46 protein-coding genes, 1 tRNA gene and 2 pseudogenes are annotated in these 51,612 nt (G+C 73.0%); 23 read left to right on the top strand and 26 right to left on the bottom strand.

Annotation, left to right across the window (positions count from 1 at the left end):
• Positions 1 to 1,229 precede the first annotated feature (1,229 nt).
• Positions 1,230 to 1,301 (bottom strand) — tRNA-Val (locus SM452_RS28080).
• Between the two features lie 50 nt (positions 1,302 to 1,351).
• Positions 1,352 to 1,891, bottom strand: a complete 540-nt coding sequence (locus tag SM452_RS28075; protein WP_187690206.1) for a TIGR02611 family protein — start codon at positions 1,889 to 1,891, stop codon at positions 1,352 to 1,354.
• 273 nt (positions 1,892 to 2,164) lie between these two features.
• Here SM452_RS28075 and SM452_RS28070 point away from each other — a divergent pair, with 273 nt between their 5' ends.
• Entirely contained in the window at positions 2,165 to 2,596 is a 432-nt protein-coding gene (locus SM452_RS28070; protein WP_007457244.1) for an SsgA family sporulation/cell division regulator, read from the top strand.
• Positions 2,597 to 2,670: 74 nt separating this feature from the next.
• Here SM452_RS28070 and SM452_RS28065 read toward each other — a convergent pair whose 3' ends face one another.
• Entirely contained in the window at positions 2,671 to 3,447 is a 777-nt protein-coding gene (locus SM452_RS28065) for a glucose 1-dehydrogenase (protein WP_091427952.1), read from the bottom strand.
• A gap of 188 nt (positions 3,448 to 3,635) precedes the next feature.
• Between SM452_RS28065 and SM452_RS28060 the strand changes: the two genes are divergently transcribed.
• Together SM452_RS28060 and SM452_RS28055 are read left to right on the top strand one after the other, a co-directional pair.
• A complete protein-coding gene (locus SM452_RS28060; RefSeq protein ID WP_463841034.1) occupies positions 3,636 to 4,553 on the top strand; it encodes a helix-turn-helix transcriptional regulator in 918 nt (305 codons plus the stop codon).
• Positions 4,554 to 4,560: 7 nt separating this feature from the next.
• Positions 4,561 to 5,016, top strand: coding sequence for an RrF2 family transcriptional regulator (locus SM452_RS28055; protein ID WP_013284925.1), 456 nt, complete (start codon positions 4,561 to 4,563; stop codon positions 5,014 to 5,016).
• Between the two features lies 1 nt (position 5,017).
• On the opposite strand, the gene SM452_RS28050 is transcribed toward SM452_RS28055, so the two are convergent.
• A complete protein-coding gene (locus tag SM452_RS28050; protein ID WP_463841033.1) occupies positions 5,018 to 5,629 on the bottom strand; it encodes a malonic semialdehyde reductase in 612 nt (203 codons plus the stop codon).
• Positions 5,626 to 6,189, bottom strand: a complete 564-nt coding sequence (locus SM452_RS28045; RefSeq protein ID WP_463841032.1) for a flavin reductase family protein — start codon at positions 6,187 to 6,189, stop codon at positions 5,626 to 5,628. Before SM452_RS28045 ends, SM452_RS28050 begins: the two co-directional genes overlap by 4 nt.
• Positions 6,190 to 6,583: 394 nt before the next feature.
• Here SM452_RS28045 and SM452_RS28040 point away from each other — a divergent pair, with 394 nt between their 5' ends.
• A complete protein-coding gene (locus tag SM452_RS28040; protein ID WP_064498970.1) occupies positions 6,584 to 6,757 on the top strand; it encodes a DUF4236 domain-containing protein in 174 nt (57 codons plus the stop codon).
• Positions 6,758 to 6,870: 113 nt separating this feature from the next.
• The gene (locus tag SM452_RS28035; protein ID WP_463841031.1) at positions 6,871 to 7,389 is read left to right on the top strand and encodes a potassium channel family protein; all 519 of its coding nucleotides are present in this window, start codon (positions 6,871 to 6,873) and stop codon (positions 7,387 to 7,389) included.
• Here the strand turns inward: SM452_RS28035 and SM452_RS28030 are convergent.
• Positions 7,355 to 8,257 (bottom strand): hypothetical protein, encoded by a 903-nt coding sequence (locus tag SM452_RS28030; RefSeq protein ID WP_463841030.1) that lies wholly within the window; start codon positions 8,255 to 8,257, stop codon positions 7,355 to 7,357. The genes SM452_RS28035 and SM452_RS28030 overlap by 35 nt on opposite strands.
• Positions 8,258 to 8,305: 48 nt before the next feature.
• The gene (locus tag SM452_RS28025) at positions 8,306 to 8,827 is read right to left on the bottom strand and encodes a VOC family protein (RefSeq protein WP_194802598.1); all 522 of its coding nucleotides are present in this window, start codon (positions 8,825 to 8,827) and stop codon (positions 8,306 to 8,308) included.
• 50 nt (positions 8,828 to 8,877) lie between these two features.
• Between SM452_RS28025 and SM452_RS28020 the strand changes: the two genes are divergently transcribed.
• Together SM452_RS28020 and SM452_RS28015 are read left to right on the top strand one after the other, a co-directional pair.
• The gene (locus tag SM452_RS28020) at positions 8,878 to 9,348 is read left to right on the top strand and encodes a MarR family winged helix-turn-helix transcriptional regulator (RefSeq protein WP_463841029.1); all 471 of its coding nucleotides are present in this window, start codon (positions 8,878 to 8,880) and stop codon (positions 9,346 to 9,348) included.
• A 48-nt stretch (positions 9,349 to 9,396) separates the two neighbouring features.
• Positions 9,397 to 10,953: a tetratricopeptide repeat protein gene (locus SM452_RS28015; RefSeq protein WP_355513228.1), complete on the top strand. Its 1,557-nt coding sequence runs from the start codon at positions 9,397 to 9,399 to the stop codon at positions 10,951 to 10,953.
• A gap of 4 nt (positions 10,954 to 10,957) precedes the next feature.
• Here the strand turns inward: SM452_RS28015 and SM452_RS28010 are convergent, their stop codons facing one another.
• Complete coding sequence (locus SM452_RS28010) at positions 10,958 to 12,361, bottom strand: sensor histidine kinase (RefSeq protein WP_262012028.1); 1,404 nt, start codon at positions 12,359 to 12,361, stop codon at positions 10,958 to 10,960.
• Positions 12,358 to 13,014 carry a response regulator transcription factor gene (locus SM452_RS28005; RefSeq protein ID WP_302905737.1) on the bottom strand — a complete coding sequence of 219 codons (657 nt, stop codon included), beginning with the start codon at positions 13,012 to 13,014 and terminating at the stop codon, positions 12,358 to 12,360. The genes SM452_RS28010 and SM452_RS28005 overlap by 4 nt, the downstream gene beginning before the upstream one ends.
• A 95-nt stretch (positions 13,015 to 13,109) precedes the next feature.
• On the opposite strand from SM452_RS28005, the gene SM452_RS28000 reads away from it, so the two are divergent.
• Both SM452_RS28000 and SM452_RS27995 read left to right on the top strand, forming a co-directional pair.
• Complete coding sequence (locus SM452_RS28000) at positions 13,110 to 14,219, top strand: LolA family protein (RefSeq protein ID WP_463841028.1); 1,110 nt, start codon at positions 13,110 to 13,112, stop codon at positions 14,217 to 14,219.
• Positions 14,220 to 14,460: 241 nt separating this feature from the next.
• Entirely contained in the window at positions 14,461 to 16,680 is a 2,220-nt protein-coding gene (locus tag SM452_RS27995; RefSeq protein ID WP_463841037.1) for a HelD family protein, read from the top strand.
• Between the two features lie 309 nt (positions 16,681 to 16,989).
• Here SM452_RS27995 and SM452_RS27990 read toward each other — a convergent pair whose 3' ends face one another.
• Positions 16,990 to 17,412 (bottom strand): hypothetical protein, encoded by a 423-nt coding sequence (locus SM452_RS27990; protein ID WP_262012025.1) that lies wholly within the window; start codon positions 17,410 to 17,412, stop codon positions 16,990 to 16,992.
• A 284-nt stretch (positions 17,413 to 17,696) separates the two neighbouring features.
• Between SM452_RS27990 and SM452_RS27985 the strand changes: the two genes are divergently transcribed.
• On the top strand, positions 17,697 to 18,071 hold the full coding sequence (locus SM452_RS27985) for a hypothetical protein (protein WP_036343163.1): 375 nt from the start codon (positions 17,697 to 17,699) through the stop codon (positions 18,069 to 18,071).
• A 61-nt stretch (positions 18,072 to 18,132) separates the two neighbouring features.
• Here the strand turns inward: SM452_RS27985 and SM452_RS27980 are convergent, their stop codons facing one another.
• From SM452_RS27980 to SM452_RS27970, 3 genes are all read right to left on the bottom strand, one after another.
• Positions 18,133 to 19,119 carry a sporulation protein gene (locus tag SM452_RS27980; RefSeq protein ID WP_463841027.1) on the bottom strand — a complete coding sequence of 329 codons (987 nt, stop codon included), beginning with the start codon at positions 19,117 to 19,119 and terminating at the stop codon, positions 18,133 to 18,135.
• A 103-nt stretch (positions 19,120 to 19,222) separates the two neighbouring features.
• Positions 19,223 to 19,999, bottom strand: coding sequence for a DeoR/GlpR family DNA-binding transcription regulator (locus tag SM452_RS27975; protein ID WP_194802589.1), 777 nt, complete (start codon positions 19,997 to 19,999; stop codon positions 19,223 to 19,225).
• A gap of 35 nt (positions 20,000 to 20,034) precedes the next feature.
• Positions 20,035 to 22,044, bottom strand: coding sequence for a beta-galactosidase (locus SM452_RS27970; protein ID WP_463841026.1), 2,010 nt, complete (start codon positions 22,042 to 22,044; stop codon positions 20,035 to 20,037).
• A gap of 244 nt (positions 22,045 to 22,288) precedes the next feature.
• On the opposite strand from SM452_RS27970, the gene SM452_RS27965 reads away from it, so the two are divergent.
• From SM452_RS27965 to SM452_RS27950, 4 genes are read left to right on the top strand one after another with little or no spacing between them, the layout of a single operon-like run.
• Positions 22,289 to 23,656 (top strand): ABC transporter substrate-binding protein, encoded by a 1,368-nt coding sequence (locus SM452_RS27965; RefSeq protein ID WP_463841025.1) that lies wholly within the window; start codon positions 22,289 to 22,291, stop codon positions 23,654 to 23,656.
• Between the two features lie 22 nt (positions 23,657 to 23,678).
• Positions 23,679 to 24,635 carry a carbohydrate ABC transporter permease gene (locus SM452_RS27960; protein WP_463841024.1) on the top strand — a complete coding sequence of 319 codons (957 nt, stop codon included), beginning with the start codon at positions 23,679 to 23,681 and terminating at the stop codon, positions 24,633 to 24,635.
• A complete protein-coding gene (locus tag SM452_RS27955) occupies positions 24,632 to 25,513 on the top strand; it encodes a carbohydrate ABC transporter permease (RefSeq protein ID WP_355513212.1) in 882 nt (293 codons plus the stop codon). Before SM452_RS27960 ends, SM452_RS27955 begins: the two co-directional genes overlap by 4 nt.
• A complete protein-coding gene (locus SM452_RS27950; protein ID WP_463841023.1) occupies positions 25,510 to 27,753 on the top strand; it encodes an alpha-galactosidase in 2,244 nt (747 codons plus the stop codon). The genes SM452_RS27955 and SM452_RS27950 overlap by 4 nt, the downstream gene beginning before the upstream one ends.
• 67 nt (positions 27,754 to 27,820) lie before the next feature.
• On the opposite strand, the gene SM452_RS27945 is transcribed toward SM452_RS27950, so the two are convergent.
• The 3 genes from SM452_RS27945 to SM452_RS27935 all read right to left on the bottom strand — a co-directional run bounded on the left by SM452_RS27945 (position 27,821) and on the right by SM452_RS27935 (position 30,572).
• Positions 27,821 to 28,354 (bottom strand): hypothetical protein, encoded by a 534-nt coding sequence (locus tag SM452_RS27945; RefSeq protein WP_463841022.1) that lies wholly within the window; start codon positions 28,352 to 28,354, stop codon positions 27,821 to 27,823.
• A 114-nt stretch (positions 28,355 to 28,468) separates the two neighbouring features.
• On the bottom strand, positions 28,469 to 29,035 hold the full coding sequence (locus SM452_RS27940; protein ID WP_355513201.1) for a hypothetical protein: 567 nt from the start codon (positions 29,033 to 29,035) through the stop codon (positions 28,469 to 28,471).
• A gap of 148 nt (positions 29,036 to 29,183) precedes the next feature.
• Positions 29,184 to 30,572, bottom strand: coding sequence for a cellulase family glycosylhydrolase (locus SM452_RS27935; protein WP_355513198.1), 1,389 nt, complete (start codon positions 30,570 to 30,572; stop codon positions 29,184 to 29,186).
• Positions 30,573 to 30,878: 306 nt separating this feature from the next.
• Here SM452_RS27935 and SM452_RS27930 point away from each other — a divergent pair, with 306 nt between their 5' ends.
• Together SM452_RS27930 and SM452_RS27925 are read left to right on the top strand one after the other, a co-directional pair.
• Positions 30,879 to 31,841 (top strand): TIGR03557 family F420-dependent LLM class oxidoreductase, encoded by a 963-nt coding sequence (locus SM452_RS27930; protein WP_463841036.1) that lies wholly within the window; start codon positions 30,879 to 30,881, stop codon positions 31,839 to 31,841.
• Positions 31,842 to 32,200: 359 nt separating this feature from the next.
• Positions 32,201 to 32,494: a GAP family protein gene (locus tag SM452_RS27925; RefSeq protein WP_355513193.1), complete on the top strand. Its 294-nt coding sequence runs from the start codon at positions 32,201 to 32,203 to the stop codon at positions 32,492 to 32,494.
• Here SM452_RS27925 and SM452_RS27920 read toward each other — a convergent pair.
• From SM452_RS27920 to SM452_RS27890, 7 genes and pseudogenes are all read right to left on the bottom strand, one after another.
• Positions 32,481 to 33,278, bottom strand: coding sequence for an endonuclease/exonuclease/phosphatase family protein (locus SM452_RS27920; RefSeq protein WP_463841021.1), 798 nt, complete (start codon positions 33,276 to 33,278; stop codon positions 32,481 to 32,483). The two genes, SM452_RS27925 and SM452_RS27920, sit on opposite strands and share 14 nt — an antisense overlap.
• 4 nt (positions 33,279 to 33,282) lie before the next feature.
• Positions 33,283 to 34,773, bottom strand: a complete 1,491-nt coding sequence (locus SM452_RS27915; RefSeq protein WP_355513189.1) for a phosphatase PAP2 family protein — start codon at positions 34,771 to 34,773, stop codon at positions 33,283 to 33,285.
• A gap of 146 nt (positions 34,774 to 34,919) precedes the next feature.
• The gene (locus SM452_RS27910; RefSeq protein ID WP_135239032.1) at positions 34,920 to 35,921 is read right to left on the bottom strand and encodes a YihY/virulence factor BrkB family protein; all 1,002 of its coding nucleotides are present in this window, start codon (positions 35,919 to 35,921) and stop codon (positions 34,920 to 34,922) included.
• Positions 35,914 to 36,921 (bottom strand): diacylglycerol/lipid kinase family protein, encoded by a 1,008-nt coding sequence (locus SM452_RS27905; RefSeq protein ID WP_262012011.1) that lies wholly within the window; start codon positions 36,919 to 36,921, stop codon positions 35,914 to 35,916. The genes SM452_RS27910 and SM452_RS27905 overlap by 8 nt, the downstream gene beginning before the upstream one ends.
• 91 nt (positions 36,922 to 37,012) lie before the next feature.
• Positions 37,013 to 37,225: pseudogene (locus SM452_RS27900) on the bottom strand (Clp protease N-terminal domain-containing protein); the annotation flags it as partial.
• 159 nt (positions 37,226 to 37,384) lie between these two features.
• A pseudogene (locus SM452_RS27895) lies at positions 37,385 to 37,588 on the bottom strand (Clp protease N-terminal domain-containing protein); the annotation flags it as partial.
• Positions 37,588 to 37,824, bottom strand: coding sequence for an HTH domain-containing protein (locus tag SM452_RS27890; RefSeq protein ID WP_030275209.1), 237 nt, complete (start codon positions 37,822 to 37,824; stop codon positions 37,588 to 37,590). The gene SM452_RS27890 and the pseudogene SM452_RS27895, both read right to left, overlap by 1 nt.
• Positions 37,825 to 37,922: 98 nt before the next feature.
• Between SM452_RS27890 and SM452_RS27885 the strand changes: the two genes are divergently transcribed.
• The 4 genes from SM452_RS27885 (at position 37,923) to SM452_RS27870 (ending at position 43,031) form a co-directional block, all read left to right on the top strand.
• The gene (locus tag SM452_RS27885; protein ID WP_463841020.1) at positions 37,923 to 38,723 is read left to right on the top strand and encodes a PP2C family protein-serine/threonine phosphatase; all 801 of its coding nucleotides are present in this window, start codon (positions 37,923 to 37,925) and stop codon (positions 38,721 to 38,723) included.
• An 83-nt stretch (positions 38,724 to 38,806) separates the two neighbouring features.
• The gene (locus SM452_RS27880) at positions 38,807 to 39,637 is read left to right on the top strand and encodes a universal stress protein (protein WP_402812734.1); all 831 of its coding nucleotides are present in this window, start codon (positions 38,807 to 38,809) and stop codon (positions 39,635 to 39,637) included.
• A 128-nt stretch (positions 39,638 to 39,765) separates the two neighbouring features.
• The gene (locus SM452_RS27875) at positions 39,766 to 42,168 is read left to right on the top strand and encodes a phosphoketolase family protein (protein WP_357208255.1); all 2,403 of its coding nucleotides are present in this window, start codon (positions 39,766 to 39,768) and stop codon (positions 42,166 to 42,168) included.
• Positions 42,165 to 43,031, top strand: coding sequence for a universal stress protein (locus tag SM452_RS27870; protein ID WP_262012007.1), 867 nt, complete (start codon positions 42,165 to 42,167; stop codon positions 43,029 to 43,031). The genes SM452_RS27875 and SM452_RS27870 overlap by 4 nt, the downstream gene beginning before the upstream one ends.
• Position 43,032: 1 nt before the next feature.
• On the opposite strand, the gene SM452_RS27865 is transcribed toward SM452_RS27870, so the two are convergent.
• The gene (locus SM452_RS27865; protein ID WP_357208252.1) at positions 43,033 to 45,381 is read right to left on the bottom strand and encodes a heavy metal translocating P-type ATPase; all 2,349 of its coding nucleotides are present in this window, start codon (positions 45,379 to 45,381) and stop codon (positions 43,033 to 43,035) included.
• Positions 45,382 to 45,500: 119 nt separating this feature from the next.
• Between SM452_RS27865 and SM452_RS27860 the strand changes: the two genes are divergently transcribed.
• Positions 45,501 to 46,511: an Acg family FMN-binding oxidoreductase gene (locus SM452_RS27860; protein WP_262012006.1), complete on the top strand. Its 1,011-nt coding sequence runs from the start codon at positions 45,501 to 45,503 to the stop codon at positions 46,509 to 46,511.
• A gap of 93 nt (positions 46,512 to 46,604) precedes the next feature.
• Positions 46,605 to 48,272, top strand: a complete 1,668-nt coding sequence (locus SM452_RS27855; RefSeq protein WP_463841035.1) for a sensor histidine kinase — start codon at positions 46,605 to 46,607, stop codon at positions 48,270 to 48,272.
• Between the two features lie 6 nt (positions 48,273 to 48,278).
• On the opposite strand, the gene SM452_RS27850 is transcribed toward SM452_RS27855, so the two are convergent.
• Complete coding sequence (locus SM452_RS27850) at positions 48,279 to 48,917, bottom strand: response regulator (protein WP_013284884.1); 639 nt, start codon at positions 48,915 to 48,917, stop codon at positions 48,279 to 48,281.
• A gap of 187 nt (positions 48,918 to 49,104) precedes the next feature.
• Between SM452_RS27850 and SM452_RS27845 the strand changes: the two genes are divergently transcribed.
• Positions 49,105 to 50,079 (top strand): Acg family FMN-binding oxidoreductase, encoded by a 975-nt coding sequence (locus SM452_RS27845; RefSeq protein ID WP_262012005.1) that lies wholly within the window; start codon positions 49,105 to 49,107, stop codon positions 50,077 to 50,079.
• A 48-nt stretch (positions 50,080 to 50,127) separates the two neighbouring features.
• Here SM452_RS27845 and SM452_RS27840 read toward each other — a convergent pair whose 3' ends face one another.
• Positions 50,128 to 51,129, bottom strand: a complete 1,002-nt coding sequence (locus tag SM452_RS27840) for an NAD-dependent epimerase/dehydratase family protein (RefSeq protein WP_355513173.1) — start codon at positions 51,127 to 51,129, stop codon at positions 50,128 to 50,130.
• Positions 51,130 to 51,612 lie beyond the last annotated feature (483 nt).

The following is a 51,612-nucleotide window of genomic DNA, read 5'->3' as shown; positions in this document are numbered from 1 at the left end:
GCCGGCATGACCCGCCGCATCACCCGCGGCCAACCCGCACGCCGCCAAGCCCGCCGCACCTTCACCCGGACCTGATCAACCCGATCTCAAACACGCTCTAATGCTGGGCACAGTATTGTGCCTCGTCGCAATGAGCATCGACACGAAAACCAGTCCCAGAGGATCGCAATGGGTGTTTGAGGTGGCCCTTGCGTTGGCAGTACTGAAATTCGCAAGGCTTTTGTTTCTGTTTAACCTAATCCTCTCGTCTCTCGATAAAGGAATAGACCAACCAGCAGGTCGACGCCGTATAGGCCTAAGGTCTGACCTGGAGACTCCCTCCAGATAAACCCACCTCCATCCCGTCTGCCGCCGACCCACACACCGTGGAGCGGGCCAGGGCCAGGGCGACAAGGTGGAGCGCCCTACCGGACGAACGACCTTGTCGCCCTGGCCCTGGTCTGCTCGGCTTGCCTGGGTCGCCGGCTGACGGGATGGCATCCCACCTCAACCACCCTCCTACCAGAACCGTTCGGCAACTCCATCTCGGAGTCGTTTGGCCCCCGCCGGAGGCGCAGCTCTAACCCCGCCGCCTCCCTCACCTTCAACCCCCGCATACCCACCTCCACCCTTCCCCACCCTGGAGCCTGGGCGACCGTGCGGAACCGTTCGGCAACTTCGTCTGCCGCGGTTGGCCTGTCGGATCTCGTGCTGCTTCGGATCGCCGGAACCCAGGTGGATGGGTGTCCGCCTGGCCCTGGTCGTTCTTCGGGACTCGTCACCGGGTCACTTCACTGGCCCAGGTGTGACGCGAGGGGCGGGGCGTGGGGTTCGGGCTGGCTGACTTTTCCGCCCCGGCACCGTAGGTGCCGGGGCGGCGGCTCCGCAGGAGCCGTTTGCCGCGCCCCGGCCCGCGCCGCGCGGAGCGCGCTTGATCTAGTACAGACGAATTCGGCAACAGCCCGCTACTGCACGCTGCTGCGCTGCTGCGAAGAACGAAGCGGAGGTCATCGACCGCCCATTGGTAGCCGCAGCTTCGTAGCCGCTGTCCACAGCGCATCGGAGCCTGGGACGGTTCTGAAGCGGAGGGGAACTGGCGTCGGCGATGCGGCCGAGCTGCCCTGCTGGCATGACTGCAGATGCGCCGGCTTACGCCTTGGCGACGGGTTCGCTGACCAGCCGCTGACGCTGCTGCTGTACGCAAGCAGAAAGGCCACCTCCCGAAGCCGGGAAGTGGCCTTTGACCTGCGTGGGCGATACTGGGATCGAACCAGTGACCTCTTCGGTGTGAACGAAGCGCTCTCCCGCTGAGCTAATCGCCCTCAGCGCGCATGACTCTACCCGATCACCTGCCCGGACCAAAAACCGGGCCTCAGTGCGTCGCGAGGTAGTGCAGCGCCTCCGCCACCACGTCGATGCCGAAGCTGTACTTGAGCGACAGCCACACCACCACGGACACGAACGCGAGCCCGACCGCCCCGAGCACGAACCGCACACCCAGCGACCGCATCTTCACCCAGCGCGTCCAGGAGTTGACGTGCCGGCGGGTGAACGCGAGCAGCCGTCGCGCCCAGTGGAACTCGACCGCCCAGACGCCGAGGCCGGCGATGACCAGCAGCCAGCCGGGGCCTGGCAGCGGGATCAGCGCGATACCGACTGTGACGACGATGGCGCCGAGGATGCCGATGAAGATCTTCAGGGCGACGCGGCCGGTGGGGTTGGCGCGGATCAGGTCGAGCGTGGTGTGCAGGCGCCCGCGCCAGCCCCGTCGCCGCCGGCGCTGCTCCATGAGAGCGCCTTGCGACCGCCCTTCCACCGGCACCTCGTACCCCCGACTTTCGGCTGCTCGGGCCGCACCTTTCGGCGATTCGGCCGTGGTCCGCGACGTCACCGAGGAGCCCCTCGTGACCATTTCCACCCCCAGTGTCGCGCGGGACCGTCACCCCTGCTCACGACTGGACGTTACCGGAGTAAGTCGACGACTGAACCACCCGTTGCCGGGCGGAACGACGGAGTGGGCGGAACCGGAAATTCTACGCGGGGCCACGCGGTCCCGGGGGCTTTCGGAACCCCTTCCCACCACTGGGTGAAGTCAGCGTATGGCGGAGCGTAGCCAGGAGCAGCACCTGAGTATGGGAAAAGCGGGACACGCGCGTTCCGCAGCGGTGCCGGGGGGAGAACGTCCATGAGTGTCATCCGACCGACGACCGTAGAGGTCGAGACGTCGCTAAGGCTCGTCGCGCCTGACGCCACCGCCTTGCCGGTGCGTGCCAGCCTGCGTTACGACCCTGCTGACCCGTATGCGGTCCATGTCCTGTTCCACGCCGAGTCCGCCGGCGGCGAGGCGGTGAGCTGGTCGTTCGCACGCGAACTGCTGGTCACCGGGCTCGACGAACCGGCCGGCATCGGTGACGTGCGGGTCTGGCCGTGGGCCACCCCGCGCGGCGACTTCGTCGCGCTGGCGCTGTCGTCGCCGGACGGCAACGCCCTGTTCGAGGTTCCGCGCAGCGTGCTGGTGCGCTTCCTGCGCCGGACCTACGTCGTCGTCCCGCGCGGCCGCGAGGCCGAGCACCTGGACGTCGACACCGCGGTGAACCGGCTGCTCGCCGGTCGCTGACACGGCGACACCCGGGGCCGCGCGGATCTGCCGAGTCCGCGCGGCCCCGGGCCGTCTGCAACCGGGGGTACGCGTCAGCCGCGCGTGGTGATCCCGCCGTCGACCGGGATGACCGCTCCGGTCAGGTACGCGCCGGCGCGGGACGCCAGGTAGATCGCCGTGCCCGCCATGTCCTCGGGCCGGCCGATCCGGCCCAGCGGCACCTGCTGCTCGATGGCGGCGCGCGACTCGGGGTCGTCCAGCGCGAACGCCATCATCTTGCTCTCGAACGGTCCGGGCGCGATCGCGTTGACGGTGATCTGCTCACCGGCGAGCTGGTGGGCGAGGCCGCGGGTGAGCATGTGCACCGCTGCCTTGGTGGCGGAGTACGCGTACACCTCCATCCACGGCACCCGGATGCCGTCGATCGACCCGATGTTGATCACGCGGGCCGGGTCGTCGGCGCCGGCCGCGGCGCGCAGTTGCGGCAGCAGCGCGGTGGTCAGCCGGAAGACGGCCTTGACGTTGACCGCCCAGAGCTTGTCGAAGGCGCCCTCCGGGTACTCCTCCAGCGGCGCGCCCCAGGTGGCGCCCGCGTTGTTGACGAGCACATGCAGCCGGTCGTGGCGCTCGCGCACGGCCTCGGCGAGCGCCAGCGCGCCCGCGTCGCTGCCCAGGTCGGCCGGGATCGCCTCGCAGTGGCCCTCGGCGGACAGTTCCTTGGCGACCGACTCGCACACGTCCGCCTTGCGCGACGAGATGATCACCTTGGCGCCGGCCCGGACGAAGCCGCGCGCGATCATCAGCCCGATCCCGCGTGAGCCGCCGGTGACCAGGACCGTCTTGCCGTCGACCGAGAACAGATCCGTCATGCCCATCCCATCGCCGTCGCCCGGCCGCGGGCCGGTCGGCCGGGGCCGCGTCGGCCGGGTGCGCGACGCACTCCGGCCCGGGTCTTACCGATCGGTAACCTAACCGTCCGGCTCGGGTGCCGACAAGAGCGGCCCGAGCGGGTGAAACCGTCGAGATGCAACGTGCGGGCGCTCCGGTTACCGTCGGGATGATGGTCACTACCGGTCAGCCCTCCCCGGCCACCCGCACCGGTCTGCCGGAGCTCCGTTCCGGCACCGACGAGATCGTCACCGGTGTGCTCGGCGACCTCGCCGCCGAGCCCGGCTGGCCGCGCCCGGTCCTGCTCGACCGTGATCTGCTGATCCTGGTCACCCACGGCCACGGCACCGCCGAGCTGGACTTCCGGCCGGTCCCCTGCCGTCCGGGCACGCTGCTGCGCGCGCATCCCGGCCAGGCGCTGCGGTTCGTCGGCGCCCAGCTCGACGCGACGGTGGTGAGCTGGCGGCCGGACGCGCTGCGCGGCCTCGACGTCGACCCGGACGCGGTACCGGCGCACCGCCAGCTCGCCGGCGAGGACGAGGACGCGGTGATCAGCGAGGTGAGCCAGCTCGCCGTGGACGCCGACCGGCACGCGCTGGTGCCTGCGGCCGCGGCGCTGCTGCGTCACCAGGTCGCCGTCCTGCTGCTGCGGCTGAGCCTGCTGCCGCATCCGGGCGACGGCGCGACGCCCCGGGCCGAGACGGAGACGTTCCGGCGGCTGTGCCGCGAGGTGGAACGCGGCTACCGGCACACCCGCCGGGTGGAGGACTACGCCGCCCAGCTCGGGTGTTCGGTGCGTACCCTGACCCGGGCCTGCCTGGCGGTGACCGGCCGCAGCGCCAAGCAGGTGATCGACGAGCGGGTGGCGTTGCAGGCGTGCCGGCTGCTCGCCGCCACCGACGAGTCGATCGCCGCGATCGGCCGGGAGCTGGGTTTTCCCGAGCCGACGAACTTCGGCCGCTTCTTCACCCGGGAGGTCGGGGTGAGCCCGGGGACGTTCCGGGCCGAGCGCGAGCGCCCGCTGCCCGTCCGTCTGGTGCGACCCCGGCCGCCCGCCGACTCCCCCGCGCCCGGCGGCCAGGCATGATGGCACTGTGCAGATCTCCGCGCGCGGCGACTACGCGGTCCGGGCAGCCCTGAGCCTGGCCACCGCGTACCCGACCCTGCTGTCCACCCAGGCCATCGCGGCGGAGCAGGACATGCCGCGCAAGTTCCTCGAGGCGGTGCTGGCCGACCTGCGCCGGGCCGGGGTCGTCCGGGCCCAGCGCGGCGCCGAGGGCGGCTACACGCTGGCCCGGCCGCCGCGCGAGATCACCATCGGCCATGTGTTGCGCGCCGTCGACGGTCCGCTCGCCGGGGTACGCGGGCTGCGCCCCGAGGAGACCCGGTACGAGGGGGCGGCGGAGAACCTGCCCCGCCTCTGGGTGGCGGTACGCGCCTCGGTGCGCCGCGTGGTCGACGAGGTGAGCCTCGACGAGCTGGTCAGTGGCCGGCTGCCGGCGCACGTACGGAAGCTGACCGCGCAGCCGGACGCGTGGGAGCCCCGCTGACTCACAGCGTGCCGACCACCTCCTCGTAGGGCAGGCGCGGCAGCCGTTCCCGCCAGGCGTCCGGTGCCGGGCGGCCGATGTTCATCAGCAGCAGTACCCGGTGCCGGCCGCCGGGGAAGAACTCCCGTTCCGCGCCTGCCGCGTCGAACCCGGCCATCGGTCCGGCGGCCAGCCCGGCGGCGCGTACGCCGACGATCAGGTAGCCGATCTGGAGCGCGGCGTTGAACCGGGCCTGCGCCTCCCGGCCGGCCGGGTCGCCGGTGAACCAGTCGCGGGCGCCGGGGCGGTGCGGGAACAGCTCGGGCAGCCGGTCGTGCCAGTCCACGTCGGCGGCGAGCACAGCGGTCAGCGGCGCGCCGGCCGTCTTGTCCCGGTTGCCGGCGCTGACGTACGGCAGCAGCCGCGCCCGGGCCGCCGCGGAGCGCAGCAACAGCACCCGCAGCGGCTGGGCGTTCATCGCGGTCGGGCCGTACCGGATCAGGTCGTGGATGGCGCGGACGTGCTCGTCGGCGACCGGCTCGTCGGTGAACGCGTTGGCCGTGCGGGCCGCCCGGAACAGCAGGTCCTGGGCGGCCCGGTCGAGCGCGATCAGCTCCTCGGCGGCGGTGGTCACCACGCCTCGGGCCAGTCGCCGAGCGTGGTGGTGTAGGTGCCCCGGTGGTGCAGCAGCGGGTCGCCGTCCTCGCCCGCGCCGAGCGCGAGCGGCTCACCGAGCAGGATGGTGTGGTCACCCGCCTCGATCCGGCGCACCACGCGGCACAGCAGCACGGCGAGCGCGTCGCCGATCAGCGGCACCCCGAACGGCCCGGTGGTCCAGCCCGGGTGGGCGCTGAACCGGTCGATGCCGCTGGTGGCGAAGATCTGGGCGATCTCCTGCTGGCCGGAGGCGAGCAGGTGCACCGCGACGTGCTCGGCCTGCTCGACTGTGGGCCAGCTCGACGACGCGTGGCCCAGGCAGACCGAGACCAGCGGCGGGTCGAGCGACACCGACGTGAACGAGGTGGCGGTGAAGCCGGCCGGCGGCAGGTCCGGCCGCATCCGGTTGCCGCGCAGGCCGGGCGTGGTGACCACGGTGACGGTGGACGCCTGGCGGCGCAGCAGGCCGCGGAACGAGTCGACGTCGACCGGGCGCAGCTCGACGGCGGTGGCGCCGGGCCGGTCCACGGTGGTCACGACGCCACCAGCTCACGACGTGACGGTGCATGCACGTGGTCCACGAGAGCCTCCAGTCCAGGGGTAGCAGCGGCGGCGCTGTGTTCTCTCTCGGTACCCCCGGATGAGGGAAGCGATGCGGGGCGACCCGGCACTCATGCTGCCGACCACTCACGGCGCCGGTCAACGCCCTTCCAGTCAGTGAGACTTTCATCGCTGGCTTTGTTACGGCACGCATCCACCAGCATTTACTACTCCTTAACACCTACCCGTTGGATAGAGATTTTGCCCGGCGCCGGTCCCACCGTCCAGAGCGGATCGGGCAGGGTTTCGCGAATCGTCGATCCGGGCATGTTCGATGCCGCGAAGGCATGCAGACGACTGCAGAGGCAGGGAGACGAAGGAGGCACCCCCGATGGGCGTCCAGTTCCGCAAGCGTAAGAAGTACGGGCCGCTGATCCTCCACTTCACCCAGAACGGCTTCTCGTCGTGGAGCATCAAGATCGGCCGCTGGTCCTGGAACTCGAACACCCGCGCCCACCGCGTGGATCTTCCGGGGCCGCTGTCCTGGAAGCAGGACAAGGCCTGACCTTCCAGGCGACGAGCGGGGTGCCGGCGATTCGCCGGCACCCCGCTCGTCGCTTGCGGACCGGGATCGCGGTTCCGCCCGTCACGGCGTTGCGGTGGCCGGAGAATCGCCACATGGCGGACCTGTTGCTGCGGCGGATACGACGGCGGGCCGCGGCGGCCTGCCTGCTCATGCTCGTAGGCTACTTCCTGGTGCCGGTCGAGGCCGACCCGAACGGCCTGCGGCTGGTCCTGCGCTCGGCCGGCACGCTGGTCCTGGTGGCAGTGATCGCGTTCCTGGTCACCGGTCAGGTCCGCCGCCAGCTCGTCAAGGACCAGCCGACCGGCCGGGACGAGGACCGGGCGCTGACCCGGCTCGCGGTCGCGCTGATCGCCGGGCTGCTGGTCTTCGCGCTCGGCGATTACGTGGTGGCGAACACCCGGCCCGGCGAGTTCGTCGGCCTGCGCACCCGGGTGGACGCGCTCTACTTCGCGCTCGCGACGCTCACCACTGTCGGCTACGGCGACGTGCACGCCCAGGGGCAGATCGCCCGGGTGGCGGTGTGCGCGCAGATGGTGTTCAGCATCGGGGTGGTCGCGACCGGGGCGTCGATAGTGGTCAAGCAGATGACCCAGCGTTCTCCACGGCGCTGATCGTCACGTCCCCGCCGAGCCGGCCGTGCTCCGGGTCGCGCGTCACCGCGCCCGAGGCGAGCAGCGAGGCCAGCGCCCGATTGGCGTCGGCGGCCCGGTAGACGGTCGCCGTGGTGGCGAAGCGGCGCAGACCGGTGACCGTCTGCGGGCCGGAGCGGGCCAGTTCGGCCAGCAGTTCCCGGCGCAGCGGGCCGGGTTCGGGGTCGAGCGAGATGTCGAGCAGCCGGCCCTGCGGGTCGGCCGGGTCGCGGTAGCGCACGCCGGCGTACTCGTCGACCGCCCAGAGCGCCTCCTTGACCGCCTCCAGCCCGCGGTCGGAGCCGGTGCCGTAGCCGAGCAGCCGCGCCGGGCCGGCCCCGTCGGGCACCAGCTCCACCTCGGTGACGAGCGGGAACCCGGCGCCGGTGAACGCCGGGCGCAGCGACCGGCCGGGCGTGGTGACGAGCAGCAGCTCGGCCGGGCGCCCGGACGCGGCGGCGGCCAGCAGGGCCGGATCCGGGTCGGCGCCGTCGGCCACGACGAGCAGCGGAGCGCCGGCCGCACCGGCGGCCTTGAGCGCCACCGGCAGCCGGTCCGGGCCGCCGGGCACCAGGTGCACGGCGACGTCGGCGGGAAGCGCGGCCTCGGCGGCGCCGAGGCGTACCGGCAGGTCGGTGCCGTCGTCGGCGACCACCAGCACGGTCAGCCGCCGTCCGCGCAGCCGGTCGGCGAACTCGGCCACCACCCGCAGCGCGTCCTCCGCGCCGGTGGCGTCACCCCCGGCGTACGCGAGCGCGAGCGTGGCCCGCCGCGCCCGGTGCAGCGCGGCGGGGAGCCAGTGGTCGAGCTGGCGGACGAGCAGCTCGCGCAGGACGGCGTCGGTCGGCATGGTGCCGTTTCTACCGCACGGCGCGGCGGGCCCGGCCGCGAACCCCGCTCAGACCGGCACGGAGATGCCCACGCCGCCGCGGGTCTGCCCGCCGTAGCGCTGCCGCTCGCGGTCGAGGTCGAGCCGCCCGATGCGGGTACGCGCGGCGAGCGCGGCGTCGTCGAGCAGGTCGGCCGGGACGATCCAGACGATCTCGAACTCCAGCCCGTCCGGGTCGCGGCCGTAGAGGCTCTTGGTGGTGCCGTGGTCGGACGCGCCGACCAGCGCTCCGGCGGTGGAGAGCCGCTCGGCGGTGGCGGCCAGCTCGTCGAGCGTGTCCAGCTCCCAGGCCAGGTGGTAGAGACCGACGGTGGCCCGGCCGGCCTGGGACGCCCCGGCCGCCGCGCCGATCTCGAACAGGCCGAGGTCGTGGTCGTTGGTGGAGTCGGGCGCCTGGAGGAAGGCGGCGCCGCGGAAGCCCTCGGGCGTCATCGGCACCCGGCGGAAGCCCAGCACGTCGCCGTAGAAGGCGACGCTGCGTTCCAGGTCACTGACGTAGAGGACGGCGTGGTTGAGTCGGTGGATGCCCATGTCACCGACCGTACCCCGGTTTTGTTGAGCGTTCAACTATCGACGGTATGATGGGCGTCATGACCCGGTGGCTGGACCCCGACGAACAGCGGACCTGGCGGGCCTTCCTGACCGCCTCCCGAGGACTGATGGAGACGCTCGACCGTGAGCTGCAACGCGACGCGGGCATGCCGCACGCGTACTACGAGATCCTGGTCCGCCTCTCCGAGGCCCCCGGCCGACGGCTGCGGATGAGCGAGCTGGCCGAGCTGACCGGCTCGTCGCGCAGCCGGCTGTCGCACGCCGCCGCCCGGCTGGAGGCGTCCGGGTGGATCCGCCGGGGGGACTGCCCCACCGACCGGCGCGGGCAGGTCGCCGTGCTCACCGACGAGGGCTTCGCCACCCTGGCCGCCGCCGCGCCCGGCCACGTCGAAGGGGTACGCCGGCACCTGTTCGACGCGCTCAGCCCGGCCCAGGTCGACCAGCTCCGCCGGATCAGCGAGACACTCGCCGACCACCTGACGGATTCGGGACCAAACTGATCCACTCCGGGTCTTGTACATACCGTCGCCGGACGAGCACGATGGGGCGTGTCCTCCGGCTTCGCTGACCTGACCGTCCAGGCGCACCATCTGGTGTCCGAAGGCGACCTCGACGGCGCGCACCGGCTGCTCGCCGACGCGCTCAGCGACGCCGATCCCCGCCCCGGCAACGCCTCCCCCGAGCTGGCCGAGGCGGCCGGGCTCCAGGCCAAGGTGCTCGTCGCGCTCGGCGAGCCGCACTCCGCCCGCGGCTGGGCAGCGTTCGCGTACGCGGCCGCCACCCGGCTGTACGGCCGCTCCGACGAGCGCACCGTCACCGCCGCCGCGACGCTCGCCGCGGTGCTGCACCGGGTCGGCAGCGACGCCCGGGCCGCCAGGCTCTACTCCGACGTCATCATCGAGCTGACCGCCCGCAACGGCCCGGAGTCGCAGCAGGTGCTGGCCGCGCACGCCGATCTGGCCACCGTGGAGTACGCGCGCGGCCAGTGCGAGGTGGCCCGCGACCGGTTGCAGGACGCCTGGGAGCTGCACCGCGAGGTGTACGGCGACGGCCACCCCAGCGGCATCAAGATGCTGGCGAAGCTCGGCGCGATGGAACGCGACTGCGGCCGGTACGCCGACTCGCACGAGCACCTGACGCTCGCCGAGGAGCTGTGCCGCCTGCACCTGGACTTCGACGACCCGCTCGCCGCCCAGGTGGCCGCGCTCGCCCGCGCCGCCGCCGACCCGGACCACGTCTGCCCCGCCCCCGCTCCCGAGCCGCCGCCCGCGCGGACCACGCCTGTGGTGCCCGCCGCCCGGGTCCCCCCGCCCGCCGAAGGGCCGCACGACCTGCCGCCCTACAGTCCGCCCGCGCTCGACGAACCGGTCGAGACGCCGCTCTACCACCCGCCCGGACGCGCCGCCGAGACCGCGCACGTGCCGACACCGCGTACCGCACCGGAGGCCGACGGGCTCGACGACTACCCGTGGCCGCCCGACGAGCCGGCCGAGCAACCGTGGCGACCGGGCGCGGACCCGCTGCCGCCCACTGTGGTCGGGCTCGCCGACGACCAGCCCGACGGGGTACGCCGCGTGCCGCCGCCCCCGCCCGAGCCGCCGTCGCGCTACCTGCCGGTGCACGTGCCCCGGCCAGCCGCGGCCGAGCGGCGCGCCCGTCCCTGGCTGCCGCTCGTGGTGCTCGGCGTGGCGGTGGCGCTGCTGCTCGGCACCATCGCGGTGATCGCCGGCGTGTCCCGGGTCGACGACGGCCGCGGCACCCCGCCGCCGGCCTCCAGCGCGCCGCCACCGACCTCCGCCGCTCCCGCGCCGTCCACCCCCGCCGCCGCCGAGCCCGGTACGCCACCCGGACGACTCACCCTCACCGACCGGCGCGACAGCATCGTGCTGAGCTGGACGTACCCGGCCGGCGCGGAAGGACCGGTGGTGGTCGCCGGGGGTCGGGCCGGGCAGCCGCAGGGCACGTTCGCGACGCTGCCCGCCGGGTCGGCCGACTACATCGCCTACGGGCTCGACCGCACCACCGACTACTGCTTCACCGTGGCGCTGGTCTGGTCCACCGACAGCGTCGCCCGCACCGGGCCGGTCTGCACGAAACGCCGCTGACCGCTCACTCCGGCTCGGGCTCGGCCAGCGCGGGCAGCCGTACCGTCGCGCGCAGCCCCGGCGCGGCCGCGCCGGGCGTCGCGTCGGCCAGCTCCACCGTGCCGCCGGCCCGGCGCACCAGCTCGCGCACGATGGCCAGGCCCAGGCCGGCGCCGCCCGCGTCGCGGGCCCGCGCGTCGTCGAGCCGGGTGAACCGGGCGAACACCCGCTCCCGGTCCGCCGCCGGGACGCCCGGCCCGTCGTCGGTCACCGTGACCAGGTGGTACGCACCGTCCGGCCCGCTCACCGCCAGTTCCACACCGGTGTACGCGTGCCGCAGCGCGTTGTCCACCAGGTTCACCAGCACCCGGCGCAGCTCCCCCGCGTCGCCCTCGACCCACCGGGGCGCGTCGGGCGGCGTCAGGCGCAGCGGCGGCGACGGATAGCGGGCGGCCACCGTACGCAGCAGCTCCCCCAGCTCCACCGGGCCGACCGGGGACGGCCGGGCGTCCTGCTCGTCGAGGCGGGCAAGCAGCAACAGGTCGTCCACCAGGCGGCTCAGCCGCTCGGTGTCGGCGAGCAGGTCGTCGGCGACCGCCGGCCAGTCCGTGTCGTCGCCGAGACGCCGGGCCACCTCCAGCTCGGTACGCATGTTCGTCAGCGGGCTGCGCAGCTCGTGCGCGGCGTCGGCGACGAACGCCCGCTGCCGGTCCCGGGACGCGGCCAGCCGGTCCAGCATGTCGTTGAGCGTGACCGCCAGCCGGTGGATCTCGTCCTGCCCCGCCGGTACGGGAAGCCGCTCCGCCCCGGCCCGGCCGGTGATCTCGGCGGCGCCGCTGCGCAACTGCTCGACCGGCCGGAGCGTCGCGCCCACCACCCGCCAGGCCACCACGCCGAGCCCCGCCACCAGCAGCGGGAAGCCGACGAGCAACAGGTTGCGGACCACGTGCAGGCTGTGCCGCACGTCGGTGAGCGACTTGGCCACGAGCACCGTACGCGGCTCCTGCGGTGTGCCGGCCGGCACCGTGACCACCCGGACCGGGCCGGGCATGCCGGCGCGCCGCCCGTCCACCACCAGCCGCTGCCGCTGCCCGGGACGCAGCTCGTCCGGGCCGAGCATCGGCACCAGGCGGTCCGCATCGATCGAAGCGGCCCGGATCCGGCCCTGCGCGTCGACCACCTGCACCCGCAACTGCCCGCCTGCAACCGGCAGCGGGTCCGGCAGCGCGTCCTCGGCGGTGAGCAGCGCGACCGCGTCGGCGGTGCGCAGCGCCTCCTCGTCGACCGAGCGTTGCAGCGTCCAGCCCAGCGCGCCGAGCAGCAGCGCCCCGCCGAACGCGAACCCGACCACGAGGCCCAGCACGCCCAGCGCGAGCAGCCGGGCCCGCAAGCCCAACCGCGGCAGCGGGCCACGTATCCACCGGCTCATGTCGCCAGCCGGTAACCGGCGCCGCGTACCGTCTCCAGCCGCTCCCGGCCGATCTTGCGGCGCAGGTAGCCGACGTAGACCTCCACCGCGTTCGGCGCGGTGTCGACAGAGGCGTCCCAGACGTGGTCCAGCAGCTCGGTCTTGGAGACCACCTCGCCGGGGCGGCGCATCAGGTAGTCCAGCAGCGCGTACTCCCGGCTGGTCAGCACCACCTCGGCGTCGGCCCGGGTGACCCGGCGGCGGGCCGGGTCCAGGCGCAGGTCGCCGACGGTGAGCACGGTCGGCCGCCGGGGCGCGCCACGGCGCAGCAGCGCCCGCAGGCGGGCCAGCAGCACCACGTACGAGAAGGGCTTGGTCAGGTAGTCGTCGGCGCCGCAGTCCAGGCCGTCGGCCTGGTCGTACTCGCCGTCCTTGGCCGACAGCATCAGCACCGGCAGCCAGCGCTGCTCGGCGCGCAGCCGGCGCACCACCTCGTAGCCGGACAGGCCGGGCAGCATCACGTCGAGGATCATCGCGTCGTACTCGCCGTGCCGGGCCGCGTCCAGCCCGTCCGGGCCGGTAGCAGCCACGTCGACCACGAAACCCTCCGCCGACAGGCCCCGGCGCAGCGCCGCCGCGAGCCGCGTCTCGTCCTCCACCACCAGCAACCGCACCGGTCCAGGGTGCCACCACGGGCTCACCCGTAGGGGATCTCCTCAGCGTGGTCACAGCGACGGTCGCGCAGCATGGAGCGCAGGAGGTGCACACTATGTCAGTGATGAAGAACCGCGCCGTGCTGCGCTGGCTGGTCCCGGTGACCGCGGGGGTCGCCGTGATCGGCGGTGGCGCCGCCGTCGGCACGTTCGCCGCCGGCGCCGACCCGGCGCTGCCGCCGCGCAGCGCCGCCCAGCTCCTGGAAGACCTGCGCACGTCCCGCCTGGACGGGCTCTCCGGCACCGTGGTGCAGCGCGCCGACCTGGGCCTGCCGCCGATCGCCGCGCTCGCCGGCCAGGCCACCGGCAACGACCTGGCCGGCCTGGTCTCCGGTACGCACACGCTGCGCGTCTGGTACGGCGGCGAGGACCGCCAGCGGCTCGCGCTCGTCGACACGCTCGGCGAGCAGGACATCGTGCGCAACGGGCGGGACGTCTGGACCTGGAACAGCCGGGAGAACACCGCCACCCACCGGAAGTTGCCGGCCGACGCGCCGGACCGGGCCACCGTGCCGGCCACCCCGGCCGACGCCGCGGACCGGGCGCTGGAGGCGATCGACCCGACCACTGCGGTCACCGTCGGCCGCACCGCCACAGTCGCCGGGCGGGACGCGTACGAGCTGGTGCTCACGCCGCGCGACAAGGCGTCCCTGGTCCACCAGGTCCGGATCGCGCTGGACGCGAAGGAGCACGTGCCGCTGCGCCTGCAGGTGCTCGCCGACGGGCAGGACGAGCCGGCGCTCCAGGTGGCGTTCACCCAGGTCGACTTCCGCACGCCGGAGGCCGACCAGTTCCGGTTCAACCCGCCGCCCGGCGTGAAGGTCACCGAGGCGACCGAGGGCGAGCGGCCCGGACCGGCGGGCAAGCGGTTCGAGAAGAAGGACGCCGAGAAGCCGGACGTCCGTACCGTCGGCACCGGCTGGACCACGGTGGTGGTCGCCAAGATCGGCGACGCGGCGACCGGCGGCGGTGCGAAGCCCGGCGCGGACGCGCCGGACGCCCAGATGCTGGCCGGCGTGCTCGGTGACCTGCCGAAGGTCAGCGGCGACTGGGGCAGCGGCCGGCTGCTCAGCGGCAAGCTGTTCAGCGTGCTGCTCACAGACGACGGCCGGGTGATCGCCGGTCTGGTCACGCCGGAGCGGCTCTACGAGGCGGCAAAGGGCTGAGAATCGCCGTGCCCGGGGCTCGGTCGGCTGACGCCGGCCGGGCCCCGAGTCGTGTCCGGGCTTGGTCGGGTGGCTGCCGACGCGCTATCTTTCTCAGTTCAGGCACAAAAAAGGAATGGCTTCTGAATGCCATTCCTGCGGCAATTTTAGTCAATGAGGAGCCGGATTGTCAACGCACTCCGACGTGTCGGCTGACCTGCGCCAGGACGACGAGATCGGCCGGGAACAGGAATACGTCTCGATGCTGTACGACCGGCTGGACGGCATGCGGGAACAGGCCGCCCGGCGGCTCGACGAGGAGTTGCGCCACACCGGTGGCACGCAGCAGGCCCGCTCGCAGCGCGACTCGACAGTGGCGATGTACGCCGACCAGGTCGAGCAGTTCTCCGCGGTGGAGAGCGGCCTGTGCTTCGGCCGCCTCGACGGCGACGACGACGCGGTCCGCTACATCGGCCGGATCGGGATCTTCGACTCCTCCGGCGACTACGACCCACTGCTGATGGACTGGCGCGCCCCGGCCGCCCGCCCGTTCTACCTGGCCACCGCCGCCAACCCGCAGGGCGTACGCCGCCGGCGCCACCTGCGCACGCGCGACCGCAAGGTGACCGGACTCAACGACGAGGTGCTGGACATCGCCGCCGCCTCCCCCACCGCGCACGAGGAACTGACCGGCGAGGCGTCGCTGCTCGCCGCGCTCAACGCCGGACGCACCGGCCGGATGCGCGACATCGTCGAGACCATCCAGGCCGAGCAGGACCGGATCATCCGCGCCGACCTGCCCGGCGTGATGGTGGTGCAGGGCGGCCCCGGCACCGGCAAGACGGCCGTGGCGCTGCACCGGGCCGCGTACCTGCTCTACACCCACCGCCAGCAGCTCTCCACCCGCGGCGTGCTGCTGGTCGGCCCGAACGCCACGTTCCTGCGCTACATCTCCCAGGTGCTGCCCACGCTGGCCGAGACCGGCGTGCTGCTGCGTACCCAGGCCGACCTGTTCCCCGGCGTACACGCGCGCCGCGCCGAGCCGGCCACCACCGCCGCGCTCAAGGGCCGCGCCGTGCTGGCCGACGTGCTCGCCGCCGCCGTCCGCGACCGGCAGTGGGTGCCCGACGAGCCGGTCACCATCGAACTGCCGCAGCGGGAGGTGCTGACGCTCGACCCGGAGACCGTGCGGCAGGCCCGCGACCGGGCACGCCGCACCGGCCGCCCGCACAACCTGGCCCGCGCCCTGTTCGACGTGGAGATCGTGCACGCGCTCGCCGACCAGGTGGCCGAGCGGATCGGCGCCGACCCGCTCGGCGGGGAGAACCTGCTCTCCGAGGCCGACCGCGCCGAGATCCGCCGCGAGCTGCGCGAGGAGCCGGAGGTCCGCGCCGCGCTGGACGAGCTGTGGCCGGTGCTGACCCCGCAACGCCTGCTCGCCGACCTGTACGCCTCGCCGGAGCGGATCGCCACCGCCGCGCCCATGCTCACCGACGCCGAGCGGGCCGCGCTGCACCGCGAGCCCGGCGGCTGGACGCCCGCCGACGTGCCGCTGCTGGACGAGGCCGCCGAACTGCTCGGCGAGGACGAGCGCGCCGCCGTGGCCCGCCGGGAGCGGATCCGGGCGCTGGAACGCGAGTACGCCGAGGGTGTGCTGGAGATCTGGCGCGGCTCCCGCTCCATCGACGTCGAGGACGAGGCCGACGGTGGTGAGATCCTCGGCGTCACCGACCTGATCGACGCCGACCGGCTCTCCGAGCGGCAGGAGGAGTCCGACCGGCTCACCACCGCCCAGCGCGCCGCCGCCGACCGTACGTGGGCGTTCGGGCACGTGATCGTGGACGAGGCGCAGGAGCTCTCACCGATGGCGTGGCGGCTGCTGATGCGCCGCTGCCCGAGCCGGTCCATGACGATCGTCGGCGACGTGGCGCAGACCGGCGCGCTCGCCGGCACGCCGTCGTGGGGAGAGGCGCTGGCGCCGTACGTGGCGGACCGGTGGCGGCTGGAGGAGCTGACCGTCAGCTACCGCACCCCGGCCGAGATCATGGCGGTCGCCGCCGACGTGCTCGCCGAGATCGACCCGGCGCTGCGGCCACCCCGCTCGGTACGCGCCACCGGCGTACCGCCGTGGGACCGGACCGTGCCGGCGGACCGGCTCGTGGCGGAGCTGGTCGAGGCCACGGCCCGGGAGGCCGCGTCGCTCGGCGACGGGCGACTCGGCGTGCTGGTGCCGACCGGCCGGGTGGACGAGCTGGGCGGCGCGGTGGTGACGGCACTGCCGGAGGCGACCGTCGGCGAGCAGCCTGAGCTGGCGAACCGGATCGTGGTGCTGACCACCGAGCAGGCAAAGGGCCTGGAGTTCGACTCGGTGCTGGTGGTCGACCCGGCCCGCATCGTCTCCGAGTCCCCCAGGGGCCACAGCGACCTCTACGTGGCCCTCACGAGAGCCACCCAGCGCCTGGGCATCCTCCGCACCCCCTGACTCCCCCTGTCCCGCCCGCCCGTGCCCCCTCGCCCTCGCTCCGCGATCATGGAGTTGCGGCCCCGGAAAACTCCATCAAACGGACAATCTTGGGGGCGGAAGTGCAAGATCGACGGGTGCCGGCTTTGCGGGGCGGCGGGGACGTGTCCGGGCGGCCTGTTCGCACCAGTTCGCCGGAGTGGCGGCCCGTTCGCCAGATCGGGGAAACGGCTACATCATGGCCGCCCTGACTGCGCCACTTCGGCGAAGTGGCGGGTGCGCAAGGGCGGGGCGGCCGGAGGCCGTCCCGCCCTTGCCGTGCTGCCTCGGTCAGCCCGGGTTGGGGCGGTTGTCGGTGAAGTTGCCCACCTGGGCACCGGTGGCCGAGTTGTCGCTCGTGGAACCGCCGGCCGGGGTGCTCAGGCCACCCGTACTCGCGTCGCCGGTCGTCGTCGGGGCCACCTTGCCCGGGTGCTTCTCGGGCTGGCGGGCCACCCGGCGCACACTCGCCGGACCCGCGGTACCGCCGGTCGTGGTCACCGCGCCCTGACCCCGGGTCGGTCCGCCGTCGCGCAGCACCGTCGGGTCGACGGGTACGTCCGCCGGGTCGTCCGGGTCGAGTTCCTGCCGCATCCGCTCGACGTCGGTCTGCGGCACCGTGACCTCGTCCAGCGCGCCCTCGCCGTACACGCCTCCGGCGACCCGCTGCTCGGCCCGCCGGGCTGCGTCCTGCCGCATGTCGTCCTCACGCACGTCAACCACCTCGCAGCTCTCTCGGGGTATCGGTGGTGCGTGCCCGAGGGCGGGTGGCTGAAACCGGAACCGGCGGTGGGAGGCCCGGTGTGCGCCCGGATGTCCGGTTCCGGCCGTGAGCCGAGCGCGGGGCCATTCGACGATGACCGGCGGTTACCTTGTCTCCGGGCCCGGGTAGACCCAGGGTGCCCCCGCCACAGAGCGCGAACCGCGCCGTGGCCGACCTGCGGTAGCGGGGCGAGGGTGTGCAGGTTAACGACTCATCAAATCCTGAGGAGGACCAGATGAGCACGCAGGCTGCATCCACCAGGCCGATGAACCGGCCGATGTCCGACGTCCAGAACCGGTCGAGCATGCAGGACACGTCGACCCGGCACATGCCGTCGATGCACGACGGTCACCGGGAGAACATGCCGTCCCCGGGTACGGAGACGAAGCAGGCGTTCCTGACCACCGAGTTCTGGGTGTACGCCGCAGCGGTCGCGGTCGTCGTGATCGCCGCGTTCTGGCGAGGCGCCGCCACCAACGGCCTGAACATCAACAACCCGAACCAGGCGTGGTGGTACCTGACCGCGCTGACCGGCGCGTACCTGGTCAGCCGTGGCCTGTCGAAGGCGGGCAGCGCGCGCCGCTCCGGCAAGGAGCGCCGCGGACGTTGACCGCACGCCGCGCGAACGGCGACGCCCCCGGGATCCGTCCCGGGGGCGTCGTCGCGTCTGCTCACTCCTCGCCGAAGTCCCCGAAGTCGTCGCCGCCGTCGAACGCGTCGTCGAGCATCTCCCCGGCGATCATGCCGCCGGCGACACCCAGCGCGGCGCCCGCGACCACGCCGCCCATGCCCGGGCCGCGCCGCCCGTGGCCGGCGTAGCCGTGGTGACCCGGGTAGCCGTGGCCGCCGTGCGGCATGCCGAAGCCCTGGGCCCGCATGCTGCCGTAGCGGCCGGTGGTCTCCCGCAGCCAGCCGTCGACGACCTGCACCCAGTCGGTACGGGTGGCGTCGCTGTGCGGGACCGAGTAGCGGCCGATGACGTCGTGCCCGGGGCTGAGGAAGCCGCCGCGCTTGTCGCACTCCAGGATCACCTCGACGCCCTGCTGGCTGGTCACGAACGTCAGCTCGACCTCGGTGACCGTCTGCGCGTACTGCGGCGCGGCGAAGAACTCGATCTCCTGGTAGAACGGCAGCGTCTGCGGCACGCCGTAGATGTGGCCGCGCTCCAGGTCGGCGTGCTTGAACCGGAAGCCGAGCGCCTGGAACGCCTCCAGGATCCGCTCGTGGATCGGCAGCGGGTGCACCGACACCTGGTCCAGGTCGGACTTGTCGACGGCGCGGGCCACCGCCAGCTCGGTACGCAGGCCCATCGTCATGCCGTGCAGGCGCTGGCCGTACACGTCGGTGATCGGGGTCTCCCACGGCACCGGCATCTGGAACGGGATGGAGAGCTGCTGCTTCGGCGCCAGCTCGAACGCGCCGCTGACCGGCATCCGGTGGAACTCCATCACGCCCGCGTACTCGTGGTCGCCGCTCTCGATCTCGACGCGGGTGACCAGGCCGAGGTTGATCTGCTCGATCCGCGCCGGGCTGTCGCCGCCGACCAGGTTGACGTGACCGTCCAGGGTCAGCCCGGGCCGGGTGTTCGGGTTGGTGAGCACCGTGTCGACGCTCGGGCCACCCACGCCGAACGCGCTCAACATCTTCTTGAAGACCATCGGTCACTCCCGCTGAACGGCACTCCGACATGGACCGTCGGACGCTTCGTCAGGGCACCCTAAACGGCGGGGCTGAGAAGTGGCTGTGAGGCGCGCCGTGGCCTCAGTCGGCGCGTACCACCACCAGCTCGCCGACCTGCTCGCCGAGCTGCCGGCGGGCCTCCGGCGGCAGGCCGCCGTCGGTGATCAGCACGTCCGCCTCCTCCAGCGGCGCGATGGTGGCGATGCCGATGGTCTCCCACTTGGTGTGGTCGGCGAGCACCACCAGCCGGCGCGCGGACCCGATCAGCCGCCGGTTCACCGCCGCCTCCAGCAGGTTCGGCGTGGTGAACCCGGTACGCGGGCTCATCCCGTGCACGCCCAGGAACAGCAGGTCGACGTTGAGGGCGGCGATGGCCGCCTCGGCGACCGGGCCGGTCAGCGCGTCCGACGGGGTACGGATGCCACCGGTCAGCACCACCGTCTGGTCGGCGCGGGGATTCTGGTAGAGCGCGTCGGCCACCGGAATCGAGTTGGTGACCACAGTCAGCCCGCGTACCTCGGCCAGCCGGGCGGCCAGCGCGGCGGTGGTGGTGCCGGCGGACAGCGCCACCGCCATCCCGGGCTCGACCAGGCCGGCGGCCCGCTCCACGATGGCGCGTTTCTCGGCCTGCTGGCGTACCGACTTGGCGGCGAAGCCGGGCTCCTCGGTGGAGCCCGGTCCGGCCAGCGTGGCGCCGCCGTGCACCTTGTCGATCAGGCCGCGGTCGGCCAGCACCTCCAGGTCGCGGCGGATCGTCATGTCGGACACACCGAAGCGGCTGACCAGGTGACTGACCCGGACGCCGCCGCTCTGGCGGATCAACTCCAGGATGGCGCTCTGCCGTTGCTGGGCGAGCATGGGGGACCTCCTCGGCGCGAACGGCCACGTACCGGTCAGGCGGTCGCGGGCACCGGCGCGGGCTCCTCGCGGACCACCGCCACCTCACCCGCCGGCACCTCCAGATCGCCGTCGCACCGGACGCCGCCGAGCAGCTCGGTGCCGGTGACCGCCAGCCGGGCCGGCCCGGTGGTGTGGTTGACCACGAACAGCCAGCTCCGGTCCGCCGAGCGACGGCGGACCACCTCCACTCCGGGCGGCGCGCCCACCGGCGGACGGACACCCGTCTCGTCGAGCAGCCGGGCCACCAGCCGGTCGGTGGCCTCGTCGTCGAGCCGGGTGCCGACGTACCAGGCGGCGCCCGCGCCGACGGCGTTGCGGGTCAGCGCCGGCACGCCGGGCAGCGGCCCGTCGGTGTACGCGGCCAGCACGTCCGCGCCCTCGGCGTGCAGCCACTCGGTCCACACGTCGGCGCGGGCGCCGTCGTCGAGGCGTACCGTCTCGCCGGCCCGCAGCGGGAAGAACTCCTCGACGCGTACGCCGAGCAGGTCGCGGAACGCGCCGGGGTAGCCGCCGAGCCGGATGTGGTCGTGCTCGTCGACGATGCCGCTGAAGTAGGTGACCACAGCCGTGCCGCCGGCTTCCACGAACCGGCGCAGCGCGTCGGCGTCGGCGTCGCGGACGAGGTAGAGCGTGGGCACCACGACGAGCCGGTAGCGCGACAGGTCGGCCGACGGGTGCACCACGTCGGCGGTGACCCCGGCCCGCCAGAGCGCGGCGTGCAGCGCGGCCAACCGGTCGGTGTACGTGACGTCGACGCTGGGGTGGGAGTCGAGTTCGGCGCCCCACCAGGCCTCGTAGTCGAACAGGATCGCCACGTCGGCGTCGACGCGGCTGCCCCGTACCTCGGCGAGCGCGCGCAGGTCGGCGCCGAGCCGGCAGACCTCGCGGAACACCTTGGTGTCCGGCCCGGCGTGCGGCACCAGCGCGGAGTGGAACTTCTCCGCGCCGGCCCGGGAGGCCCGCCACTGGAAGAACAGCACGCCGTCGGCGCCGCGCGCGACGTGGGCGAGGCTGTTGCGGCGCATCTGGCCGGGCGTCTTGGCCACGTTGCGGGGCTGCCAGTTGACCGCGCTGGTGGAGTGCTCCATCAGCAGCCACGGCGCGCCACCGGCGACGCCCCGGGTGTGGTCGGCCGCGAGGGCCAGGTTGACCTGCGGCTGCGGGTCGGCGGCGGTGAGGTAGTGGTCGTTGGCGACCACGTCCACGTCGGAGGCCCAGGAGTGGTAGTCCAGGTACTTGATGCCGGTGCCGATCATGAAGTTCGTGGTGACCGGCTGCGGGACGAGCCGGTTCAGCAGCTCCCGTTCGGCGCGCAGCTGCGCGCGCTGCTCGTCGGAGGAGAACCTCAGGAAGTCCAGTTGCTGGGTCGGGTTGGCGAACGTCGGGGCGGTGCGCGGCGGGTTGACCTCGGCCCAGTCGTGGTAGCGCTGGCTCCAGAACGCGGTGCCCCAGGCCGCGTTGAGCGAGTCCAGGTCGCCGTAGCGCTCGCGCAACCAGCCGCGGAACGCCTCGGCGCTGACGTCGCAGTAGCAGTGCACGTTGTGGCAGCCGAGTTCGTTGGAGACGTGCCAGAGCACGACGGCGGGGTGGCGCGCGTACCGGCGGGCGACGGCCTCGACCAGGGCGAGCGAGTGGTCCCGGAACACCGGCGAGCTGGGGCAGTACGCCTGCCGGCCGCCGGGCCAGAGCACCGTGCCGTCGGCCCGGCGGGGCAGCGTCTCCGGGTGCCGGTGTGCCAGCCACGGTGGTGGGCTGGCGGTGGCGGTGGCCAGGTCGACGCTGATGCCGCCGTCGTGCAGCAGGTCGATCGCCCGGTCCAGCCAGTCGAAGACGTACCGCCCCGGGGTGGGTTCGATCAGGGCCCAGGAGAAGATGCCGACCGAGACCAGGTTGACCCCGGCGCGTCGCATGAGGTCGACGTCCTCGGCCCACGTCTGCTCGGGCCACTGCTCCGGGTTGTAGTCGGCGCCGTACCAGATGCCCTCGCCGTGCCAGTTCCGCATGACAGCAGAGGTTGCCCCCGAACAGCACCCCAAGTCAACACTTTCCAACATCGACTGAAGTTCCAACGTTTACCGGCTCTTTGCCCTGTCCTGCCGCTGACAGCGTCGTCTTTTTGCCCTCTTGACAGCGCCGCGCCAAGGGGTAGCTTCAAGCGCCACCGGCTGTTTGTGTTCGGACGTGTGGATTCTCGGTGGATCTGCCACGGCCGACACGAACACCGCTCACCGCCAACGATCACGGTCCATGAGCGCAGCGCACCTCTTCCACGCAGGAGGCACCATGTCCCGTCCCCGCTCGCAAGCCGAATACCTCGCCCGGCTCGTACCCCCGTCCGTCGCCGGCCTGAACCGGCGCTCGCTGCTCGCCGGCGCGGCCGGCGCGGGGGCGCTGCTCGGCACCGGGCTGCTCGCCGGCTGCGGCGACTCCGACTCCGGGTCCGGTGGCGACGCCAAGAGCGTCTCGCTCGGCTCGAACCAGTCGGACCCGAAGCCCAAGGACGTCGTCGCCAAGGTGATGGACGGCTTCAAGACGTCCTCCGGCGTGACCGTCGACATCAACACGGTCGACCACAACACGTTCCAGGAGAACATCAACAACTACCTGCAGGGCAAGCCGGACGACGTGTTCACCTGGTTCGCCGGCTACCGGATGCGCTTCTTCGCCGCCAAGGGCCTGGCCGGTGACCTCAGCGACGTGTGGGGCAAGCTCGACGGCTACTCCGACGCGTTCAAGAAGGCGTCCACAGGCGACGACGGCAAGCAGTACTTCGTACCGGCGTCGTACTACCCGTGGGCCGTCTTCTACCGCAAGTCGGTGTGGCAGCAGCGCGGCTACGAGGTGCCGAAGACGCTGGACGACCTCAACACGCTCGGCGCGCAGATGAAGAAGGACGGCCTGAACCCGATCGCGTTCGCGGACAAGGACGGCTGGCCCGCAATGGGCACGTTCGACATCCTCAACCTGCGGATCAACGGCTACCAGTTCCACATCGACCTGATGGCCGGCAAGGAGGCGTGGACCTCCGACAAGGTGAAGAAGGTCTTCGACACCTGGGCCGGGCTGCTCCCCCTGCACCAGCCGGACTCGCTCGGCCGCACCTGGCAGGAGGCCGCGCAGTCGCTGCAGCAGAAGAAGAGCGGCATGTACCTGCTCGGCCTGTTCGTCGGCCAGCAGTTCAGCGGCGCCGACCTGGAGGACCTGGACTTCTTCACGTTCCCCGAGATCGACTCGACCATCGGCGCAAAGGCGCTGGACGCCCCGATCGACGGCTACATGATGGCCCGCAAGCCGAAGTCCAAGGACGCGGCGCAGAAGCTGCTGACGTACCTCGGCTCGAAGGAGGCGGCGGACATCACGGTCAAGAACGACCCGAGCACGCTCGTGGCCAACAGCGGCGCGGACACCGGCGCCTACACCGCGCTGCAGAAGAAGGCGGCCGAGCTGGTCGGCTCCGCCACCGAGATCGCCCAGTTCCTCGACCGCGACACCCGGCCGGACTTCGCCTCCACCGTGATGATCCCGGCGTTGCAGCAGTTCATCAAGGACCCGAAGGACATCAGCGGGCTGCTCACCAGCATCGAGAACCAGAAGAAGTCGATCTTCACCAGCTGACGGCGGAAGGGGGAAGGACATCATGTCCGACCTGCCCCTGATCCAAGCGGATCGCGCCGTGCCGCCGCCGGCCGCGACCACCACCAACGGTGGTCGCGGCCGCCGGCTACGGCTCCTGTCCCGCACCGACCGCGTGGTGATCACGCTGATGGTGCTGGTACCCCTGTTGCTCGTCACCGGGCTGGTCTGGCTGCCCGCGGTGGCGACGGTGCTGCTCTCCGGCACGAACTGGGACGGCATCGGCCCGATCAGCGAGATCGAGTGGGTCGGGGCCAAGAACTACGACGACGTGGTGAACATCTACCCGCCGTTCGTCCCCGCCGTGCAGAACAACCTGCTCTGGCTGGCCGCGCTGTTCGTGGTGGCCACCCCGTTCGGCATGTTCCTCGCCGTGCTGCTCGACAAGGAGATTCGCGGCAGTCGCTTCTACCAGACCGCGCTCTACCTGCCGGTGGTGCTGTCGCTGGCGCTCATCGGCTTCGTCTGGCAGCTCATCTACAGCCGCGACCAGGGGCTGCTCAACGGCGTGTTCGGCGGCGAGACCGACTGGTACGGCGACCCGAACGTCAACATCTGGGCCGTGCTTGTGGCGGCCGGCTGGCGGCACGTCGGCTACATCATGTTGCTCTACCTGGCCGGCCTGAAGGGCGTCGACCCGTCGTTGCGGGAGGCCGCCGCGGTCGACGGCTCCTCGGAGACCAGCACGTTCTTCCGGGTCGTCTTCCCGGTGCTGCGCCCGATCAACATCATCGTGCTGGTGGTGACGGTGATCGAGTCGCTGCGCGCGTTCGACCTGGTCTGGGTCATCAACAAGGGCCGCAACGGGCTGGAACTGATCTCCGCGCTGGTCACCCAGAACGTGGTGGGCGAGGCGAGCCGGATCGGCTTCGGCTCCGCGCTGGCGACCATCATGCTGGCCGTCTCGCTGGTCTTCATCACCATCTACCTCTGGACCGTGATGCGGGAGGACAAGCGATGACCGCCGTCTCCGCCGGCCGCCGCCGCCCCGTGCGGCCCGCCCGGGTCGTCCTGCACCTGTTCCTGGGTACGGTCGCCGTGGGCTGGCTGTTCCCCATCCTCTGGGCGGTGCTCACCTCGTTCCGCTCCTACGAGTACACCGCCGACAACGGCTACGTGTCGCTCGGCGGCTGGACGGTCGACAACTACGTCACCGCCTGGCGTACCGCCGAGTTCGGCAAGCACTTCCTCAACTCCGCGTACATCACCGTCCCGGCGGTGCTGCTCACGCTGTTCCTCGCCTCCTGCGTGGCGTTCGTGATCGCCCGGTTCAGCTGGAAGCTCAACATCGCGCTGCTCGGCCTGTTCACCGCGGCGAACCTGCTGCCGCAGCAGGCGCTGCTCATCCCGCTGTTCCGGATGTTCACCGAGATCCCGCTGCCGGCCTGGATGAGCGACTCGGAGCTGCTGTACGACAGCTACTGGGGGCTGATCCTGGTCAACGTCGCGTTCCAGTGCGGCTTCTGCGTGTTCGTGCTCAGCAACTACATGAAGGCGCTGCCGCACGAGCTGTACGAGGCCGCGATGGTCGACGGGGCGAACGTGTGGCGGCAGTACTGGCAGGTCACGCTGCCGCTGTGCCGCCCGGCGCTCGCCGCCCTCGCCACGCTCGAGGTCACCTGGATCTACAACGAGTTCTTCTGGGCCACAGTGCTCATGCGGACCGGCGACAAGTTCCCGGTCACCAGCTCGCTGAACAACCTGCGCGGCGAGTTCTTCACCGACAACAACCTGGTCTCGGCCGGCTCGGTGCTGGTCGCGATCCCCACCCTGGTGATCTTCTTCCTGCTCCAGAAGCAGTTCGTCCGGGGTCTGACGCTGGGAGCCTCCAAGGGATGACGATCGTCCACCTGCGCCGCGCGCGGACCAGCCTGGTGCTCGACGCCCGCGGCCCGGGGCTGCCCCGGGTCGTGCACTGGGGCACCGACCTCGGCCCGCTGCCCGACGAGGACCTGCCCGCAGTCGTCGACGCCACGGTGCCGCCGGTGGTGCCGAGCAGCTTCGACGCCCCCACTGTGCTGTCGCTGCTGCCCGAGGCGAGCGCCGGGTGGAGCGGGCGGCCCGGTCTCGCCGGTCACCGCGACGGCCGGGACTGGTCGACCGCGTTCCGCCTCACCGGCCTCGACGTGCACGACGAGCCCGCGGCACCGGCGCCGCCGCTCGACGGTGTTGCCACGAGCGGACCCGGCGTGTTAGGAGGGGGCCCTTTACCTGCACCAGGCGTTAACAAGGGGCCCTTCCTTTCCTCCGGGCGGGTGGTGGTGCGGGCGGCGGACCCGGGCGCGGGGCTGAGCCTGACCGTCGAGATCACGCTGGACGCGGCGGGCGTGCTGACGCTGCGGCACCGGCTGCGCAACGACGGCGACGGCCGGTACGAGGTCCGGGAGCTGACGCCGGTGCTGCCGGTGCCGGCGGTCGCCACCGAGCTGCTCGACCTGACCGGCCGCTGGTGCCGGGAGCGCGCGCCGCAGCGGCACCCGTGGCCGATGGGCGCGTGGGTACGCGAGGGACGGCACGGCCGCACCGGCCACGACGCCACGCTGCTGCTGGTCGCGGGCACCGCCGGGTTCGGCTTCCGGCACGGCGAGGTGTGGGCGGTGCACACCGCGTGGAGCGGCGACCACGTCACCGCCGCCGAGCGCCGCCCGACAGGTGAGTCCACGCTCGGCGGCGGTGAGCTGCTCGCACCCGGCGAGATCGTGCTGGGGCCGGGCGAGGAGTACGCCACTCCCCTGCTCTACGCGGCGCACTCGGCCGACGGGCTGGACGGGCTCAGCGACGCGCTGCACACGCACCTGCGAGCACGCACGTCGCACCCGCGCACGCCCCGGCCGGTCACGCTGAACGTGTGGGAGGCGGTCTACTTCGACCACGACCTGGACCGGCTGCGGACACTGGCCGACCGGGCCGCCGAGGTCGGGGTGGAACGCTTCGTGCTCGACGACGGCTGGTTCCGCGGCCGGCGGCACGACCAGGCCGGGCTCGGCGACTGGTGGGTCGACGGCGAGGTCTGGCCGGACGGGTTGCAGCCGCTGATCGACCACGTTCGCGGGCACGGCATGCAGTTCGGGCTGTGGGTCGAACCGGAGATGGTCAACCCCGACTCCGACCTGTTCCGCGCCCACCCGGACTGGGTGCTCCAGGCGCCGGGCCGGCTGCCGCCACCGTGGCGGCACCAGCAGGTGCTCGACCTGGCCCACCCGGACGCGTACGCGTACCTGCTCGAACGACTCGACGCGGTGCTGAGCGGGCACGACGGCCTCGCGTACCTGAAGTGGGACCACAACCGCGACCTCACCGAGGCCGGGCACGCCGGACGGCCGGGTGTGCACGCGCAGACCCTCGCGGTCTACCGGCTGCTGGACGAGCTGCGTGCCCGGCACCCGGACGCCGAGATCGAGAGCTGCTCCTCCGGTGGTGCCCGGGTCGACCTGGAGATCCTGCGCCGCACCGACCGGGTCTGGGCCAGCGACTGCAACGACGCGCTGGAACGGCTGTCCATCCAGCGCTGGACCGGCCTGCTGCTGCCGCCGGAACTGATCGGCACGCACATCGGCCCGGAACGCTCGCACACCACGCACCGCGTACACGACCTGAGCTTCCGGGCGGTCACCGCGCTGTTCGGCCACCACGGCGTCGAGTGGGACATCAGCGCGATCGACGCCGGCGAGCGGGCCGAACTCGCCGCCTGGGTGGCGCTGCACAAGCGGCTGCGCCCGCTGCTGCACACCGGCCGGGTGGTCCGGGCCGACCACCCGGACCCGGCCGTGCAGGCCCACGGCGTGGTCGCCCACGACAGCTCCCATGCGGTGTACGCGGTCAGCCGGCTCGCCACCTCCGCGGCGCAGGTGCCGGGCGCGGTACGGCTGCCGGGGCTGGACCCGCAGCGGCGCTACCGGGTCCGCCCGCCCGCCGGGGTGCCGGAGCCCGCGGCGCTGGAGATGTCCCCGCCGGGCTGGCTGGCCTGGCCGGGCGACGGCATCACGGTAAGCGGTTCGGTGCTGGGCACTGTCGGCGTTCAGCTCCCCGCCCTGCACCCCGAGCAGGCGTTGCTGCTGGAGGTCGCCGTCGTTGGCTGAGAGACGTCGGCAGCGGTGACCGGCCCGTTCAACCGCGGAGGCCTACGCGCCCCGGACGTTCAGGGGGTCACCGGCGCCGCCGCGGGACGCGGGCCGAGGTGGCCGCAGCCCCACCGACCAATGGATGGGGCACGGCGGCCGGGCGGGACTCGCCGGTCGAGCGCCACAGCTCGTGGAGCGTGGGCCACCAGTCGGGGTGGCTCTCCACCACCTCGACCAGGACGGGGCTCTGCTCCAGCATGTGCGCGGGCCACCGGTGCCAGGAGTGGGCGAATCGGAAGTCGGGCAGCAGCCCGGCCACCTGCAGCTCGCACTCCAGCACGTCCGCGAGTAGCACCGCGAGGGTGATCACGACGGGCCGGTCGGTGTCGGTCGGCGCGGAGGGCTTCCGGTCGAAGAAGTATGCGCGAAGCGGCGGATTCTCCAACAGGCGGTCGTGCCAGGCGCGAGACAAGTTGTTCACTTCCATCAGCGCGGTGGCCGAGCCGATGCCGTTGTTGATGCGGCTCTGTTTCGCCACCTCCCGCGTCTGCACGGCGGAGAAGCACAACGACACCGCTACCAGCATCAGACTGACGAAGCCCAGAATCGTTTCCCACATGTCCCCGCCCTTCAGGGAGTACGACTCCCCTCACGCTAAGCGGAGAGCGCAACACCCTGAGTCACCACGTTCCGGCCGCCTTCCTCCCGGCGGCAATCAGCGGTCCGGCCGTCCTCAGGCGGCGGCGCGACGGACGGTGTCCCGCAGGGCGAGGGCCACTGCGGCGAACAGGGCCGCGCCGCACCCCACACCGGAGATCAGGCCGACGGTGCCGGCGCCCGCGCCGAGCGCGTGGGCGAGGAACCCGGCCAGGCCGAGCGCTGTCATCACGGCGCCCAGCCAGTGGTAGAGCGGCATCCGCCAGACGTGGGCGAGGCCGAAGAAGTGCACGCCGACGACCACCGCGACCCAGGCGACACCGACGGCGGGACGGTCCAGCACGTTGTTGATCACGAACAGGCCGCCGAAGAGCGCGACCGCCTCCAGCGCCACCACCAGCCAGTAGCGGCGGTCCATGAACCCGGCGGCCTCCCGCTGCGGGGCGGGCGTCTCCCGGCCGGCCACCCGGAACAGCGTGACCAGGAGCATCGCGGCCACCAGCAGGCCGGCGACGCGCAGCACCAGCGGCCAGGGCGCGTCCAGACCGCCGCTGTTGACCAGCACGAACACGGTGCCGAACGAGATGGCCACGAGCGAGCCGATCACCAGCCCCGACGGTCGTCCCCTGGTTCCCGTGCTCATGACGTCGCCTCCGGTCCCTCGCGCTCGCGCCTCGACCCGCGATCAAGGGCGTGGCGTCTGTACCCGCGTCCGGACGCGGCGCAAACTCCTTGCTCACTATGTCGGAGAGCGGTGGCCGGGCCCGCACGGGACCCGGCCACCCGGTGGATCAGCTCGCGGTGCAGGTAGTCGCGGGGGTGGAGTTGGTGCCGGTCCAGCTGCCGATGAAGCCGAACGTGGTGCTCGCGCCGGCGCCGAGGCGGCCGTTGTAGTCGACGTTGCGGGCGGTGTACGCCGACCCGCTGTTGCTGACGCTCGCGTTCCACGCCTGGGTGACGGACTGGCCGTTGGCGAACGTCCAGCGCACCGTCCAGCCGGTGATCGCGGCGGCTCCGGCGGTCACCTTGACCTCGCCCTGGAAGCCGCCCTGCCACGAGTTCGCGACGGTGTAGGTGGCGGTGCAGCCACCGGCCGGCGGGGGCGTGGTGGGCGGCGGCGGGGTCGGGCTGACGGTCGGGCTGGTCGTCGGGCTCACGGTGGGACTGACCGTCGGGCTGGCGGTCGGGGTGGTGCTCGCGTACACCGACGCCTCGCGGGACGTGGCGGCGATGCCGTTGGCGCCGTTGAAGATCCGCTGACCCCAGCTGGTGAGCTGGGCCGGGTTGAACGCGGTGGTCATGTCGAGGTACTCCACGCCGCCGCCGTTGCCGCTCCACGACCAGCCGAGGTAGCCGATGCCGTTGGCCTGGGCGTACGCCATGATGGCGTCCTCGTCGGGGTTGCCGTCGGAGTGGTTGAAGCCGAACTCGCCGACCACGATGGGCAGCCCGGCGGTCCGGAACCGGCCGAGGTAGTCGCTGATCTCGGCGGCGGTGTCGAACACGCCGTACATGTGGATGGAGAAGACGGTGTTGCGCTGCGGGTCGGCGGCGAACACGGTGCCGGCGTTGTCGCGCATGGTGAACGACCAGTCCTGGCCCCAGTTGGGCGCGTCCACCATGATCGTGTGGGTGAGGCCGGCGGCGCGCAGCCGCTTGATCGCGTTCGAGGTGTCGGTGGTCCAGGCGCTGTAGCCCTGGTTGCCGAACGGCTCGTTGCCGATGTTGACGATGACGTACTTCTCCTGGCCCTTGAGCACGTCGGCGATGCTCAGCCAGTAGTCGGTGGCCTTCGCCAGCGTGGTGGCGGCGCCGTCCTCGCCGTACCCGGTGGTGTCGTGCACCTCCAGCACGCAGATCATCCGGTTCGCCTTGCACAGTGAGATCACGTTCGCCACGTCGACGGCGCTGTTCTTCGTCCAGCGGTCGCCGCTGGACAGCACCACCCGGACGGTGTTCGCGCCGAGCGCCTTGATGTTGGCGAAGGAGCTGGTCTGCTGCGGGTACCAGGTGTGCGCGTGGTTGACGCCGCGCATCACGAACTCGACGCCGCCTGCGTCGTAGAGCCGCCCGTTGGAGACGGAGAACCCGGTGGCGGCGTTGGCCGGCTGCCCGAGGGCGAAGACGGCGGCGAGGGCCGTCAGCAGGGCGGCGCCCGCGACGGAGAGCAGTTTCTTCATGGCTGTCCTCAGGGGAAGGTCTCCCCCGTGCCCGAGCGGGGGTGCGGTGACGGTGACGAGGTGGTGGCGACTGAGCCCGGTAGCCGCCGCCCGGTTCCCGAACGGACGCAGGCATCAGCGTAGGGCGATGGAAGGCTTTAGGCAACCGGTTAAGCGGAACGCGCCGGTAGACGACGGGGGTTGACCGGCGACGCGTACTGAACCGGTTAAGACAACCGGCCGAAGGCGGGCGGCGAAGCGGACAGCAGGGTTGACCCGCGCGGGGCGGGGTATCCGGGGACGATCCGCCCGGGAAGGAGACGTGCCATAGTCAACGTCGGTTACACCCTCATGTGCGAGCAGGCCGGCCCGAAGGAACTGGTCGACCACGCCGTACACGCCGAGGCCGCCGGCTTCGACCATCTGGTCATGTCCGACCACTACTACCCCTGGCTGGAGTCTCAGGGCCACTCCCCGTACGCCTGGTCGGTGCTCGGCGCGGTCGCCCACGCCACCAGCCGGGCCGAGCTGATGCCGTTCGTGACCTGCCCGATCCGGCGGTACCACCCGGCGGTCGTGGCGCAGAAGGCCAGCACCATCGGGGTGCTCTCGGACGGGCGGTTCACGCTCGGTCTCGGCGCCGGGGAGAACCTCAACGAGCACGTGGTGGGCGGATGGCCGCACGTGCAGCAGCGGCACGAGATGTTCGAGGAAGCGCTGCAGATCATCCGGCCGCTCCTCAACGGCGAGACGCTGACGTTCTCCGGCAACCACTTCGACGTCCCCGACGCGTACCTCTGGGACCGGCCGGAGCGGCCGGTGCCGATGGCGGTGGCCGCGTCCGGGCGGCAGTCGGCCACGCTGGCCGCCGAGTACGCCGACGCCATGATCGCCACCGACCCGCTGTCCCACCTGATCGACATGTACGAGGAGGCGGGCGGCGCGGGCCGCCCCCGCTACGGGCAGGTCGCCATCTGCTACGGCCCGGACGAGGACGAGTGCCGCAAGATCGTGCACGACCAGTTCCGCTGGTTCGGCCTGGGCTGGAAGGTCAACGCCGACCTGCCCGGCCCGGAGTCGTTCGAGGCGGCCACCCAGTTCGTCCGCGAGGACGACGTGGCCGAGGGCATCTCCTGCGGCCCGGACACCGACCGGCACGTCGAGGCGTTCAAGAAGTTCGTCGACGCCGGCTTCACCCACGTCGCGCTGGTGCAGGTGGGCGGTGACACCCAGCCGATGTTCCTCGACTGGGCCCAGGAGGAGCTGCTGCCCCGGCTGCGCGAGCTGTGACCGCTGAGGAGTTGACGCCATGCGTATCGGGAACACCGAGATCCGTCCCGCCGGAGGCGGGCTCGGCTGCCTGCTGATGATCCTCTTCTCGATCGCCGCCTCGGTGGTGCTCACCGTGCTGCTCAACCTGGTCCTGTAGAACCCGGCCCGGCGCGCTCGGCGGCGGCACCAGAATGGGGCATGCCCCTGCTGACCGCGCTGCCGCTGGCGCTGGAGATGGTCGCCGGGTCGAAGCTCGTCAGCGCCGTCGTCCTCGCCGGCGGACACCACCCGCGCCGCAGCTCGGCGGCCTTCCTGGGCGGCGTGGCGGTCGGCGTGCTCGGGCCGTTGATGCCACGTACGCCTTCGGTCTGGGGCTGGTGCTCGCCGTCGCGGTGCCGAGCGACGAGCTGGTCATGGCGTCGGTCGCGGGCAGCATGGCCGGGCACGGCCGTCCGTGGTGGCATCTGCTGCCGTTCACGGCGCTCACCGTGCTGCTGCTGGCGCTTCCGCTGCTGGCGCTGCTGCTGTTCGGCGAGCGCGCGGACCGGCTGCTGCCCGTGTTCCGCTCCTGGACCGACAGGCACTCCTGGCTGGTCAGCGAGGCGGTCATTCTGATCTTCGCGGCCTTCGTGGTGGCCGACCTGGCGTCCGGGTCGGTCAGCCGGCCGTGACGTCCACGTCGGCCAGCACCGGATAGTGGTCCGAGGCCGTGTCCGCGTCACCGTCGCGGACCACCCCCACCGCGCGTACCCGGCCGGCCAGCGCCGGGGTGGCGAGCAGGTAGTCCAGCCGCATCCCGGCGAACTCGGCGCCGCCGTGCCGGGTCGGCACGGTCAGGCCGCCGGGTTCGTCGCCGCCGGAGCGCGGCCACAGATCCACCAGGCCGGCGTCGAGCAGCCGGGCCACCGCGCGGGTGTCCACGGTACGGCCGTCGCGGCGCAGGTGCCGCCGCCGGTACGCCGTGGCCAGCCCGGCCAGCCGGGCGGTGTGGTCGACGGCGGGCTCCAGCGTGTTCAGGTCCCCGGCGAGCAGGGCCAGCTCTCCCCCGGTACGCCGCAGCGCGGCGGCCAGCCAGTCCGCCTCCATCCGCCGCCGCCCACCCGAGTAGGGGTACAGGTGCGTGCTCAGCACGGTCAGCGGTCCCGCGCCGGTGGCGACCTGCACCCGGGCGGCGGCGTGGTGGAACGGGCGGCGGACCCGGCCGGCACGCAGCACCCGCAGCGGCGGGCGGACCAGCACCGCCACCGGCTGACCGAAGCAGGACCGGGCCGGGTACGCCGCCATCCCGAGCCGGTCGGCCAGGCCGTCCAGCGTGGCGTCCATGCCGCGCAGCTCCTGCAGGGCCAGCACGTCGGGGCGCTGCGCGGTGACGACCGAGACGATCCGGTCCCGGCGGTCGGCGCCGCCGCCGTCCCGCCCGCCGGTCCGGATGTTCCAGGTCATCACCCGCAGCATCGGCTCAGTCCGGCCGCGCGGCCTTGGCCAGCTCGTCGTCCAGCTCGTCGACCTGTTCGGACTCGATCGCCGGCTGGTTGCCCTCGTGGACGTCGGCGTTGGGCTTGATCACCCAGTACAGCAGCGACAGCCAGAGCGCGCCGAGCAGGATCGCGCCCATGAAGTCGGTCGGGTGGTGCATGCCCCGGTACATCCGGGAGGTGGCCACGCCGACCGGCATCAGCACGGCCATGCCCACGAACAGCCACCGCCACCACCTGTCGGTACGCGGGAACACGATGACCGCCATGGCCACCCAGAGGCAGATGGTCGCCGCGATGTGGCCGGACGGGAACGACGAGGTGGGCATCTGCCCGTCCAGGTTCTCCACCGGCGGCCGGGGCCGGTCCACCACGCGGGCGCTGGCCAGGAACAGGCTCAGCTCACCGAACATCGCCAGCACCACGTACAGCACCGGCCGCCAGCGCCGCCACACGGCCAGCACGATCGGGCAGAACACCAGCGACACCAGCAGGATCGCGTGGGTGTCGCCGAACTTGCTCCACCACCAGCTCAGCTCCGTGAGCGCGTCGGTGTGCCGCTCGGCGAACCAGCGCGGCACCTCGGTGTCGAGCGTGTCGAAGAACGTGCCCTTGGCGTGGTAGCTGACGAACATGCCGAACGCGTAGAGCACACCGAATACGATCACCCAGCCGACCAGCAGCTCGGCCACCGCCGAGCGCGGGTGCTCCAGCACCTTCTCCTCGTCCGGCGCGAGCGCCAGATCCTCGCCCGCCTCCGGCTCCAGGCCCTCACGCAGCGGCGGCACCGGCCGGCCGCGCTCGCGCCGCCACAGCCGGAAGGCGTACGCGGTGACGCCCAGCCAGGCCGCGCCGAGCAGCCAGCCGCCGATCACGTCGGACACGAAGTGCACGCCCAGCGCGATCCGGGTCAGCCCGACCAGGAAGATCAGCACGCCGGCGATGGCGATGGCGGGCTTGCGCCAGCGCGGCGACATGGCCGGCAGGAACACCAGCAGCAGCGCCCCGTACGCGACGAACGAGCCGAGCGCGTGACCACTGGGGAAGCTGTTCCCCGGCGCGCTGGCGATCGGCACGTCCACCACCGGGCGCAGCCGCCCGACCAGCGCCTTGAGCGACGGGTCGAGGATCAGCCCGCCGGCGCCGGTGACGATCAGGTAGACCGCCAGCCGGGACTGGCGGCGGATCAGCAGGCCCACCACCGCGATGCTGACCAGCCAGATCAGCACCGGCCGGCCGCCCAGGTCGGTGATCGCCTGGAGCACTGTGACCAGCGGGCCGTGCGGGGCCACCAGGTTGTTGAACCACTCGGCCGTCTCGTGGTCGGCGTGGTAGAGCGGGCTCCACCGGAACCGGACCAGCATGAGCAGCACGCCGAACCCGACTCCCGCACCGGCCACGGCGAGCAGGCCCGCGAGGCTCCGCTCCGCGAAATGGCTGAGCGGCCGGCTCCCGGCTTCCTTGACCGCGGTCACACCGCACCTCCCTCGTTCTTCTGCGAGGCGCGCTGTACCCGATCGGCGTGTCCCGTACACGCCGTACCGGCGCGGCGTCTCACGCCGGACGGGCGTGGCGTCTCACGCCGGACGGGCGTGGCGTCTCACGCCGGACGGGCGTGGCGTCAGAGCGAGGTCATCTCACCGGTGTCGAACAGCTCCGCCCGCTGCGCCTCCGGCTCCCACAGGTCCGGCTTGGCGGGCTCCTCCACGCCGATGCGCATCGCTTCGAGCTGCGCGGCGAACGCCAGCCCGCCGAACAGCGCGATCCCGGTGAGGTTGGCCCAGAGCAACAGGGCCATCATGCCGGTCAGCGCACCGTAGGTCTGGCCGAATCCGCCGCTGTACTTCACGTAGGCGGCGAGCAGCAGGCTGGCCAGCCACCAGATCGCGATGGCGATGGACGCGCCGAAGAAGAGCCAGGACAGGCCGGGCTGGCGGCGCCGGGGCGCGTGCCGGAACAGCACCGCGACGGCGAGCACGGTGAGGCCGAGGCTCAGCGGCCAGCGGATCACGTCCCACCCGGCCATGGCGACGTCGCCCCACTCGTAGTGCCGCCGCACCGACTCGCCCATCGCCCGGCCGCCGACCAGGATCAGGAAGCCCGCAAGCGCGGGCACGCCGGCCACCACCGCGAGGATCGCGGCGCGCAGGTACTTCGCCAGCGCCGGGCGGTCCCGCTCGACGCCGTAGATCCGGTTGGCGCCCCGCTCGATCTGCGCCATCGTGGTGGTCAGCGCGACCAGCCCGGTGAGCAGACCGAGGGTCAGTGCCAGTTCGCCGGCGTCCTCGGTGCGCTCGCTGTCGGTGAGCAGGTCCTGCACCATGGCTTCGCTCTGGCCGGGCGTGATGGCCAGCACCGTGTCGGCGACGACCTTGCCGCCCTCGTCCACACCGAGGTCGGTGATCAGGCCGGTGAGCGCGATCAGGAACGGCACCACGGCCAGGCAGAGCTGCAACGCCAGCGCCCGGGAGTGGCTGAACCCGTCGCCGTAGCGGAACCGGATGAACGCATCCCGCAGCAGGCACCAGCCGCCGTGCCGGCGCAGTGTGTGCCAGGCGTCGTCGGCGGACAGCTCGTTCTCGGTCATCAACCGGGTCTCGGGGACCAGCTTGGTGCTACTCACGGCGGGCCTCCTCGACCAGGTGCTCTCCGCGCTCACCGGCCGCGTCGGCGTCCACCGCCAGGTCGGGGTGCTCCTCCGGGCGCGGTACGCAGAGCCAGAGCGACTCGGGCCGGATGGTGGCCTTGAGCGACCGGCCCGGCTCGATCAGGTCGCCGTCGAGCTGCCGGGCCTGAGCCCGGGTGCTGGTGATCTCGACCGAGCGTGCCCGGAACACCTCCATCCCCGGCACGCTGTCGCGGCGGCGCAGCACCGCCCAGCCCATCGCGAGCCAGTGGCGCAGCGTACGCGGCGTCAGCACCGCCACGTCGAGCCAGCCGTCGTCCGGTTCGGCCTCGGTGAGCAGGCGTACCCCGCCCTGCAGGCGCCCGACGTTGGCGACCAGGACCGAGCGGGCCCGGCGGCGCAGCGGCGGCTTGCCGTCGATGCGCACCGAGACCCGCATCGGCCGGTCGCGCAGGTGGCGGGCGGCGCCCACCACGTACGCGGGCCAGCCGATCCGCTTCTTCGTGGTCTCCGAGGTGGAGTCGAGCATCTGGGCGTCGAAGCCCATCCCGGCCATCACCGCGAAGCACTTGTCGCCGACCACGCCGACGTCGAGGCGGCGCATCCCGCGCTCGACGGCGACCTCCAGCCCGGCGGCCAGGTCGTTCGAGAGGCCGAGGTTGGCGGCCAGCAGGTTGCCGGTGCCCTGGGGCAGCACGGCCAGCGCCACGTCGGTGCCGGCCAGCGCGGTCACGCAGGCCATCACCGTGCCGTCGCCGCCGCAGGCGAAGACGACCTCCGCGCCCGCCTTCACGGCCTGTTCCGCCTGCCCGCGGCCCGGGTCCTCGACCGTCGTCTCGTACCAGGTCGGGGCCGGCCACCCGGCGGCGGCGAGCGCGCCGTCCACGGTGCGGCGGAACTCGTCCAGGTCGGCCACCTTCACCGGGTTGACCACCACTGCCGAGCGCGGGGTGCGGTTCTCCGCGTTCACCGGGCGCTTGTCGTCTGCACCGTCCACGGCGTCAGTGTGCAGGACACGGGGCGTGACGGCGACCCGGCGCAGCGGGACGTTGCGAGGACCGCAAACAGGTTTGAAATCCGGGTGCGGGTCAGGCCGCCTCGCGCAGCGCCGCGTCGACGCGCCGCCGCAGGTCGTCGATGTCCACCCCGGCCTCGGTGAGCACCACGGCGGCCAGGCCGTCGCCCTCGCGCAGCAGGCCGAGCAGGATGTGTTCGGTGCCGATGTGCCGGTGGCGCAGCCGCAGCGCCTCGCGCAGCGACAGCTCCAGCACCTTCTTGGCGCGGGGCGAGAACGTGCCGTGGTGCGGCCCGCGACGCCACCACAGGCGCGGACGCGGGGTAGCCTCGCGCAGCGCGTCGGGGCCGAAGGACTCCTCGATCCGGGCCACTATCGCGGCGAGGTCGATGCCGATCTCGCGCAGTGCCGCGGCGTCCGCCGCGCCGAGCCCGTCCACGCCCTGCGCGGTGTGGCGGGCCACCGCGGCGCGCAGCGCGTCGGCCTCGACGCCGCCGGCCGCGAGCAGCCGTACCGCCAGGTTGTCGCGGTCGGCGAGCACGCCCAGCAGCAGGTGTTCGGTGCCGACCGGCCGCCGTCCCTCGGTGCGGGCCTCGTCGAGCGCGTGGTGCACCACGTTGCGGGCCCGGTCGGTGAATCGTTCGAACATCACGCCTCCCAGCTCTCACGCACCGCCGGTCGTCCGGCGTGCTTCTTGTGGACCGCCTGCCGGCTGACCTCGAGGGCGTCGGCGATCTCCTGCCACGACCAGCCCTGCCGCCGGGCGTTGTCGACCTGGATCACCTCGAGCCGTTCGAGCAGCCGGCGCAGGGCGAGCACGGCGCGCAGGCCGACCTTGGGGTCGGTGCTGCCGGCCGCCGCCGCGAGTTCCGTCGCCTGACTCATGCTGTCAATGTAGGTTGACAGCACCTCACCTGTCAACCTTGGTTGACACGCGACCCGGCCTGCCGCTGTCCGGCCCGTCCCGGTGTTACGGTCCGCTGGTGTTCCGCCGCCGTCCGCTGGACCGGCCGGTCGAGTCCGCGCGCCGGCTCACCGCCGGCCGCCTCACCCTGGAGATCGCCGGGGGCAGCGTGGTCGGGCACCACTACCCGGAGAACTACGACGTGCTGCACGTCGACCCCGAGCTGCCGTTCGCGGTGGTCTGCGACGGGATGGGCGACGGCGAGGGCAGCCGCGTGGCGGGCACGACGGCGGCCCAGACGTTCACCGCGCAGGTCCGCGCCGGCTGGCCCGCCGTCGGCGCCGCCGCGCTGCGCACCGCCGTGGCCGAGACCCAACGGCGGGTACGCCAGGCCGGCGCGGCGCAGCCGGGCCTGACCGGGTGCACGCTCACCGCGCTCGTCGTCGAGCCGGACGGCGAGCAGGGCTGGCTGGTGCAGCTCGGCGACTCGCGGGCGTACCGGCTGCGCGACGGGCTGCTCGAACTGGTCACCGTCGACCACACGATGGCCTGGCTCGGCCTGCTGCACGGCTGGTGGCCGGCCGACTCGCCGGAGGCGGTCCGGGCGCGCTACCAGCTGCTGCGCTACGTCGGCCACCCGGACCGCCCCGAACCGGACCTGCTCGCCGTGCCGCTGCGCCGCGGCGACACCTGGCTGCTGTGCACCGACGGCATCAGCGACCAGCTCGGCTACCACCGGCTGCGCGACCTGCTCGCCGCGCGGCGCGACCCGGCGCGCACCGTCGAGGCCCTGCTCGCCGCCAGCCTGGACGAGGGCGGCGAGGACAACGCCACAGCCGTCGTACTGCGCGTCCACCCGGCGCTGCCCGCCCCGCGCTGACCGCCAGTTCCGCCGACCCGCTACGGCACGCCCGGTCCCGCGACTACGGTGAGTGGAAAGCACGGGTCGGGAGGTGAGCCGGGGTGGCCGCACCCAGCCACGGCGCGGTGGTGGTCGGCGTCAGCCGGTCCGAGGCCGATCTGACGGTGGTCCGCACGGCCGCCGCCGAGGCCGCCGCCCACGACCGGCCGCTGCACCTGCTGCACGCGTTCAACTGGGCCGCCACGCCCGGCCCGGCCCCGGCCGGCGGCACCCGCACGGACGCGGAGAACGTGCTGGAGCACGCCGGGCAGGTCGTCGCCGAGTGCGCGCCGCAGGTGCCGGTCAGCGGCCGAATCGTCGAGGGCTCGCCGGTCGAGGCCCTGCTGCGGGTCGCCGACACCGCGTTCCTGATCGCGCTCGGTGACGGCGGCATGTCCGCCCACCCGGACCGCGTACCGGCCGACACGCCTGCCGTGGACGTGGCCGCCCGGGCCGGTTGCCCGGTGCTGGTCGGGCGCACCCAGCCGGCCCCGCCCGGGCCGCTGCTCGTCGGCTTCGACGGATCACCCAGCTCGCAGGCCGCCCTCGGGTACGCCTTCGACTGCGCGCAGCACCGCGGCGCCCGTCTGCTCGCCGTCCGGGTGATCGAGCCGGACTCCGGCGACCGCGACGACGGGCGGCTGGAGGAGGCGGTCACCCGGACGGCCCGGGGGTATCCCCGGGTCACCGCCGACTGCGAGACCGTCCACGGTGAGCCGAGGTCCGTCCTGCTCGACCGCTCCCGCGCCGCGCAGCTCGCGGTGGTGGCCGCCTGGGGAGACGGGCCGGTAGGGTCCACTCTGGGCGCGGTCAGCCAGTCTCTGCTCTACCACTCGCCGGCTCCGCTGATCGTCGTACGGGGCATCCCCGCCGATGCCGGAGACGGGTCATGACGCCCACGCGAGGCGGGACCTACGGCCCTGACCGGCGACCCCCGATGGGGGCGACGCTGGACGCGCCGGGGGAGAAGACGTGGTCCCCGAGTGGCAGCCGACCCCGAGCCACGAGAGGCTAAGCCAGCATGGACACCGCGGTGAACCTGCACAGCCCCCTGACCGAAGCCGAGTTGCGCCGGCTGGACGCCTACTGGCGCGCGGCGAACTACCTGACCGTCGGCCAGATCTACCTGCTCGACAATCCGCTGCTGCGCGAACCGCTCAGGCCTGAGCACGTCAAGCCTCGCCTGCTGGGCCACTGGGGCACCAGCCCCGGGCTCAACCTGCTCTACACGCACCTCAACCGGGTCATCGTGAACCGGGACCTGTCCGCCATCTTCGTCACCGGCCCCGGCCACGGCGGCCCGGCGCTGGTGGCGAACACCTGGCTGGAGGGCACCTACAGCGAGCTGTACCACCACATCCCCCGGGACGAGACCGGCATGCAGCGGCTGTTCCGGCAGTTCTCCTTCCCGGGCGGCATCCCGAGCCACGTGGCGCCGGAGGTGCCGGGTTCGATCCACGAGGGCGGCGAGCTGGGGTACGCGCTGAGCCACGCGTACGGCGCCGCGTTCGACAACCCGGACCTGCTCGTGGCCTGCGTGATCGGCGACGGCGAGGCGGAGACCGGCCCACTGGCCGGGAGCTGGCTGTCGAACGTGTTCCTCAACCCGGCCCGCGACGGCGCGGTGCTGCCGATCCTGCACCTCAACGGCTACAAGATCGCCAACCCGACGGTGCTGGACCGGATCCCCGCCGAGGACCTGCGGGACATGATGCGCGGCTTCGGCTACGAGCCGTATGTGGTCGAGGGCGACGACCCGGCCACCGTGCACCAGCTGCTGGCCGGCACGCTCGACCGCGCGGTCGACGAGATCGCCGCGATCCAGCGCCGGGCCCGCTCCGGCGAGCACGTCGAGCGTCCCCGCTGGCCGATGATCATCCTGCGCACGCCGAAGGGCTGGACCGGTCCGAACCGGGTCGACGGCAAGCAGGTCGAGGGCACGTTCCGCGCCCACCAGGTGCCGATCTCCGAGGTCCGGGACAACCCGGAGCACCTGGCCGAGCTGGAGCGCTGGCTGCGTAGCTACCGGCCGGAGGAGCTGTTCGACGCCACCGGCGGCCCGGTCGCCGAGGTGGCCGACCTGCCGCCCACAGGTGACCACCGGATGAGCGCCAACCCGGTCGCCAACGGCGGCCGGCTGCTGCGCAACCTGGAACTGCCGGACTTCCGCGACTACGCGGTCGACGTACCGACACCGGGTGAGCCGATGGCCGGCGCGACAGGTGTGCTCGGTCCGTGGGTCCGGGACGTGATCGCCCGCAACCCGGAGACGTTCCGCCTGTTCGGCCCGGACGAGGTGGCCTCGAACCGGCTCGGCGCGGCGTTCGAGGTGACCGACCGCGCGTTCGTGGGCGCCGAGGTGCCCGGCGACGACCACCTCTCCCCCGACGGCCGGGTGATGGAGGTGCTCTCCGAGCACCTGTGCCAGGGCTGGCTGGAGGGCTACCTGCTGACCGGCCGGCACGGCATCTTCACCAGCTACGAGGCGTTCATCCACATCGTCGACTCGATGGTCAACCAGCACGCCAAGTGGCTGAAGGTGACCCGGAACATCCCGTGGCGGGAGCCGGTGGCGTCGCTGAACTACCTGCTGTCCAGCCACGTGTGGCGCCAGGACCACAACGGCTTCTCGCACCAGGACCCGGGCTTCATCGACCACGTGATGAACAAGAAGGCCGAGGTGGTCCGGGTCTACCTGCCTCCGGACGGCAACACGCTGCTGTCCACTATGGATCACTGCCTGCGCAGCCGGCAGTACATCAACGTGGTGGTGGCCGGCAAGCAGCCCGCGCCGAACTGGCTGACCATGGACGAGGCGATCCAGCACTGCCGCCGCGGCCTGGGCATCTGGGACTGGGCCAGCAGCGACGACGGCACCGAGCCGGACGTGGTGCTCGCCTGCGCCGGCGACGTGCCGACGCTGGAGACGCTCGCCGCCGTCGACCTGCTGCGCCGGCACCTGCCGGACCTGAGGGTGCGGGTCGTCAACGTGGTCGATCTGATGCGCCTGCAACCGCCGTCGGAGCACCCGCACGGCCTGCCGGACAACGAGTTCGACACCATCTTCACCCGCGACAAGCCGGTCATCTTCGCCTACCACGGCTACCCGTGGCTGATCCACCGGCTCACCTACCGCCGGACCAACCACGAGAACCTCCACGTGCGCGGCTACAAGGAGGAGGGCACCACCACGACGCCGTTCGACATGGTGATGCTCAACGACCTGGACCGCTTCCACCTGGTCATCGACGTGATCGACCGGGTGCCGGGGCTGCGGTCGCGCGCCGCGCACCTGCGCCAGGACATGGTGGACGCCCGCCAGTCCTGCCGCGACTACACCCGGCGCTACGGCGAGGACGACCCCCGGGTCGCCGAGTGGCGCTGGATCCGCGAGAACGACCCGGCCGTGAGGAGTGGCGAATGAGCGGCGAGGAGATCCTGGTCGGCTACGACGGTTCCGCCGACGCGTCGGTGGCCCTGAACTGGGCGCTGGACGAGGCGGGCCGGTCGGGGCGGCCGGTACGACTGGCGTACGTCTTCGAGTGGCTGACGGTGACCGGCTGGATCGGCCCCGGTGTGGCGCCGGGGGTGTGGCCGGACGAGGCCGCCCGGCAGCAGGTCGACGAACTGGTCCGCAAGGCGGCGGCGGACGCCGCCGCCGACCGGCCGGGCCTGACCGTGCACGGCGAGGTGTTCGACGGGCCGCCCGCGCTGGTGCTCCAGGAGCGGTCCGCCGACGCCGGGATGCTGGTGCTCGGCAGCCGGGGCCACGGCGGCTTCGGCGGGCTGCTCGCCGGCTCCACGGCGGTCTCGGTCACCGCGCACGCCCACTGCCCGGTGGTGGTGGTCCGCGACGGCCAGGCCGCCACGTCCGGGCCGGTGGTGGTCGGCTCGGACGGCTCGGAGTCGGCGCTGCGGGCGCTCGGCTTCGCCGTCGAGCGGGCCGCGCAGCGGGACGTGCCGCTGCGGGTGCTGCGGGCCTGGGAGCCGCCGGGCGACAGGTGGGTGCCGCCGGACTTCGACCCGGAGCAGGTCGCCGCGAGCGAGCGGGCCGCCGCCGAGGCGGAACTGGCGCCGTGGCGGGAGAGCTTCCCCGACGTGCCGGTCGAGATCGAGGCGGTACCCGGCAGCGCGTCCGCGCTGCTGGTGGAGGCGAGCCGGTCCGCGCAACTCGTGGTGGTCGGCAGCCGGGGCCGGGGCGGCCTGCGCGGCATGCTGCTCGGCTCGGTCAGCCAGCAGCTCATCCAGCACTCCCACTGCCCCGTCGCTGTGGTACGCGAGCGCTGACTCAGCGGCCGGGCGCGGTCGAGCCGTCCTCCGGGTTGAGCGAGAAGTAGTCCTCCTCCTCCTGGGCCAGGTGCAGGCGCAGCACCGCGTCCAGGCCGTAGAGCGCGGCCAGCAGGTCGGGCACCTCGTCACGGCGCAGCCGGCCGTCCGGCTGCGCCGTGAGGTGCCCGCCGATCCGCTCCACCAGCCGCACGATCTCCACGTGAGCCCGGCTCATCGTGGAGGTCGCCTCGTCGCTGCCGAGCGGCCCGGCCAGCGCCGGGTAGAGCTGCCGGTCCTCGGCCGCCTCGTGCGGCAGCACCTCGTCGACCAGGCGCCGGTGCACCTCGCGCAGCGCCGGCAGGCACGCCGGGTCGTCCGGGCGGGTCGCCACCAGGTCGGCGGTGTCCCGCAGCGCCGCCAGCACGTCGCGGACGCCGCCGTGCTCGCCCGCGTACCGGTCGAGCAGTTCGCGGGTGTGCGCCGGCAGGTCCCGCCGCCGCAGGCCGCCGCCGAGTGCGCGCAACGCGTTGAGGATCACCAGGACGTCGATGCCCTCCTGGAGGAACGCGCCGGCCACCGGGGGCAGCCGGCCCGCCGCGGCCACCAGCATCGCCAGCACCGCCAGTCCCATGCCGACGGTGGCGCTCTGCACCGCGATGCGGCGGGCGTACCGGGCGATCTCGACGGCGTCGGCGAGCCGGTCCAGCCGGTCCACGGTGAGCACCGCGTCGGCCACGTCCGCCGAGGCGGTCGCCCCGGTCGCGCCCATCGCCACACCGACGTGCGCCTCGGCCAGCGCGGGCGCGTCGTTCACGCCGTCGCCGACCATCACGGTCACCGCGTGCGCCGACTCCTGGCGTACCCGATCGGCCTTCTCCTGCGGCGAGCACCGCGCGATCACGTCGTCCACGCCCACGATCTGCGCCACCTGCCGGGCCGTGCCCGGACGGTCGCCGGTCACCATGACCAGCCGGGTCAGGCCCGCCTCGCGTAGCCGCCGCACGGTCCGGCGGGCGTCCGGGCGGACCGGGTCCTCCAGCAGGATCGCGCCGAGCGGCCCCTGGTCGTCGCTGACCCAGACCGCGGAGCGCCCGGCCCGTTCGGCGCGTTCACCGAGCCGGCCCGCCCACTCGGGCGGTTCCCCGGCGAGCTGCCCGACGTGCACCATCCGCCCGTCGACGCGGCCGCTCACCCCGTGCCCCGGCTCCTCGGTGACCTGCGTCGGCTCGGCCAGCGCCAGCCCGCGCTCGCGGGCCTGCCGGACCAGCGCGGCGGCCAGCACGTGCGGGGAGAGCTGCTCGACCGAGGCGGCCAGCCGCAGCACCTCGTCCCGGTCGCCGCCGGGCGCCACCACCACCTCGGCCGCCCGGGGCCGCCCGGCGGTGAGCGTGCCGGTCTTGTCCAGCAGCAGGGTACGGGCGCGGCCGAGCTGTTCCAGCGACCCGCCGTCCCGGACCAGTACGCCGCGCCGGGCCACCCGGGACAGCCCGGACACCACGGCGATCGGGGTCGCCAGCAGCAGCGGGCACGGGGTGGCCACCACGAGCACCGCGACCGCCCGGGTGAACTCGCCGGACAGCAGCCACGCCAGCCCGGCCAGCACCAGCGTGAACGGCACGAAGGCGGCGGCGTACCGGTCGGCCAGCCGTACCATCGGGGCCTTGCGGGCGGTGGCCTCGCCGGCCAGGCGGACGATACCGGCGTAGGTGCTCTCCGCCGCGTTGCGGCTGGCCCGCAGCCCGAAGCCGGCGCCCGCGTTGACGACGCCGCTGGCAACCTGCTCCCCGGCCGCGCGGGTGACCAGCTGCGACTCGCCTGTGACCACCGACTCGTCGAGCGTCGCCGCCTCCTCGACCACGCCGTCCACAGGCACCACGTCGCCCGGCCCGACCACGAGGCGGTCCCCCACCTCGACGCGGTCCAGCGGCACCACCTCGATCCCGCCGTCCGGGGTACGCCGCCGCGCCTGCCGGGGCGCGCGTTCCAGCAGCGCCCGCAGGTCACGGGTGGCGCGGCGCTGGGCGTACTCCTCCAGCGCCCGCCCGGTCGCGACCATCACCGCGATCACGGCACCGGCCAGGAACTCCCGCACCAGCAGCGCGCCGAGCAGCGCCAGCACCGCGATGACGTCCACCCCGAACTGCCGCAGCCACAGCTGGCGCAGCGTCGTCCAGGCCGCCGGCACCAGAGCGACCACCGTGACCGCCGCCCAGACCAGCCGCGCGGCGTCGTGCGCGCCGGCGAACCACAGCGCCGCACCGGCCAGCACGGCCACGGTGAGCAGCACCAGCGGCGCCCACTCGGCCCGGGCCCACCGCCGGGCGCGGGCCGGCTGCTCGGGTACGCACTCGCGTGGCTCGGTTCCCACGTGTGGATCGTCTCAGCCCGGACGTGGGACGGACAGGGCGATGCGGGTAATCCGGGGGATGGAACGGCGTCCCCACCCGCCCGTGGGGCACGATGGGGAAAACAGGAAAGGTCGTGACGATGAGCCACGAGACGCCGGCCGGCGATCGCCCGTTGACCACCGCGCTCGCGGAGGCCGCCGGAATGGCCGGCCACGCCCCCTCGGTGCACAACACGCAGCCGTGGCACTGGACGGTCCTGCCCGACGCGCTGGAGCTGCGGGTGGTCCGCGAACGGCACCTCAGCGCCATGGACCCGGAAGGGCACCTGCTGGTGGTGAGCTGCGGCGCCGCACTGCACCACGCCCGGGTGGCGCTGGCCGCCGAGGGCTGGACCCCGGTGGTGGAACGGCTGCCCGACCCGAAGGAACCCGACCTGCTGGCCCGGATCACCAGCCTGAAGCACACCGGCGCCGACCCCGACGCCATGCGCGTCGTGCAGTGCATGCAGGTGCGGCACACCGACCGGCGGCCGGTCAGCGACGAGCCGATCCCCGCCGACGCGCTGAACGACATCGACCGGGCCGCCACGCTGGAGGGGGTGAACCTGCAACTGCTCGACGACACCCAGAAGATCCAGCTCGCCGCCGCCGCCCAGCAGGCCGCCGCCGTCGAGGCGGACAGCCCGGAGCTGCGCGAGGAACTGGCGTACTGGACCAGCCGGGCCGGCACCGGCACCGGGCTGCCGCCGGAGGTGCTGCCCGAGCAGGCCCCGCAGACGACCGTTCCGGCCCGCGACTTCGGCCGCGCCGGCTCGCTGCCGATCGGGCCCGGCCACGACAAGGCCGCCGTCTACGGGATCCTGTGGGGCTCCGACGACGAGACGATGAGCTGGCTGCGCGCCGGTGAGGCCCTCTCCGCCGCGTGGCTCACCGCCACCCGGCACGGGGTGTCGCTGGTGCCGCTGTCCGGTGTGGTGGAGGTCGAGGGCACCCGCGAGGTGCTGCGGCAGATGCTCTCCGGCCTGGGGTTCCCGTACATCAGCATGCGGCTCGGGCTGGCCGACCCGACGCACGCCGGACCGCCGCACACGCCCCGGCTGGACATCACGCAGACGGTCGACACCTCGGCGGTCCGCGACCGGCTCACCTGACCGGTCTCGATCACGGCGGTCACCAGGCGATACCATCGCCGGGTGGCCGCCGCACCCCAGTCCCGGCACGAGCACAACACACCGTCGCTCGGGCTGACCCCGCTGTCCCGTGTCCGTCTGGACGAACTGCTCCAGGAGATGCTCGACCGCGTCGGCGAGGTGGTCACCAGCCGCGAGCGGCTACGGGCCCTGCTGGACGCGGTCGTCGGCATCGGGTCCGACCTCGATCTGCGCAGCACACTCCAGCGGATCGTGCAGTCGGCGTGCGAGCTGGCCGGCGCCCGCTACGGCGCGCTCGGCGTCATCGGTCCCGACCGCATGCTGCACGACTTCATCGTCCACGGGATCAGCCCCGAGCAGCACGCGAAGATCGGCGAGCTGCCGCACGGACGGGGCGTACTCGGCCTGCTCATCGACGAACCGAAGCCGCTCCGCATGCCGGACATCACCAAGCACCCCAACTCGTACGGCTTCCCGCCCAACCACCCGCCGATGCACAGCTTCCTCGGCGTGCCGGTACGCATCCGCGACCACGTCTGGGGCAACCTCTACCTGGCCGAGAAGCAGGGCGCGGCCGAGTTCACCGAGGACGACGAGGAGATCGTGGTGGCGCTGGCCGCCGCGGCCGGTGTGGCGATCGAGAACGCCCGCCTCTACGCGCTGGCGCACCGGCGGGAACGCTGGCTCGCCGCCGCCGCGGAGATCACCTCGGTGCTGCTCGGTGAGGTACGCCGTACCGACGCGCTGACGCTGGTGGCCCGCCGCGCCCGCGAGGTCGCCGAAGCCGAGCTGGCCCTGGTGCTGCTCTACGACGAGGACGAGGCGCAGTTCACCGTCGAGGTCGTCGACGGCGCCGACCCGGTCAGCCGGGAACTGGTCGGCGCGGTGCTGCCGGCCGCCGAGACCAGCTTCGCCGCGTCCGTCACGCAGGGCCGCCACGACCAGGTCGACGACCTCGCCGCCGCCGCGCCCTGGCCCCGGCCCGTGGTCGCCGGGCCCGCAGTGGTGTCCCCGCTCGCCGCCGCCGACACGCTGCACGGTGTCCTGGTGATCGGCTACCGGCCCGACCACGGCCCCGCCGCCGACGACGACCTCGCGCTGCTCGCCAGCTTCGCCGGGCAGGCCGCGCTGGCAATGGAACGCGCCCGCGGGCAGGAGGAGCGGGAACTGCTGGTGGTCCTGGAGGACCGCGAACGCATCGCCCGCGACCTGCACGACGTGGTGATCCAGCGGCTGTTCGCCACCGGCCTGCAACTGCAGAGCGGCGCGATGAACGCCCGCCCCGAGGCGGCCAAGCGGATCAACCAGGCCGTCGACGACCTGGACGCCACCATCCGCGACATCCGCCGCACCATCTTCGAGCTGCGCACGCCGATGAGCGCGGCACTGCGCACCGAGATCCGCGAGGCGATCGAGGTGGCCGCCGAGTCGCTCGGCTACCGGCCCGAGCTGGAGCTGATCGGCCCGATCGACAGCGCCGTCCCGGACGACCTGCGCCCCGAACTCACCGCCGTGCTGCGCGAGACGCTCTCCAACGCGGTACGCCACGCGCAGGCCGACCGGGTGTCGGTGCGCGTACGCGTCGACTCCGGCCGGGTCGAGATCACCGTCACCGACGACGGGATCGGCTGCGACCCGGAGGCGGCCCGCAGCGGGCTGGTCAACCTGCGGGAGCGGGCCGAGCGGCTCGGCGGCGAGTTCTCGCTGCGCCGGGCCGAGCCGCGCGGCACCGAGGTGCGCTGGAGCGTCCCGCTCGACTGACCGGCGTCAGGTGTTCTTGCCGAGCAGGCGGGTGGCCAGCACCGCCGCCTGCGTACGCCGCTCCAGGCCGAGCTTCGCCAGCACGCTGGAGACGTAGTTCTTCACCGTCTTCTCGGCCAGGAACATCTTCCCGGCGATCTCGCGGTTGGTGAGCCCCTCCGCCACGTACTCCAGGATCCGCCGCTCCTGCTCGGTGAGCGACTTCAGCTCGCGCGGCTGCTCCACCCCGCTGCGGATGCGTTCCAGCACACGGGTGGTGATCGCCGGGTCGAGCAGCGACTGGCCGGCCGCCACCCGGCGGACCGCGTCCACCAGGTCGGTGCCGCGGATCTGCTTGAGCACGTACCCGGCGGCGCCCGCCATGATCGCGGCGAACAGCGCCTCGTCGTCCTCGTACGAGGTGAGGATCAGTCCCTTGATCGAGGAGTCCACCGCGCGGACGTCCCGGCACACGTCGATGCCGTTGCCGTCGGGCAGCCGGGCGTCGAGGATCGCCACGTCGGGGCGCAGCGCCGGAATGCGGCGCGCCGCCTCCTGGGCCAGGCCGGACTCGCCGACCACCTCGATGTCGCCGCTGCTCTGGAGCAGGTCGGCAAGGCCACGACGGACGACCTCGTGGTCGTCGAGCAGGAACACCCGGATCATCAGTCCTTTCTACCCGCTTTCCCGCCCCCGTAGCACGGGTCGAAAGTCCCGTCCTGCGCGCGCCGCCCGGGACCGACGGCCGGGCCCAGGTGGGGACCTCCGGCCCTGCTCACCGCGCCGCCCGCTGACGCACCGTAGTGGTGTACCCGGCCGGGGGAGCCGGCGCCGCACGAGAGGGAGCACCGCCATGACGACCGAATACACCGGCGAGCAACTGCGGGCCGCGGTCGCCGACGCAGTCCGGGCGCCGTCGCTGCACAACACCCAGCCGTGGCGGTTCCGGCTCGTCGACGGCGGCATCGAGGTGTCCGTCGACCCGCTGCGCGGCCTGCCCGCCACCGACCCGACCGGCTGGGGCGCGCGGATCGCCGCCGGTGCGGCGCTGTTCAACCTGCGCCTGGCGCTCGCCGTGGCGGGCACCCCGGCCACTGTGCGGCTGCGTCCGTACCCCGCCGACCCGGACGTCGTGGCCCGGCTGGTCCCGGACGTGCCGCGCCGTCCCACCCCGGTCGAGCAGAGCCTGTACGCGGCGATCAGCCACCGGTTCAGCAACCGCGCGCCGTTCTGGCCCGACCCGGTGCCGGCCGAGGCGCGCTGGCGGCTCGGCGAGGCGGCCCGCGCCGAGCAGTGCTGGCTGGAGCTGGTGATCGGCACCAGCGCCGTCAACGCGGTCGCCGAGGTCGCCCGCAGCGCCCACCGCGTGCTGGAACGCGACCCCGCGTACGTGGCCGAGCGGGCCGAGTGGATCCGCTCCGAGCCGGCCCCGGACGGCGTACCGACCGGCGCCGGCGGGCCGCAGAGCGAACCGCAGGACCTGCTGCCGCAGCGCGGCTTCGGCGGACGCAACCGCGCCCCCGGCCGCGACTTCGAGCCGGAGCCGCTGGTCGCCGTGCTCGGCTCGGCCGGCAACACCTCGGCCGACCAGATCCTGGCCGGGCAGGCGCTGCAGCGGGTGCTGCTCACCGCCACCGACGCCGGGCTGAGCGTGTCGATGCTGTCCCAGCCGATCGAGGTGCCCGCCGCACGGGAGGCGCTGCGGATGTCGCTGGGCCGGTTCGGCACCCCGCAGATGGTGATGCGGATCGGATACGGCCAGCCGGGCCACGCCACCCCGCGCCGCTCGGTCGAGGAAGTGCTCGACCTGCCGGTCGTGCCGGCCTGACCCGTACCCCTCCGCGGGTCAGGTCGGCCACGGCCCTGCCTCTCTGGGTCAGGCCGGGAGCGCGGCCAGCAGGGCGGCTTCCCGCTCCGGCGCCAGGCCGACCGGGGCGCGCGCCGGCCGCCCGGCCCGGTCCGGCACGCGCCCCACCTCGCGCAGCCACCGCCAGGTGTCGGCGACCGTCTCGGTCACCGGCCGGCAGACCAGCCCTGCCGCGTACGCGCGTTCCACGTCCCGCTCCTGCATCCAGCGGTACTCATGCCCGCGCGGAATCCACACCGGCAGGTCGTTCCACGGCACCACCCCGGCCGCCAGGATCGGCTCCGGCGCGGTCCACCGCAGCGTCGCGTCCGACCCGGTCACCGTCACCGCCGCGTCGAGCAGGTCACCCATCGTCGCGTGCCCGGTGCGACCCACCACGTTGTACGCCCCGCCGACGCCCTCGGCACCCCGGTCCAGCAGCCAGGCAGCCAGGTCCCGGACGTCCACGTACTGGATCGGCAGGTCACGCGGCCCCGGCGCCAGCACGTCCCCGCCCCGGGCGACCCGGTTCAGCCACCATGGCAGCCGCCCGATGTCCTCTCCCGGCCCGAGGATCAGCCCGGCGCGTGCCAGCAGCGCCCGGTCGCCGAACACCCGCGTCGCGGCGAGTTCCCCGCCGGCCTTGTTCGCCGGGTAGTCACCGTCGTCGGCGTCCGCGTCGGCCGCGACTGTCGGCGCCTCCTCGCCGCTGCCGGGCGCGACGGGTGGCGCGTACACCGATCCGCTGGACACGTAGACGAAGTGCGGCACCGCGTCGACGAGCGCCGCCGCCGCGTCCCGTACCGCCCGGGGCGCGCCGTCCCACGTGTCCACCACCAGGTCCCACTCGCCGCCGGTGAGCGCGGCCAGCCCGTCCGGCGCGGTCCGGTCACCCCGCAACCGGTGTACGCCGTCCGGCACCCGACCGTGCACACCCCGGTTGAACACTGTCACCTGCCAGTCGCGGCGTACCGCCTCGGCCACGACCGCACCGCCGACAAAGCCCGTACCACCAAGCATCAGGAGTCGCATGCGTCCGAGCCTGCCGCCGCGTGCCGGGTGTGGCGTGCCCTGTTCACGGTCAGCGGATCTGCCAACGGCAGAACCCAGCCCCCGCCTCCTCGCCCCTCACCGTCGATCTTGGAGTTGTGGCACCCCGGATGCCCGATCAGCGAAGTTCGCGAGGTGCCAAAACTCCAAGATCGACGAGTTCACCCCGAAGTTCACGACCCCTTTCGCCGGCCTCGATCAACAGCCACCCAAGGCCACCCGGGCCGCCCTCGGCCGCCCCGAACCCCGACCGCCCGCGATCTTGCACTTTGGTGCCCCGCAAACTGCGCGAATGGGACGCGCGGAGGGCTCGAACTGCAAGATCGCCGGGGACCCTCGACCCGCCCTTTCCTCCCACCCCTGGGCGACGTCGCCAGGCCCGCATGTCGACCCACCCCAGCATAGTCGATCATGAAGTTGGCGGCGCTTGATGTCCGGTTTGTCGCCGCCAACTTCATGATCGAC

It is taken from the genome of Micromonospora sp. SYSU B005 (assembly GCF_055362685.1).
The sequence above is the reverse complement of the archived record's forward strand: the minus strand, read 5'-3'. Positions and strand labels throughout refer to the sequence as shown.

Coding starts and splice junctions, on each gene's coding strand:
- SM452_RS28035 (WP_463841031.1), top strand. CDS start 6,871: ATGGCGGACCTGTTGCTGCGGCGGATACGACGGCGGGCCGCGGCGGCC.
- SM452_RS28000 (WP_463841028.1), top strand. CDS start 13,110: ATGTCAGTGATGAAGAACCGCGCCGTGCTGCGCTGGCTGGTCCCGGTG.
- SM452_RS27870 (WP_262012007.1), top strand. CDS start 42,165: ATGAGCGGCGAGGAGATCCTGGTCGGCTACGACGGTTCCGCCGACGCG.
- SM452_RS27955 (WP_355513212.1), top strand. CDS start 24,632: ATGACCGCCGTCTCCGCCGGCCGCCGCCGCCCCGTGCGGCCCGCCCGG.
- SM452_RS27945 (WP_463841022.1), bottom strand. CDS start 28,354: ATGTGGGAAACGATTCTGGGCTTCGTCAGTCTGATGCTGGTAGCGGTG.
- SM452_RS27890 (WP_030275209.1), bottom strand. CDS start 37,824: ATGAGTCAGGCGACGGAACTCGCGGCGGCGGCCGGCAGCACCGACCCC.
- SM452_RS27960 (WP_463841024.1), top strand. CDS start 23,679: ATGTCCGACCTGCCCCTGATCCAAGCGGATCGCGCCGTGCCGCCGCCG.
- SM452_RS27920 (WP_463841021.1), bottom strand. CDS start 33,278: ATGCTGCGGGTGATGACCTGGAACATCCGGACCGGCGGGCGGGACGGC.
- SM452_RS27980 (WP_463841027.1), bottom strand. CDS start 19,119: ATGGTCTTCAAGAAGATGTTGAGCGCGTTCGGCGTGGGTGGCCCGAGC.
- SM452_RS28060 (WP_463841034.1), top strand. CDS start 3,636: ATGATGGTCACTACCGGTCAGCCCTCCCCGGCCACCCGCACCGGTCTG.
- SM452_RS27995 (WP_463841037.1), top strand. CDS start 14,461: ATGCTGTACGACCGGCTGGACGGCATGCGGGAACAGGCCGCCCGGCGG.
- SM452_RS28020 (WP_463841029.1), top strand. CDS start 8,878: ATGGGCGTCATGACCCGGTGGCTGGACCCCGACGAACAGCGGACCTGG.
- SM452_RS28070 (WP_007457244.1), top strand. CDS start 2,165: ATGAGTGTCATCCGACCGACGACCGTAGAGGTCGAGACGTCGCTAAGG.
- SM452_RS28025 (WP_194802598.1), bottom strand. CDS start 8,827: ATGGGCATCCACCGACTCAACCACGCCGTCCTCTACGTCAGTGACCTG.
- SM452_RS27875 (WP_357208255.1), top strand. CDS start 39,766: ATGGACACCGCGGTGAACCTGCACAGCCCCCTGACCGAAGCCGAGTTG.
- SM452_RS27965 (WP_463841025.1), top strand. CDS start 22,289: ATGAGCGCAGCGCACCTCTTCCACGCAGGAGGCACCATGTCCCGTCCC.
- SM452_RS27845 (WP_262012005.1), top strand. CDS start 49,105: ATGACGACCGAATACACCGGCGAGCAACTGCGGGCCGCGGTCGCCGAC.
- SM452_RS27840 (WP_355513173.1), bottom strand. CDS start 51,129: ATGCGACTCCTGATGCTTGGTGGTACGGGCTTTGTCGGCGGTGCGGTC.
- SM452_RS27985 (WP_036343163.1), top strand. CDS start 17,697: ATGAGCACGCAGGCTGCATCCACCAGGCCGATGAACCGGCCGATGTCC.
- SM452_RS27935 (WP_355513198.1), bottom strand. CDS start 30,572: ATGAAGAAACTGCTCTCCGTCGCGGGCGCCGCCCTGCTGACGGCCCTC.
- SM452_RS27970 (WP_463841026.1), bottom strand. CDS start 22,044: ATGCGGAACTGGCACGGCGAGGGCATCTGGTACGGCGCCGACTACAAC.
- SM452_RS27860 (WP_262012006.1), top strand. CDS start 45,501: ATGAGCCACGAGACGCCGGCCGGCGATCGCCCGTTGACCACCGCGCTC.
- SM452_RS27950 (WP_463841023.1), top strand. CDS start 25,510: ATGACGATCGTCCACCTGCGCCGCGCGCGGACCAGCCTGGTGCTCGAC.
- SM452_RS28065 (WP_091427952.1), bottom strand. CDS start 3,447: ATGACGGATCTGTTCTCGGTCGACGGCAAGACGGTCCTGGTCACCGGC.
- SM452_RS28010 (WP_262012028.1), bottom strand. CDS start 12,361: ATGAGCCGGTGGATACGTGGCCCGCTGCCGCGGTTGGGCTTGCGGGCC.
- SM452_RS28030 (WP_463841030.1), bottom strand. CDS start 8,257: ATGCCGACCGACGCCGTCCTGCGCGAGCTGCTCGTCCGCCAGCTCGAC.
- SM452_RS27940 (WP_355513201.1), bottom strand. CDS start 29,035: ATGAGCACGGGAACCAGGGGACGACCGTCGGGGCTGGTGATCGGCTCG.
- SM452_RS27975 (WP_194802589.1), bottom strand. CDS start 19,999: ATGCTCGCCCAGCAACGGCAGAGCGCCATCCTGGAGTTGATCCGCCAG.
- SM452_RS27850 (WP_013284884.1), bottom strand. CDS start 48,917: ATGATCCGGGTGTTCCTGCTCGACGACCACGAGGTCGTCCGTCGTGGC.
- SM452_RS28040 (WP_064498970.1), top strand. CDS start 6,584: ATGGGCGTCCAGTTCCGCAAGCGTAAGAAGTACGGGCCGCTGATCCTC.
- SM452_RS28075 (WP_187690206.1), bottom strand. CDS start 1,891: ATGGTCACGAGGGGCTCCTCGGTGACGTCGCGGACCACGGCCGAATCG.